The 56,095-nt window shown below is 60.4% G+C and carries 56 protein-coding genes (1 of these 56 only partly in view); 36 read left to right on the top strand and 20 right to left on the bottom strand.

What is annotated here, in order from left to right:
• Window positions 1-409 precede the first annotated feature (409 nt).
• The 8 genes from Q1B40_RS13645 to flhA all read left to right on the top strand — a co-directional run bounded on the left by Q1B40_RS13645 (window position 410) and on the right by flhA (window position 8,443).
• Entirely contained in the window at window positions 410-685 is a 276-nt protein-coding gene (locus Q1B40_RS13645) for a DUF1153 domain-containing protein (protein ID WP_068412649.1), read from the top strand.
• Between the two features lie 15 nt (window positions 686-700).
• The gene (locus tag Q1B40_RS13640) at window positions 701-838 is read left to right on the top strand and encodes a hypothetical protein (RefSeq protein ID WP_299815452.1); all 138 of its coding nucleotides are present in this window, start codon (window positions 701-703) and stop codon (window positions 836-838) included.
• Between the two features lie 156 nt (window positions 839-994).
• Window positions 995-2,611, top strand: a complete 1,617-nt coding sequence (fliF, locus tag Q1B40_RS13635; RefSeq protein ID WP_299815449.1) for a flagellar basal-body MS-ring/collar protein FliF — start codon at window positions 995-997, stop codon at window positions 2,609-2,611.
• Window positions 2,612-2,613: 2 nt separating this feature from the next.
• On the top strand, window positions 2,614-3,660 hold the full coding sequence (fliG, locus tag Q1B40_RS13630) for a flagellar motor switch protein FliG (RefSeq protein ID WP_299815446.1): 1,047 nt from the start codon (window positions 2,614-2,616) through the stop codon (window positions 3,658-3,660).
• A 29-nt stretch (window positions 3,661-3,689) separates the two neighbouring features.
• Window positions 3,690-4,391, top strand: a complete 702-nt coding sequence (locus Q1B40_RS13625; RefSeq protein WP_299815443.1) for a FliH/SctL family protein — start codon at window positions 3,690-3,692, stop codon at window positions 4,389-4,391.
• Complete coding sequence (gene fliN, locus Q1B40_RS13620; RefSeq protein ID WP_299815440.1) at window positions 4,388-4,723, top strand: flagellar motor switch protein FliN; 336 nt, start codon at window positions 4,388-4,390, stop codon at window positions 4,721-4,723. The genes Q1B40_RS13625 and fliN overlap by 4 nt, the downstream gene beginning before the upstream one ends.
• Window positions 4,724-4,735: 12 nt before the next feature.
• On the top strand, window positions 4,736-6,088 hold the full coding sequence (locus Q1B40_RS13615; protein WP_299815437.1) for a sigma-54 dependent transcriptional regulator: 1,353 nt from the start codon (window positions 4,736-4,738) through the stop codon (window positions 6,086-6,088).
• Between the two features lie 168 nt (window positions 6,089-6,256).
• Entirely contained in the window at window positions 6,257-8,443 is a 2,187-nt protein-coding gene (flhA, locus tag Q1B40_RS13610) for a flagellar biosynthesis protein FlhA (RefSeq protein WP_299815434.1), read from the top strand.
• A gap of 25 nt (window positions 8,444-8,468) precedes the next feature.
• On the opposite strand, the gene Q1B40_RS13605 is transcribed toward flhA, so the two are convergent.
• A complete protein-coding gene (locus Q1B40_RS13605) occupies window positions 8,469-8,744 on the bottom strand; it encodes a flagellar biosynthesis protein (protein ID WP_299815431.1) in 276 nt (91 codons plus the stop codon).
• A 179-nt stretch (window positions 8,745-8,923) separates the two neighbouring features.
• Here Q1B40_RS13605 and Q1B40_RS13600 point away from each other — a divergent pair, with 179 nt between their 5' ends.
• Window positions 8,924-9,535, top strand: a complete 612-nt coding sequence (locus Q1B40_RS13600) for a GNAT family N-acetyltransferase (RefSeq protein WP_299815428.1) — start codon at window positions 8,924-8,926, stop codon at window positions 9,533-9,535.
• Window positions 9,536-9,554: 19 nt separating this feature from the next.
• Here the strand turns inward: Q1B40_RS13600 and mtnA are convergent, their stop codons facing one another.
• Window positions 9,555-10,661, bottom strand: a complete 1,107-nt coding sequence (gene mtnA / locus Q1B40_RS13595) for an S-methyl-5-thioribose-1-phosphate isomerase (protein ID WP_299815425.1) — start codon at window positions 10,659-10,661, stop codon at window positions 9,555-9,557.
• A 243-nt stretch (window positions 10,662-10,904) separates the two neighbouring features.
• Here mtnA and Q1B40_RS13590 point away from each other — a divergent pair, with 243 nt between their 5' ends.
• Entirely contained in the window at window positions 10,905-11,486 is a 582-nt protein-coding gene (locus Q1B40_RS13590; RefSeq protein ID WP_299815422.1) for a hypothetical protein, read from the top strand.
• Between the two features lie 34 nt (window positions 11,487-11,520).
• On the opposite strand, the gene Q1B40_RS13585 is transcribed toward Q1B40_RS13590, so the two are convergent.
• The 3 genes from Q1B40_RS13585 to Q1B40_RS13575 all read right to left on the bottom strand — a co-directional run bounded on the left by Q1B40_RS13585 (window position 11,521) and on the right by Q1B40_RS13575 (window position 12,811).
• Window positions 11,521-12,450, bottom strand: a complete 930-nt coding sequence (locus Q1B40_RS13585; RefSeq protein WP_299815419.1) for a metallophosphoesterase — start codon at window positions 12,448-12,450, stop codon at window positions 11,521-11,523.
• Window positions 12,451-12,530: 80 nt separating this feature from the next.
• Complete coding sequence (locus tag Q1B40_RS13580; protein ID WP_299815416.1) at window positions 12,531-12,656, bottom strand: hypothetical protein; 126 nt, start codon at window positions 12,654-12,656, stop codon at window positions 12,531-12,533.
• Between the two features lie 32 nt (window positions 12,657-12,688).
• Window positions 12,689-12,811, bottom strand: coding sequence for a hypothetical protein (locus tag Q1B40_RS13575; protein ID WP_279625817.1), 123 nt, complete (start codon window positions 12,809-12,811; stop codon window positions 12,689-12,691).
• Between the two features lie 175 nt (window positions 12,812-12,986).
• On the opposite strand from Q1B40_RS13575, the gene Q1B40_RS13570 reads away from it, so the two are divergent.
• On the top strand, window positions 12,987-13,469 hold the full coding sequence (locus tag Q1B40_RS13570; protein ID WP_299815407.1) for an NUDIX domain-containing protein: 483 nt from the start codon (window positions 12,987-12,989) through the stop codon (window positions 13,467-13,469).
• A 19-nt stretch (window positions 13,470-13,488) separates the two neighbouring features.
• On the opposite strand, the gene Q1B40_RS13565 is transcribed toward Q1B40_RS13570, so the two are convergent.
• Window positions 13,489-14,463: a glutathione S-transferase family protein gene (locus Q1B40_RS13565; RefSeq protein ID WP_299815404.1), complete on the bottom strand. Its 975-nt coding sequence runs from the start codon at window positions 14,461-14,463 to the stop codon at window positions 13,489-13,491.
• Between the two features lie 462 nt (window positions 14,464-14,925).
• Here Q1B40_RS13565 and Q1B40_RS13560 point away from each other — a divergent pair, with 462 nt between their 5' ends.
• Window positions 14,926-15,423: a GNAT family N-acetyltransferase gene (locus Q1B40_RS13560; protein WP_299815401.1), complete on the top strand. Its 498-nt coding sequence runs from the start codon at window positions 14,926-14,928 to the stop codon at window positions 15,421-15,423.
• A 48-nt stretch (window positions 15,424-15,471) separates the two neighbouring features.
• On the opposite strand, the gene Q1B40_RS13555 is transcribed toward Q1B40_RS13560, so the two are convergent.
• Genes Q1B40_RS13555 through Q1B40_RS13540 form a run of 4 tightly spaced genes read right to left on the bottom strand, consistent with a single transcriptional unit; the run spans window position 15,472 to window position 22,354 of the window.
• Entirely contained in the window at window positions 15,472-17,547 is a 2,076-nt protein-coding gene (locus Q1B40_RS13555) for a hypothetical protein (protein ID WP_299815398.1), read from the bottom strand.
• 8 nt (window positions 17,548-17,555) lie between these two features.
• Complete coding sequence (locus Q1B40_RS13550) at window positions 17,556-20,375, bottom strand: DUF4159 domain-containing protein (protein WP_299815395.1); 2,820 nt, start codon at window positions 20,373-20,375, stop codon at window positions 17,556-17,558.
• A gap of 3 nt (window positions 20,376-20,378) precedes the next feature.
• Window positions 20,379-21,302: a DUF58 domain-containing protein gene (locus tag Q1B40_RS13545; protein WP_299815392.1), complete on the bottom strand. Its 924-nt coding sequence runs from the start codon at window positions 21,300-21,302 to the stop codon at window positions 20,379-20,381.
• A 32-nt stretch (window positions 21,303-21,334) separates the two neighbouring features.
• Window positions 21,335-22,354 carry a MoxR family ATPase gene (locus tag Q1B40_RS13540; protein ID WP_299815389.1) on the bottom strand — a complete coding sequence of 340 codons (1,020 nt, stop codon included), beginning with the start codon at window positions 22,352-22,354 and terminating at the stop codon, window positions 21,335-21,337.
• A gap of 372 nt (window positions 22,355-22,726) precedes the next feature.
• Between Q1B40_RS13540 and Q1B40_RS13535 the strand changes: the two genes are divergently transcribed.
• The 5 genes from Q1B40_RS13535 to Q1B40_RS13515 all read left to right on the top strand — a co-directional run bounded on the left by Q1B40_RS13535 (window position 22,727) and on the right by Q1B40_RS13515 (window position 26,719).
• Complete coding sequence (locus Q1B40_RS13535; protein WP_299816520.1) at window positions 22,727-23,305, top strand: DUF1285 domain-containing protein; 579 nt, start codon at window positions 22,727-22,729, stop codon at window positions 23,303-23,305.
• Between the two features lie 38 nt (window positions 23,306-23,343).
• A complete protein-coding gene (locus Q1B40_RS13530; RefSeq protein ID WP_299815386.1) occupies window positions 23,344-23,994 on the top strand; it encodes a CoA pyrophosphatase in 651 nt (216 codons plus the stop codon).
• Window positions 23,994-24,254: a DUF6111 family protein gene (locus tag Q1B40_RS13525; protein ID WP_299815383.1), complete on the top strand. Its 261-nt coding sequence runs from the start codon at window positions 23,994-23,996 to the stop codon at window positions 24,252-24,254. Before Q1B40_RS13530 ends, Q1B40_RS13525 begins: the two co-directional genes overlap by 1 nt.
• A gap of 4 nt (window positions 24,255-24,258) precedes the next feature.
• Window positions 24,259-25,497, top strand: a complete 1,239-nt coding sequence (locus Q1B40_RS13520; RefSeq protein ID WP_299815380.1) for a CCA tRNA nucleotidyltransferase — start codon at window positions 24,259-24,261, stop codon at window positions 25,495-25,497.
• Window positions 25,498-25,606: 109 nt separating this feature from the next.
• Window positions 25,607-26,719 carry an HD domain-containing phosphohydrolase gene (locus Q1B40_RS13515; RefSeq protein ID WP_299815377.1) on the top strand — a complete coding sequence of 371 codons (1,113 nt, stop codon included), beginning with the start codon at window positions 25,607-25,609 and terminating at the stop codon, window positions 26,717-26,719.
• Between the two features lie 7 nt (window positions 26,720-26,726).
• Here the strand turns inward: Q1B40_RS13515 and hemF are convergent, their stop codons facing one another.
• Together hemF and Q1B40_RS13505 are read right to left on the bottom strand one after the other, a co-directional pair.
• A complete protein-coding gene (hemF, locus tag Q1B40_RS13510) occupies window positions 26,727-27,653 on the bottom strand; it encodes an oxygen-dependent coproporphyrinogen oxidase (RefSeq protein ID WP_299815374.1) in 927 nt (308 codons plus the stop codon).
• Window positions 27,654-27,698: 45 nt separating this feature from the next.
• On the bottom strand, window positions 27,699-28,169 hold the full coding sequence (locus Q1B40_RS13505) for a tRNA (cytidine(34)-2'-O)-methyltransferase (RefSeq protein ID WP_299815371.1): 471 nt from the start codon (window positions 28,167-28,169) through the stop codon (window positions 27,699-27,701).
• A 166-nt stretch (window positions 28,170-28,335) separates the two neighbouring features.
• Between Q1B40_RS13505 and Q1B40_RS13500 the strand changes: the two genes are divergently transcribed.
• From Q1B40_RS13500 to Q1B40_RS13435, 14 genes are all read left to right on the top strand, one after another.
• Window positions 28,336-30,189 carry an ABC transporter ATP-binding protein gene (locus Q1B40_RS13500; protein WP_367279123.1) on the top strand — a complete coding sequence of 618 codons (1,854 nt, stop codon included), beginning with the start codon at window positions 28,336-28,338 and terminating at the stop codon, window positions 30,187-30,189.
• Window positions 30,190-30,323: 134 nt separating this feature from the next.
• Entirely contained in the window at window positions 30,324-30,725 is a 402-nt protein-coding gene (locus Q1B40_RS13495; protein WP_299815365.1) for a DUF2177 family protein, read from the top strand.
• Between the two features lie 354 nt (window positions 30,726-31,079).
• Window positions 31,080-32,912 (top strand): EAL domain-containing protein, encoded by a 1,833-nt coding sequence (locus tag Q1B40_RS13490; protein ID WP_299815361.1) that lies wholly within the window; start codon window positions 31,080-31,082, stop codon window positions 32,910-32,912.
• A gap of 370 nt (window positions 32,913-33,282) precedes the next feature.
• A complete protein-coding gene (locus tag Q1B40_RS13485; RefSeq protein ID WP_299815358.1) occupies window positions 33,283-33,711 on the top strand; it encodes a hypothetical protein in 429 nt (142 codons plus the stop codon).
• A 2-nt stretch (window positions 33,712-33,713) separates the two neighbouring features.
• Window positions 33,714-35,552, top strand: coding sequence for an ABC transporter ATP-binding protein (locus Q1B40_RS13480; protein ID WP_299815355.1), 1,839 nt, complete (start codon window positions 33,714-33,716; stop codon window positions 35,550-35,552).
• 348 nt (window positions 35,553-35,900) lie between these two features.
• A complete protein-coding gene (gene petA, locus Q1B40_RS13475; protein ID WP_299815352.1) occupies window positions 35,901-36,461 on the top strand; it encodes a ubiquinol-cytochrome c reductase iron-sulfur subunit in 561 nt (186 codons plus the stop codon).
• Between the two features lie 25 nt (window positions 36,462-36,486).
• Window positions 36,487-37,752, top strand: coding sequence for a cytochrome b/b6 (locus Q1B40_RS13470; RefSeq protein ID WP_299815349.1), 1,266 nt, complete (start codon window positions 36,487-36,489; stop codon window positions 37,750-37,752).
• A 30-nt stretch (window positions 37,753-37,782) separates the two neighbouring features.
• On the top strand, window positions 37,783-38,667 hold the full coding sequence (locus Q1B40_RS13465; protein ID WP_299815346.1) for a cytochrome c1: 885 nt from the start codon (window positions 37,783-37,785) through the stop codon (window positions 38,665-38,667).
• A 69-nt stretch (window positions 38,668-38,736) separates the two neighbouring features.
• Complete coding sequence (locus Q1B40_RS13460) at window positions 38,737-39,228, top strand: heme-binding protein (RefSeq protein WP_068412769.1); 492 nt, start codon at window positions 38,737-38,739, stop codon at window positions 39,226-39,228.
• Window positions 39,229-39,297: 69 nt separating this feature from the next.
• Entirely contained in the window at window positions 39,298-40,179 is an 882-nt protein-coding gene (locus Q1B40_RS13455) for an S-methyl-5'-thioadenosine phosphorylase (RefSeq protein ID WP_299815338.1), read from the top strand.
• A gap of 163 nt (window positions 40,180-40,342) precedes the next feature.
• Window positions 40,343-40,891, top strand: a complete 549-nt coding sequence (locus Q1B40_RS13450; protein ID WP_299815334.1) for an adenine phosphoribosyltransferase — start codon at window positions 40,343-40,345, stop codon at window positions 40,889-40,891.
• Between the two features lie 6 nt (window positions 40,892-40,897).
• The gene (gene bluB, locus Q1B40_RS13445) at window positions 40,898-41,560 is read left to right on the top strand and encodes a 5,6-dimethylbenzimidazole synthase (protein WP_299815330.1); all 663 of its coding nucleotides are present in this window, start codon (window positions 40,898-40,900) and stop codon (window positions 41,558-41,560) included.
• 112 nt (window positions 41,561-41,672) lie between these two features.
• The gene (locus Q1B40_RS13440) at window positions 41,673-42,152 is read left to right on the top strand and encodes a GNAT family N-acetyltransferase (protein WP_299815327.1); all 480 of its coding nucleotides are present in this window, start codon (window positions 41,673-41,675) and stop codon (window positions 42,150-42,152) included.
• A gap of 179 nt (window positions 42,153-42,331) precedes the next feature.
• Window positions 42,332-43,354 (top strand): methyltransferase, encoded by a 1,023-nt coding sequence (locus tag Q1B40_RS13435; RefSeq protein ID WP_299815324.1) that lies wholly within the window; start codon window positions 42,332-42,334, stop codon window positions 43,352-43,354.
• A gap of 17 nt (window positions 43,355-43,371) precedes the next feature.
• Here the strand turns inward: Q1B40_RS13435 and Q1B40_RS13430 are convergent, their stop codons facing one another.
• The 5 genes from Q1B40_RS13430 to Q1B40_RS13410 all read right to left on the bottom strand — a co-directional run bounded on the left by Q1B40_RS13430 (window position 43,372) and on the right by Q1B40_RS13410 (window position 48,325).
• A complete protein-coding gene (locus Q1B40_RS13430; protein ID WP_299815321.1) occupies window positions 43,372-43,851 on the bottom strand; it encodes a MaoC family dehydratase in 480 nt (159 codons plus the stop codon).
• Window positions 43,848-44,306 carry a MaoC family dehydratase gene (locus Q1B40_RS13425; protein WP_299815318.1) on the bottom strand — a complete coding sequence of 153 codons (459 nt, stop codon included), beginning with the start codon at window positions 44,304-44,306 and terminating at the stop codon, window positions 43,848-43,850. Before Q1B40_RS13425 ends, Q1B40_RS13430 begins: the two co-directional genes overlap by 4 nt.
• A gap of 52 nt (window positions 44,307-44,358) precedes the next feature.
• The gene (locus Q1B40_RS13420) at window positions 44,359-45,258 is read right to left on the bottom strand and encodes an NAD(P)-dependent oxidoreductase (RefSeq protein WP_299815315.1); all 900 of its coding nucleotides are present in this window, start codon (window positions 45,256-45,258) and stop codon (window positions 44,359-44,361) included.
• 260 nt (window positions 45,259-45,518) lie between these two features.
• Window positions 45,519-47,294 (bottom strand): SLC13 family permease, encoded by a 1,776-nt coding sequence (locus Q1B40_RS13415; RefSeq protein WP_299815312.1) that lies wholly within the window; start codon window positions 47,292-47,294, stop codon window positions 45,519-45,521.
• A gap of 344 nt (window positions 47,295-47,638) precedes the next feature.
• Complete coding sequence (locus tag Q1B40_RS13410; protein WP_299815309.1) at window positions 47,639-48,325, bottom strand: fumarylacetoacetate hydrolase family protein; 687 nt, start codon at window positions 48,323-48,325, stop codon at window positions 47,639-47,641.
• Window positions 48,326-48,499: 174 nt separating this feature from the next.
• On the opposite strand from Q1B40_RS13410, the gene Q1B40_RS13405 reads away from it, so the two are divergent.
• The 5 genes from Q1B40_RS13405 to Q1B40_RS13385 all read left to right on the top strand — a co-directional run bounded on the left by Q1B40_RS13405 (window position 48,500) and on the right by Q1B40_RS13385 (window position 52,663).
• Window positions 48,500-49,210, top strand: coding sequence for a FadR/GntR family transcriptional regulator (locus Q1B40_RS13405; protein ID WP_299815307.1), 711 nt, complete (start codon window positions 48,500-48,502; stop codon window positions 49,208-49,210).
• 95 nt (window positions 49,211-49,305) lie between these two features.
• Window positions 49,306-50,283: an ABC transporter substrate-binding protein gene (locus Q1B40_RS13400; RefSeq protein ID WP_299815304.1), complete on the top strand. Its 978-nt coding sequence runs from the start codon at window positions 49,306-49,308 to the stop codon at window positions 50,281-50,283.
• Between the two features lie 69 nt (window positions 50,284-50,352).
• Window positions 50,353-51,114 (top strand): ABC transporter permease, encoded by a 762-nt coding sequence (locus Q1B40_RS13395; protein ID WP_299815301.1) that lies wholly within the window; start codon window positions 50,353-50,355, stop codon window positions 51,112-51,114.
• On the top strand, window positions 51,101-51,901 hold the full coding sequence (locus tag Q1B40_RS13390) for an ABC transporter ATP-binding protein (protein WP_299815298.1): 801 nt from the start codon (window positions 51,101-51,103) through the stop codon (window positions 51,899-51,901). Before Q1B40_RS13395 ends, Q1B40_RS13390 begins: the two co-directional genes overlap by 14 nt.
• Before the next feature lie 9 nt (window positions 51,902-51,910).
• Entirely contained in the window at window positions 51,911-52,663 is a 753-nt protein-coding gene (locus tag Q1B40_RS13385; RefSeq protein WP_299815295.1) for an ABC transporter permease, read from the top strand.
• A gap of 267 nt (window positions 52,664-52,930) precedes the next feature.
• Here Q1B40_RS13385 and Q1B40_RS13380 read toward each other — a convergent pair whose 3' ends face one another.
• From Q1B40_RS13380 to pth, 3 genes are all read right to left on the bottom strand, one after another.
• Complete coding sequence (locus Q1B40_RS13380) at window positions 52,931-54,199, bottom strand: MFS transporter (protein WP_299815292.1); 1,269 nt, start codon at window positions 54,197-54,199, stop codon at window positions 52,931-52,933.
• Window positions 54,200-54,357: 158 nt separating this feature from the next.
• Window positions 54,358-55,458 carry a redox-regulated ATPase YchF gene (ychF, locus tag Q1B40_RS13375; protein ID WP_299815289.1) on the bottom strand — a complete coding sequence of 367 codons (1,101 nt, stop codon included), beginning with the start codon at window positions 55,456-55,458 and terminating at the stop codon, window positions 54,358-54,360.
• 120 nt (window positions 55,459-55,578) lie between these two features.
• Window positions 55,579-56,095, bottom strand: partial view of an aminoacyl-tRNA hydrolase gene (gene pth, locus Q1B40_RS13370; protein WP_299815286.1) — the 3' portion only. 227 nt of this gene lie beyond the right edge of the window; the window shows 517 of its 744 coding nt (coding positions 228-744); the start codon falls outside the window, past its right edge; it ends in the stop codon at window positions 55,579-55,581.

Raw genomic sequence — 56,095 nt, 5'->3', positions numbered from 1 at the left:
TCGCAGTGGAAGGCCGGCTGCGCCCTGAAAGCCTTTTTGGCGGGCTTTCCTGTTGTTTTTTACAATTATTTTTGCGCCTGACTCCGGCCATCTCCACCCGTTCTCGGGCTGACTTGCGTTTCAGAAAATGAAATTTCCGTTCTCCGCAGCTGTCTGGGGCGCTAATCCGGTCTCTCGCGTTCTGCGCAAGTACTTCGAATTGCGTTGCAAATTGCATCTGCCATTTTTAAGGTTAACGAATTCATGTAATGCGGTTAAACATTTGAATGGTTTTCTTTGCCAAACCCTAATTATCATTCATTAAATTTCGATTTTATAGTTAATAAAAACACAATTTTGCTTTAGGCGTTTGTTAAGCGTCCTACTGTAGTCTGAAGTCTACATTGGTCATGGTTAGTGTGAGAGTACAATGACCGAACAGATTCGTTCGCGTGTTAAATATGTTATCGGGCCTGACGGCAGTCCGCTTACTATTGCAGACTTGCCGCCCACATCCACAAAGCGATGGGTCATCCGTCGCAAGGCGGAGGTGGTCGCTGCTGTCCGAGGGGGGCTGTTGTCCCTCGAGGAGGCCTGCCAAAGATACACTCTGACGGTTGAGGAATTCCTCTCCTGGCAGAGTTCGATCGAAAAACACGGCCTGGCCGGTTTGAGAGCGACCCGGGTTCAGCAATATCGGAACTGAACCGGACGGTGAAATATGAGTGGCGCACGCATGGTGCGCCTGAAAGGGGTCGGCTATGCCGGCCTTTTTTATTTCCGTTTATCTTCTGCAACTTATCCAAACATTAATGAAGTAGGCAGTTTTTCCCCACTTCAATTGCGTTTTGCAATATGAAGAAGCCCGGTAAGCCGCCATTCCGCCCCGGGTGAAAGAGATCCGTTAACCTGTTGTTAACCATCAGGGCGGCAAATTTTGCCCATCGAAGGTGTGGCATGTCTGACCGACTCCAATAATAACGGCAGAGCATGTTTCAGATGCGGGCGGGCATTCGTGAACGGACTGGTAGAATTCATCAGAACTTTGGGCGCGGCACGTATCGCCGCGATGGGCGCTGTCGCTGCGATCTTGGTCGGGGTGTTCGCCTTTATCATCATGCGCGTGACCGCGCCGCAGATGACGACCCTCTATAACGAGATGGCGCTGGAGGATTCCGCGGCTGTGGTCTCCCAGCTGGAGTCCCAGGGAGTTCAGTTCGAGCTGAAGCGTGAAGGCTCGACCATCCTGGTTCCCCGCGAACAGGTTGCCCGGCTGCGCATGCAGCTCGCCGCGGAAGGTCTGCCGACCGGCGGCTCCATCGGTTACGAGATCTTCGACAAGACCGATACACTGGGAGCGACCAGCTTCGTTCAGAACATCAATCATCTTCGCGCCATGGAAGGCGAGCTGTCGCGCACTATCGGGACGCTGGACCGCATCCGGTCGGCGCGGGTCCATCTGGTCATACCGGAGCGGCAGCTGTTCCAGCGCGACCGCCGTCCTCCGTCCGCATCCATCGTCCTGAATGTCCGGGGCTCTCTCGGGCCGGGTGAAATCCGAGCCGTCCAGCATCTGGTGGCAACCGCGGTTGACGGACTTGATCCAGACAAGGTTTCGATCGTCGACGAAAGCGGCCGCTTGCTGGCCTCCGGCGCCGGTACCGACGAAGATGGCATGGTGTCCGCCTCGCTTCAGGAACGGACTGTTGCCGTCGAAAGCCGTCTGCGCAACCAGATCGAAGAGATCCTGAACTCCGTCGTCGGGCCCGGCAGGGCCCGGGTCCGGGTGAACGCGGATATCGACTACAACCGTCTGACGGAAACCACCGAGACCTTCGATCCGGAAGGGCAGGTCGTACGTTCGACGCAATCGAAGGAAGAAGCGTCTTCCGCCGTCAGCAGGAACGGTCAGGTGACCGTTGGCAACGAGTTGCCCAATGCGCAGGAAGGCGACAATGCGGGCGACAGGGACACCAGCAACCTGGTCGAGGAAATCGTCAACTACGAGATTTCCCGTTCTACTCGCACCGAGATCATGGAAGCCGGCCAGGTGGACCGTCTGAGCGTTGCTGTGCTTGTCGACGGCACCTATGTGCCGGACGAGGACGGAAAAGCCGTCTATACCCCGCGCGATCAGGAAACATTGGACAGGATCGCCGTTCTGGTGCGTTCCGCCGTTGGCTATGACGAAACCCGGGGGGATGTGGTTGAAGTCGTCAACCTGCAGTTCGCATTGCCTCCGCAGGACGATCTGCTGGCCGAAGGCGACAGCCTGTTCGACTTTACGCGCGACGACATCGTCCGGTTCGCGGAGTTGGGAGTTCTTTCCCTGATCGCGATCCTGCTGTTGCTCTTCGTGGTCCGTCCGCTGCTGCGCCGCATCGTCACGCCGGAAGAAAAGCAGCCTCAGGAACTGATGATCGGTCCTGACGGCACCCTGGTGGTCGAGACGGAAGTCGCCAAGGATGAGGATCCGGAAGACGAATTCGTGATCGAGTGGCTGGAGCAGGCCAAGCATGAAGGTGCGATGCAGGCAAGCTCGATTTCAAAGGTCGGTGAAATGATCAAGGACCATCCGTCAGAAGCGGTAACGATCGTCCGCGGCTGGCTGGATCAACAGGCGGCGGCTTAACAGTGAGCGATGTACTTCAAAAACAACTGCAGGTCAGTGCCGACGAGGAAGACCGTGAACTCAAGGGCGCCGAACGCGCCGCGGTTCTGCTGCTTGCGCTTGGAGAGGCGCACGGCTCGCCGATCTGGCAAAAGCTCGATGAAATCGAAGTGCGCCAGGTCTCCACGGCGATGGCCAATCTCGGGCCGGTCACACCGAACATGCTTGAAGACCTGTTCAAGGATTTCGTCCGCCGGGTCAGTTCAACGGGGGCGCTCACCGGTAACGTCGATGCGACCGAACGCCTTCTGGCCAGCTTCCTGCCGGGCGACAAGGTTTCCGTCATCATGGAGGAAATCCGCGGGCCGGCCGGTCGTAACATGTGGGAGAAGCTTTCCAATGTGCAGGAGAACGTTCTCGCCAACTATCTGAAGAATGAATACCCGCAGACCGTCGCGGTGGTGCTGTCGAAGATCAATTCCGACCATGCTGCGCGGGTGCTCGGCATTCTGCCGGAAGAATTGGCGCTCGAGGTGGTCAGCCGCATGCTGCGTATGGACGCGGTCCAGAAGGAAGTTCTGGAGAAGGTCGAGCAGACGCTGCGTGTGGAGTTCATGTCGAACCTGACCAACACCTCGCGCCGCGACAGCCACGAGATGATGGCCGAGATCTTCAACAATTTCGACAGGCAGACGGAAGCCCGGTTCCTGGCGGCCCTGGAAGAGGACAACCGCGAAGCGGCAGACCGCATCAAGACGCTGATGTTCACTTTCGACGACCTGCTGAAACTGGATGCAGCGAGCGCCCAGACGCTGCTGCGGCATGTGGAAAAGGATCAGCTGGCGATCGCTCTCAAGGGCTCCACCGATGCGGCCAGGGAGTTCTTCTTCGGCAACATGTCGTCGCGTGCGGCGAAGCTGTTGCAGGACGACATGGACGCGCTCGGACCTGTCCGCCTGCGTGACGTGGACGAGGTGCAGACGAGCATGGTGAACAAGGCCAAGGATCTCGCCGCCAAGGGTGAGATCATGATCTCCAAATCGAAGAGCGATGATGAAATTATCTACTGATGCATCAGCCGGCAGGTCGTGACAACACAATGCGCAGCATGACCAACCCGTCGAAATATCTGTTCAACGTCGACTTCGCCGAACCGGAGGAGCCGGAAGTCGTTGCGCCTGTCGAACCGGAGATTCCGATGATCACGGTCGCCGAACACGAGAAGCTTCTGGCAAAAGCGCGCGCCCAGGCACTCGAGGAGGGGCGGGTGAAGGCGCTTGCGGATCTGCAGACGAAGCAGGAAACGCTGCTGACAGCCGAGGTCGGCCATCTGACCGAAGCCGTCAGTCAGGTGCTCAAGTCGCTGGACGACCAGCAGGTAGTTCGCGAGCAGGAAGCCGTCAGCCTTGCATTTCTTGTGGCTAGACGTCTTTGCGCCCACCTGATTGCCCGCCAGCCGCTGGCGGAAACCCTTGCATTGGTGTCAGAATGCCTTGGGCCGCTGCGCAAGGCGCCGCATCTTGTGATCCGCATCGCGGAAAAGGATGTCGAGGCACTGAAAGCCCAGGTCGACCCCATCATTCATGAAAATGGGTTCGAGGGCCGGCTTGTGATCCTCGGTGAACCGGAAATCAGCCGCGGCGACTGTCATATCGAATGGGCGGATGGCGGTATTCGGCGTGACCGCAAGGCGCTTGAAGGCACGATCGACACGAGCATTCGCGCCTATCTGCGGGCACGCGTCGCAGCCAAGAATGGACAAACGTCCGCCCCGTCGGCGGAGAAGGAACCTGGCGTATGAGTGACGAACAAGACACCAACATACAGCTTGACGAGCTTGAAGTCCCCCAGCGCGAGGCGGGCGAGGCGGAAGTACAGGTGCCGCAATCGGCTGCGGATCTGGAGGCGGTGTTCGACGTTCCTGTCCGGATTTCGGCGGTTCTCGGACATTCTAAAATGCATGTCTCGGAACTTTTGAAACTGGCCTCGGGAACCGTTCTCGAGCTGGATCGGAAGGTCGGGGAAGCCATTGATATTTATGTGAATGACCGTCTGGTTGCACGTGGAGAGGTTGTCCTGGTGGAAGACAAGCTCGGCGTGACCATGACGGAAATCATCAAGACCGATCGATAGGAAAGATAGCGCATGCGCCTGTTAATTGTCGGAACCCTAGGAGGCCAGCTGACGACCGCGTCCAAGATGGCAATGCAGGGCGGTGCGCAGGTCACGCATGCAGATGACATCGAAGGGGCACTGAAGGTTCTTCGCTCCGGTCGCGGAGCGGATCTTCTGATGGTCGAGGTTCACCTCGACATCGCGGGGCTGATCGTCAAACTTCAGAACGAACGGGTTCATGTTCCGGTTGTTGCCTGCGGCATCGAGACCGATGCCCAGGCAGCCGTCTCGGCAATCCGGGCGGGAGCGAAGGAATACATACCTCTGCCGCCCGATCCGGAGATGATCGCAGCCGTTCTGGCCGCCGTCGCCCAGGAACGTGGCGATCTGATCTACCGGGACGAGGCCATGGCATCGGTGGTCAAGCTTGCCGAACAGGTGGCGCCCTCGGAGGCTTCCGTGCTGATTACCGGCGAATCGGGAACAGGCAAGGAAGTCATCGCGCGCCACGTTCACAAGTGCTCAAACCGGGCGTCGAAGTCGTTCATTTCGATCAATTGCGCGGCCATACCGGAGCATCTTCTGGAATCCGAGCTGTTCGGTCACGAAAAGGGCTCCTTTACCGGGGCTGTCGCCCGCCGGATCGGCAAGTTCGAGGAAGCCGACGGTGGCACGTTGCTGCTCGACGAAATTTCCGAAATGGATGTGCGGCTCCAGGCCAAGCTGCTGCGCGCCATTCAGGAGCGGGTGATCGACCGTGTGGGGGGAACCCGGCCGGTGCCAGTCAATATTCGCATTCTGGCGACGTCCAACCGGGACCTTGCCGAAAGCGTGCGTCAGGGCCTGTTCCGCGAAGACCTGCTGTTCCGTCTGAATGTGGTGAACCTGAAGCTGCCGTCCCTGCGGGAGCGTCCGGCGGACATCATGGAACTCGCTCAATTCTTCATCAAGCATTATTCCGAGGCGAACGGCGTTCCGGAGAGGCCGCTGGCGGCAGATGCCCGTCACGCGCTGATGACCAATCTTTGGCCCGGCAACGTGCGCGAACTGGAAAACACCATGCACCGGGCCGTGCTTCTGGCGTCCGGCGAGGAAATCGGTGTCGAGGCCATCCGCATGCCGGACGGGTCTCCCCTGTCGGTCGGTGGTGGACCGGCCGAGCGGGCCGCGCAGACGGCGGAGGCCGTCAGCCGTTCGTTCGTCGGGCGGACCGTGTCCGATGTGGAGCGGGATCTCATCCTCGATACCCTCGATCATTGCCTGGGCAATCGGACGCATGCCGCAAAAATTCTGGGTATTTCCATACGGACCCTGCGCAACAAACTGAATCAATATACTGATGAAGGGGTCAGTGTTCCCGGTCCGGGAGAAGCCCGGGCCTGAGGGCACCTTGAAGGATACGGTCATCGCGAAATGGCCTGACAACACACGTTCAAGGGCATCCTGTCTTCGCAGAAGCGCGGAGAAGATGCTCCAACAGTCTAGGACCGATCAACTTTTCCGCTTTTCCACGAACAAGAGAGCGGGTTGATCCAGGAAGTGAACAGCACAATGTCGGACACGGCAGCAGGCGGACAGGGCGGGTCGGGCGGACCTCCGGCAGAGCAGCAAGCGGCGGCAGCCCCGGCTGCGCCGGCTGCTGCGGCTTTCAACGGCCTGCCGCGCATCCGTGAGGTGATCGACACCCTGCGCACCGGGGATATCGGCCTTGCCACCGGTATTCTGGTGATCCTGACCCTGCTGATCCTGCCCATGCCGCCGGTGATGCTGGACATGTTCCTGGCGGTGTCGATCATTTTCTCGGTCATGGTTCTGATGACCGGTCTGTTCATCCAGAGACCCCTGGAATTCTCGTCGTTCCCGACTGTTCTTCTGATCGCGACCATGTTGCGGCTGGGGCTCAACATCGCGTCCACACGTCTGATCCTGGCCAACGGCCATGAGGGGACGGCTGCGGCGGGGAACGTCATCCAGTCCTTCGGCAATCTTGTCATGGGCGGGAATTTCGTCATCGGGATCATCGTGTTCGCGATTCTGGTGATCGTGAACTTCGTCGTTATCACCAAGGGTTCCGGGCGTATCGCGGAAGTCGCGGCGCGCTTCACGCTCGACGCGATGCCCGGCAAGCAGATGGCGATCGACGCGGATCTGTCCGCCGGTCTGATCGATGAAGCGGAAGCCAAGACCCGGCGCAAGGTGCTGGAAGACGAAAGCTCGTTCTTCGGGGCCATGGACGGTGCCTCGAAATTCGTGCGCGGCGATGCGATCGCCGGCCTCCTGATCACCTTCATCAATATTCTCGGCGGCATCTTCATCGGCGTCGCCCAGATGGATCTGACGTTCTCGGAGGCGGCCAACAATTACACGCTGCTGACGATCGGTGACGGCCTCGTGTCGCAGATCCCGGCGCTGATCGTCTCGACAGCGGCCGGCCTGCTGGTGTCCAAGGCCGGTGTGCATGGCGCGGCCGACAAGGCGTTGACCAGCCAGTTCACGGGCTATCCCAAGGCCCTCGGCATGTCGGCTATGGTCATGGTTATCCTGGCGATGTTGCCGGGCATGCCGATGGTCCCGTTCCTGGGCCTTGCCGGCCTGGCTGGGTATCTGGCCTATCAGGTCGGGGCGAAGAAGAAGCGGGAAGCGACAAAGGTCGCGGAGAAAAAGGCCGTCGACGATGCGCCCAAGCCGCTCCCGGAGCCGCCGATTACAGACGCCCTCAAGATGGACGAGCTGCGGATCGAACTGGGCTACGCCCTGCTGCCGCTGATCAACGGCAAGGCACAGGGGGAAAGCGACGTCCTGACCGAGCAGATCAAGGCGCTGCGCCGCCAGATTGCCGGCGACATGGGTGTCATCATGCCGCCCGTGCGTATCCTCGACAACATCCAGCTCGGCGCCAACGACTACGTCATAAAGGTCAAGGAAGTGGAGGCCGGCCGCGGTATTCTCTACCCTAACCACTTCATGGTCATGGATCCGGCGGGCGGTCAGGTGAAACTGCCGGGCACGCACACGACGGAACCGACCTTCGGCCTGCCCGCGACCTGGGTGGAGGCCCAGTACCGCGAGGATGCCTCGCTGCGTGGCTATACGGTTGTCGATCCGGCGACGGTGCTGTCCACCCACCTGACGGAAACGATCAAGGCCAACATCAGCGAGCTTCTGACCTATGGCGACGTTCAGAAACTTCTGAAGGAGCTGCAGGGCGAGCAGGCCAAGCTTGTCGAGGATCTGGTTCCCTCGCAGATCACCGTCTCCGGTGTTCAAAGGGTTCTTCAGGCGCTGCTCAACGAACGCATCTCCATCCGCGATCTCGGCACGATCCTGGAAGGGGTCTCGGAGGCAACCGGCATGAGCCGCAACACCGACACCATCGCGGAGCACGTGCGTTCGCGGCTCGGACGGCAGATCTGCGCCGCCAATCTCGCCCCCGGCGGGTATCTGCCGCTGATTGCGCTGTCACCGCAATGGGAGCAGGCGTTCCTGGAATCGATTGTCGGTGAAGGGGATGACCGCCAACTGGCCATGCAGCCGAGCAAGCTGCAGGAATTCGTCGGCAAGGTGAGAGACGCCTTCGAGGAGGCCGCACAATTGGGCGAAGTCCCCGTTCTGCTGACCTCGCCGCTGACACGACCCTTCGTGCGCTCGATCGTCGAGCGTTTCCGGGCGCACACGACGATCATGAGCCAGGCGGAAGTTCATCCGCGGATCAAGCTGAAGACCATCGGGTCAATCTGACGGAATTTTTCTGAGAGGCTGCGCTTCAGATCACAACGTTGATGCGGGACATGACCGCGGTCGGGCTGGAGTAGACACTCTGGCTGCCGCGACTCTGCATCACGAGACTTGTGTTTGCCTGAGAGGAATAGGTGCTGATGGTGTTGAAGTTGTGGGCAATCGTGCGCAGGTTTTGCATTTTCTCAGCAGCGGCTGCTCGCCGCGCGCCCCAGGACTTGTTGAAGTCCGACCAGGTCGACTTTTTCTTCGAGCTGTAGGTTCCGTGGTAGTCTCGTTGAATGTAATTTCCGACTTTTGCCATCAGCGCATCTTTCCTGGATACCTGACGACCTTCCCATAACAGAGTTAATGACGCGTTAACCTGTCGCATTGTGCAAATGTGCCCATCAGGTTCACGACGGCTAGAACGGTATGGGCACTTGGTATCCTTGCGCGCAGCTGGTAAGCGCAGAAAGACCGCTAACCGCTTCTGGAGACAAGATGCCCGGACAGACGCTCGACATGAATGGCTTTTGGGATATCCCGGACGGGAAAGTCGCTGTCGTGGTGACTAATCTCGAGATGCTGAAGGCGCCGGAAGCACCGCTTGCCCAGGCGAGAGACGATCTGACGCTGGACCGGTGGCCTTCGCCGGATATTGACGCGTATCGGCGGCTCTTCCGCCAGATCGGCGAGGACTGGATCTGGTTCGGACGGCTTATCCAGGAGGATGCCGCGCTGGAGAAGATACTCCGCGAACCGACGCGCGAGATTTTTCTGCCAAAGCGCGATGGGGCTCCTGTCGGAACGCTTGAGATTGATTATGCGAAGCCCGAGGAGCCGGAGATTTCCTATTTCGGTCTGATACCGGCGGCAATCGGAGGTGGCGCGGGCCGCTGGCTGATGGCGCAGGCTGTGGAGATGGCCTGGGCGCGTCCGGAAACCAGACGGCTCTGGCTGCATACCTGCACCGCGGACAGTCCGCAGGCAATGAGGTTCTATCAGTCCTGCGGTTTCAGGCCCTGCAAGCGGTCGGTTGAAATCGCCGACGATCCGCGCCTGATGGGGCTTTACCCCAGGGAGAAGGCGCCGCATGTGCCGGTGATCGGCTGAGACCCGGCTCAGTCAGGTTTCAGGCGCTGACCTTAACCCGCTCGGGGAAGGCTTCCGCTATGGCTTTGCGGTTTGCGGCAAGAACGCCGCGCTCGGTGATCAGGCCGGTGACCAGACGGGCGGGGGTGACATCGAAGGCTGGATTGCCGACAGGCGATCCTTCCGCGACGATGTTGATGGTTTCCACGCCGCCGCTATCGGTCCTGCCGGTCATGCGGCTGACTTCCGCGCCGCCGCGCTCCTCGATCGGGATCTCCCGAACGCCGTCGGACAGGGAAAAGTCGATGGTCGGCGAGGGCAGGGCGACATAGAAGGGCACCCCGCAGTCCTTTGCGGCCAGCGCCTTCAGATAGGTGCCGATCTTGTTGCAGACGTCGCCCGTTGCCGTCGTGCGGTCGGTGCCGACGATCACCATGTCGACCTCGCCATGCTGCATGAGATGTCCGCCGGCATTGTCGACGATCACCGTGTGCGGCACGCCATGGTGGCCCAACTCCCAGGCGGTCAGGAAAGCGCCCTGATTGCGCGGACGGGTCTCGTCCACCCAGACATGGACCGGAATGCCGCCCTCATGGCACATGTAGATCGGTGCGGTCGCCGTGCCCCAGTCCACTGTCGCCAGCCAGCCGGCGTTGCAGTGGGTGAGAATGTTCACCGGTTCCCCCTCGCGCTTGGTACGGGCGATTTCGGCAATGAGCTCCATGCCGTGCATGCCGATGGCCATGTTGATGGCGATGTCTTCGTCGCAGATGTCGGAGGCGAGCGTGAAGGCGGCTGCCGCCCGATTTTCCGGGGCGACACGCAGCAGCGATTTTCGCGCCAGGTCCAGCGCCCAATGCAGATTGACGGCGGTCGGACGGGTTTCAAGCAGCGCCGAGCAGGCGGCATGAAGGGAGGCGTCGGAGGGATCGGCGCGCATGGCCAGCGCGACGCCGTAAGCGGCGGTCGCCCCGATGAGCGGGGCACCGCGCACCTGCATGACGCGAATCGCATGGGCGGCGTCTTCCATGGTGTGGAGTTTCGCGATCTCGAATGCATAGGGAAACTTCGTCTGGTCGATGATCTCGACAGATGCACCGTCTTCCGCGAGCCAGATCGTGCGATATTTCTTTCCGTCGACATTCATGGCAAAACTCCCGGAATTCAGCGAATTGTTTCTGCATAACCCATGAATAGGGCACAGACCAGTGCGGCACTGCTGGTCTCAGGGTTAAAAATCTCCTAATCTCAATTAACCATGAATGGATCATTGCCGGTGGATAGCCTGAGGAGAAGGCCTGCAAGCCTGTCTTCCTGACGGGGGAGTCGGATAGGACTCTAGGGTGTGGACCCATAAACCAGCGGCAAAAAAAACGGAGTCAGGCGCCTCATGTCTGAAATGCAGGATAACGTTGTCCCCCATACGCGCATGCGGTCCTTGCGCGATGCGATCCGCAAGGTTCAGCTTGGCGAGGTCGAGCGCTCGGACGTGGTGGTCGAACTGCAGGAAACAGAACGGGCCAGGCTGGATATGCTGGCGGACGAGCTGAAGGATGTCTTTACGGAGATCCCTGACGACGACGATCAGTTCTCGCTGCAGATCATCTCCGGTTCAACGCCGCGCCTGTGGATCGATGCCACCAGCCATGTGGCCGTCGGCGGCGACCGCCGTACCTATCGGTTCCTGAAGGATACGCGCCTTGGCCGTGTCGTCATCCTGGAAACCGCAAACATCGACGACATGGCCGATTGCCTGACCGAGTATATCGCCGAACGGGTGCTGGAGCGGGAAAAGGCGCTTGAGGGGGATTGGCTCAACAACCGGCTGCGCGAAGTCGCGCTCGACTCCAAGGTGATCCGGGTCAAGGAAAGTCGCACACCCTGGCTGGCTGTCGCCGGCGCTTTCGGCGTGGGCATCGCAGCAGGTGTCGTCGGTCTGGTCGCCTTCGCCTGGTTCGCCAACCCGTTCTGATACCGGTTGGCGGCCTGAGCCGGCAGACTTGAATTCAGACCCTGTCGGGAATGGTCAGCTGATGGTCCTCCAGCAGCGTGACCGGCGTGTCCGGCTCGGCAAAGCCATGTTCTTCCATGCGGCATGTCCAGCCGGGGCCGGTTTTTTCGATCGTAAAGAGATTGTAGCGGGCGGCCGGTTTGGAGCCTCCCGGCGCGCTCGTCGCCGAGGGAACGCCGATGACCGGGACCGGGCCGTTCGGACCATCGATATTGTCGATGCTGGCGATATGGGTGTGTCCGTGCAGGATCAGTTCGGCGCCCGCCTTCTTGACGACCGCCCGTACCCTTGATGCGTCGGAAAGCCGTTTGTGCCAGCGCGTGGCGTTCTTGAACGGCGGGTGATGCAGCATCACGACCCGAAAGAGATCCTCTTTGCCGAGGTCTTCCAGTATCTTCTTCAAGCGCTTGCTCTGGCGGCTGCCGACACGGCCTGTCGCGAACCAGGGAGCGCTTGCGCGGCCGGTCGTGACGCCGATGAGGGCAACGCCGTCACGTCTGCGGATATAGGGGAAAGTGGCTTCAGGTTTGCCGCGTTCGGAAGGCGCGTCCTGCGCGTCGTCGCCGGACATATACGGCCACCAGGCCTTGCGGGCCTTGCGGACGGCTCCGCGGACATAGGCGTCGTGATTGCCCGGGACGACGGAGACATTTTCCGGCTCGCCGACTTCTTCCAGCCAGGTTCTTGCGCCCGAGATTTCCAGCGGAAGGGCGATATTCACCAGATCACCGGTGACCGCAATGTGGTCCGGCGCCTGGATCTTCATGTTTTCGACAAGCTGTTCCAGGTAGCTGCCGCCCATGATCCTCGAGCGGTTTCGATGCCAGTTCAGATAACCGAGCAGACGTTTTGAAAACAGTTGCAGGAGTTTGGGATCCGGCAGAGGACCCAGATGCGGATCGGACAGATGGGCAAGCTTGAACATGGGAGCGCATCTTCAAAGCAAAAAGCGCCGCGTCAAGGAAAATAACGCGGCGCTTTGAATTTTACGGCAAACCTAGAGGATCAGGCGGAGGCCCTAGAGCGTTTGACCTGAGGCTTCGCGGTCTGGCCCTTTCCGGCAGGGGAACCGCCGACGGTGCGGGTGGTCTCGCGCAACGTGGCGCCGACTACATTCACAAAACCGAACATCGGTTATCTCCGTGTGAGATCCGTTACCAGACTTAGTAGTTGGTCGGGAAGGTTGCGAGGGCTGCAGCAATGCGCGGATTGCTGAGATCGATTGCCGGTTTCCACTGATAGTGGCTGCGGCGGATACGGCGTTTGCCAAACAGGGCGCTGAACATCGGATTTTCCTTCAAGGGCGGCAAACGTTTTGGTTGCCTGCAAATTCATCAAGTTGCACGTTATGTATGCAAGTAACGCCCAAATGAGTAGCGTTATTCTGATCTGCCTGCCCTGCAAGAAATGCATGGGTTAATTAAGTTTTACTTCACAATTCGGTCTTGTCCTTTGAGGTGAATGTTGAGGATCCTGTCTTGTCTGCAGACCCGATGGACCACGCGGCTGCTCCAGGGGATCAGCCGCCTACGCAACCCCTACACGCTTGGTGTGAGGGTCATCGTCGAGGATGCGCAGAACCAGATCCTGCTGGTCCGGCACAGTTATGTGGCAGGCTGGTATCTGCCGGGCGGTGGTGTCGACAGGGGCGAGACCCTGGAGGAAGCAGCCCGTCGGGAGGTTCAGGAAGAGGTTGGCATTGCCTGCGTCAGCCGGCCGGTCCTGCTGAATGTCTATCTGAACGAGCAGGCGTCGGGCCGGGATCATGTCGGCCTGTTTCACATTCAGGACTGGATACAAGACGCAGGTTTCCTGCAGCCCAATGCGGAAGTGCTGGAGGCCGCGTTTTTCGCACTGGGGCAATTGCCGGAAGATGTCAGCGGAGCGACCGTCCGGAGGCTGGCAGAATTTCAGGCAGGGGAATTCCCGTCCGCCCGATGGTAGGGCCGGGACGACAGCGCGTTCAGGCAGCTGCTTTCAGGCGGCCGCGGTCATGCGGTCTCATGAAGTCGAGGTCCGGGCCGAGCGGGACGATGCGGTGCGGGTTGATGCTTTCATGGGAGCCGTAATAGTGCTGCTTGATCGTCGCCATATCCACCGTGTCGGCAATGCCCGGCACCTGGTAAAGCTCACGCAGGTAGCCTGACAGGGCAGGATAGTCCTCGATGCGGCGGATGTTGCATTTGAAGTGGGTGGCATAGACCGCATCGAAACGCACAAGCGTGGTGAACAGACGCCAGTCGGCTTCGGTCATGCGCTCGCCGGCCAGATAGCGTTGCCCCGTGAGCCGGTCTTCCAGGAAGTCCAGTGTCTCGAAGAGGGCCGTCACGGCTTCATCGTATGCGTCCTGGGTCGTGGCGAAGCCGGATTTGTAAACCCCGTTGTTGACGGTGTGGTAGACGCGTTCGTTGATCGTGTCGATTTCCTGGCGAAGATCCTCGGGATAGAAATCCTCACTTGAGCCGGTGAGACCGTCGAACGCGGAATTGAACATCCGGATGATTTCGGAAGATTCATTGCTGACGATGGTGTTCTCCCGCTTGTCCCAAAGGATCGGCACCGTGGTGCGGCCGGTATAGTGCGGGTCCGCCTTCACATAGATGTGCCAGGCGTATTTCGCGCCTGTGTGCGGGTCGATCTTGGCGAACTCCCAGCCGTTCTCCAGCATCAGCGGCTGTACCGCCGACAGGGAGATCAGATCTTCCAGCCCCTTCAGCTTTCGGAAAACCATGGTGCGATGCGCCCAGGGGCAGGCATAGGAGACAAACAGGTGATAGCGGTCCGGCTCGGCCCTGAAACCACTTTTCCCGCTGGGACCGGCGCTTCCGTCAGCCGTGATCCAGTTGCGGAAAGAGGACTCCTTGCGGACAAAGCGTCCGCCGGTTGATTTTGTATCGTACCACTGGTCTTTCCAGACGCCGTCAACCAATAAACCCATATCTTTCTCCCTGGACCAACCCGTTTCATGCGCGGAGACCTGAAACGGGTCCGCCCGGTTTTGACCTGTTGAAATTTCGAAAGTCCTGCAACCGTCGAAATGCTGTCTTCCAATACCGCAGTACGTCGTGCGCGTACCGCGAAAATCAATCGGCTGAATGGTTTGTTCGAAGAAGCTGAACAATCCCGGTGCGCAAAAAGCGCTGGACCTGGTGCACGTTTGCATGGTAACCGCTTGGCCCTCATACGAAGGAAATGCCGGGGATATATCGAAGTTCCCCGCGCGACTTTAAGAGACTGGGAAAAATGACCGCAGGTCTGACACTCCGACGACGAACCGGCCGACGAGACATTTCTCGTCCGCACCGTCGCGGCTGACCTGATCCCGGACTTCCTTGATATGTTTCATCTGGGCCATCGGCAGGCGCGCCTTTCCTGAAGACTGCCTGCTGAGTACAGAAAAATGAAACAGACCTCCTGGGTTATCCGGCCCGAAGACGCCTCCGATGTCACCGCAATCGATACCCTCCAGGCCGAAGCCTTCGGACCGGGCAGATTTGCGCGGACCGCATTCCGTATCCGGGAAAACATACCGCATCGCGGGGACCTGTCCTTCGTCGCTCTGGTGGGCGCGCAGGTTGCAGGCTCGATCCGCCTGACGCCGATCAGCATCGGGCAAAGCAAGGCGCTGCTTCTGGGGCCGCTGACAGTTTCTCCCGATTTCAAGAACCGCGGTCTCGGCAAAGCGCTGATGCGCACCGCCATGGATGCTGCCGAAGCTGCAGGCGACACGGCCGTGCTTCTTGTGGGAGACGCGCCTTACTACAGCCCGTTCGGCTTCCAGCAGGTGCCTTTCGGCCGCATCACCCTGCCGGGACCTGTCGATCCGGCCCGCCTGCTCATCGCGCTGCTGAACGGCAGCGAGATGCCTGAAGGCGCGGTGCATGGCGGGCAGCTTTAGGGAACGGGCTCTGCTGTCCCGCGACCGGGGACGACTGGTACTTCCCCTTTAGCGTCCTTCGCGGTACCAGGTGAGCGATAGCGCTCCAAGGAGCAGGGCAAGACCGAGAAGGCCGATCATCAGCGGATAGCGGTCAACGCCGTTGAGGACGCTGGCCTCCGTCGCCTTCAGGCCGATCCAGCCGTTTCCGGCGTAACTTGCCGACTGGCGCATGGAGACGACGCGCGGCAAATCCAGCTCGCCGCCGATATCGCGCAGGCGCCGGGACACGCCACCTGTCGCCTCGCTGATCGGGTCAAGAACTTCGGTCGTGGACAGGACATCGGTATATTCGCGCGGATTTTGCGGTCCGACGTGAATGAGCGCATTCATTTCTCCGTCAGAGACGGCAAAAAGCCCTGTTTCGCTGACTGGCAGGCTGCCGCGCCACAGACCGGGCTCCTGCTCGGCCATGGCGATATCCCAGCGTTCGCCCGTGGGTGAGACAACGTTCACATCGCCGACCGTATCGCCGAGTGTCTGGCGCTCGATGACCAGCTCCTGACCTAGAAGCGATACATTCAGCGCTTCTTCCTCGAGATCAGGCTCCTGCATCAGCCAATGGGCCAGGCGGCGCAGCAGCGGCACATGCGGTCCGCCGCCTTCAAAGCCGCGCGCCCACAGCCAGACGTGATCTGACAGCAGCATGGCGACGCGTCCTTCGCCCTCCCGGTTCAGCACCAGAAGCGGCGTATCGCTGGGCCCGGACATCAGGGCCTGGCCGGCGTCAAGTTCGGTATCGACCGCCCGGAACCAGCGGCTCCAGGCCGGCGGATCCTGTTCCGCGCCGGGCAGGCCTCTCGTGACGGGGTGACGTTTTCCGATGTCGGCGAGCGTGGCATGGAAAGGTTGTTCCAGGACGGTGCCTGTCGGCCGGGCAGGAAGGATGGGGGCAAGCGGGGTTCTGTAAAGACTGCCGCCTTCGGCGTAATCGGGGCCGCCGGCCAGCAGGACCGCGCCGCCATCGCGCACATAACGGGCGATGTTGTCGAAATAGAGCATCGGCAGCACACCGCGACGCACGTAGCGGTCAAAGATGATCAGGTCGAACTCGTCGATCTTGACGGAGAACAGCTCGCGGGTCGGAAAGGCGATCAGCGACAGCTGGTTGATGGGGGTGCCGTCCTGCTTTTCAGGCGGGCGCAGGATTGTGAAATGGACAAGGTCGACCGAGGCATCCGATTTCAGCAGATTGCGCCAGGTACGTTCGCCTGCATGGGGGGAACCGGAAACCAGCAGCACACGCAGATTTTCCCGGATGCCGTCGATTGTGACGACGACCCGGTTGTTCAGCGTGGTCAGTTCATCGTTCAGGGGCTCGGCGTCGAATTCGAAGATATTGTCGCCGCCATGGGCGATCTCGACGGGAATATCGATCTTCTCACCCGTGCGGGCGGTGCGCTGAGTGACGACATCGCCATCGCGCTTGACTGTGACGCGGACTTGGTCGCCCGGTCCGGTTCCCTGGCCCTGGTCGACCACGGTCATGCTGACGGTCTGCTCCGATCCCACGAGACCGAACCTGGGGGCCTTGTCGAGGACGAGGCGCCGGTCGCGTTCGTCCGGCGTTCCGGTAATCAGGCCGTGCACGGGGGCATCGAAGCCAAGGGCACCGGCATTTTCCGGTATGTCGTGGATCTGGCCGTCGGTTACGACGATGACGCCGCCGACCCGTTCGGGCGGCACATCCGCCAGACCGTTGGACAGCGTGTTAAAGACTTCCGTTCCGTCTCCGGATCCCGAATTGCGCGCTTCCAGTACCCGGGTTTCAAATCCCTCCAAGGCTCCGATCCGCTCCTGCAGGAGTTCCGCGGCTTCTTCGGTCGTCGACTGGCGGTCGGCGAGACGCTGGCTCTGGCTCTTGTCGACAACGAGGGCGACGACACTGGTCAGCGGTTCCCTGTCTTCACGCTCGACGGCCGGATTGGCCAGTGCCAGGAGTAGCAGGGCCATGGTGCCTGCCCGCAGGACCCAGCCGCGCAGCTTGAGGAACCCTGTTACCGCAGCGACAAGGACCGCGACGGCAATGCCGGCGTAGAGTGCCCACATGGGCAGCAAGGGGTCGAAGGAGAGGGACCAGACCATCGGGGTTCCTATTGTCCAAGCCGTTCGAGCAGGGCAGGGATATGCACCTGGTCGGCTTTGTAGTTGCCGGTCAGGCCGTACATGACGATGTTGACGCCGGACCGGAAGGCATAGTCGCGCTGCGACAGACTGTTCGGCACCGTCGGAAACATGAATTCTCCGGTCTCGGAAATCGCCCAGGCGGCGGCAAAGTCATTTCCGGTGATCAGGATGGGGGAAACCCCGTCGCCGGCGCGCACTGGTCGATCACCCCTTGCCGTGCTTTCCTCCAGGCTTTCCACCCACAAGGGGCTGGTCGCATAACGGCCGGGAAATGAATCAAGCAGATAAAACGCCTTGGTCAGCACATGATCGAGGGGAACCGGCTCAAGCGGCGGGACATCCAGGTCTTCGAGAATCTCACGCAGTTTGAGGGTTGCCGGTGTGGAGGCAAATTCGTTGGCGGTCGCGTTGATATGGTCGCGCGTGTCGAACAGGATCGTGCCGCCATTGCGCATGAAGGTGTCGATGCGCGCGATCGTTGCGTCGTCGGGTTTGTCCGCGGCCGGATCGATCGGCCAATAGAGCAGGGAATAAAAGGACAGTTCGTCTCTGGCGATATCAATTGCAATCGGCGATCCTGGTTCAAGAGCGGTGCGCTCGGCGAGGAACTGGGTCAGGCCGGAGAGGCCTGCGGCGCTGGTGTCGTCGATTTCCGGATTGCCGGTCAGCACATAGGCGAGCCGGGTCTGCAGGGTCGATTCCAGAGCCTGCACGTCCGCTGAAGTGGACTGTGCACGGGCGGCATCGGGCGTGACAGCCGCCAATGCCATTCCGCCAACCGCGATGGCAAATGCCATGCTCGCGGCCCTGCCGCGAAGCCCGAGACGGCTCAGGCCGCCGGCCAGCAGGAAGACGGCGATCGCATCGACGACCATCAAAAGGAAAGCCAGGGTGAAGAACACGGATCTGAGGTCCAGAGGATCGGAGGCGGGATAGGGGGCTTCTGTGGCGTCGCCTTCGAAGGCGGCAAGATCCAGCGGCAGAAGGGCATCGTCGCTTTGCATCAGGTTCAGCGCGCGGAAACCGTCTTCCGTGCCGTAGAGGCCCGGCGGTGTCCTGCGGCTGGCTTCCGCTTCGCGGAAAGCGGCGGCGCCGACCGGCGTGACTTCAACCGGCGGCGGGCCGAAGCGGCCATAGCCGTCGAGAAGGCGCAGCGGCGGCAGAACACTCTGGGACGGTGTGCCGTCCTCGGCGGTTTCGGAAGCTGCCGCGACATTGGAGACGGCGAGGATCCGGCGCAGCATGTTCAGGAAAACGCCGGACAGCGGCAGGTTCGACCATGAGGAGTCCGCGGTAACGTGAAAGAGCACCACACTGCCGGCTCCGATGGAGACAGCGGTGACCAGTGGCGTGCCATCCTCCAGCATCGCCCATGTGCGGTCGGGTAGATCGGACGTGGGCTCCGCCAGAACCTGACGGGTGACGGCCACTTCCTCGGGCACCTTCAGGCCGGAGAAGGGCGAACCTTCGGGGAAAGCTGCAAGATGCTGAGGCTGTTTCCAGGAGAGGGAACCGCCGAGTGAGCGGTCACCGGCCCTGAGACGCACGGGGATCAGCTCGTCGCTGCCGCCGGCGGTTCGGGGGCCGGCAAAACGCACTAGCGTGCCGCCGTTCTGCACCCAATCGCGCAGGGTCTGCACCGTCGTGTCGGGCAGGCGGCCGACATCGGCCAGTACCAGTACCGAGATGCCCTGATCGATCAGGGCGGGCACGGCTACGGCGATGTCGCTGTCCCGGGGACGGCGGATGTCCGAAAACGGAGCGAGTGCGCGCTCAAGGTAGTAGACCGGCGACAGAAGCGGCTGATCGAGATCGCCGGACTGGCCGGAAATCAGGCCAACGGTCCGTCGGCGCCAGCTGTCGTCGACAAGTTGCACGGCCCCGGCCGCTGCCTGTCCGGAGATTTCCACCCGGGCGATATCGTTGCGCAGTTCGCTCGGCAGGTCGAAGCTGGCCGTGGTTTCAGTGGCATCGGCGTCAAAACTGGCCTGAACCTCGCCAAGCACGAGCCCCTTGAGATCGAGGGCCCTTATGGTCGCGGAGCTGAGTTGCTGGTCCGGATGACGGACAACCGTCAGTGAAAGCGCGTCCGCGTCGTTCGCCAGATCTTTCAGGCCCATAGGCGTTTCGAGACCGGTCAGAACCGTGACGGGGACCTGGCCGATGGTTTGCGCGAGATCGGTCAGGAAGCTGTCCCGGGTGCTGGTGCTGTCGGAGAGCCAGACGACGGCGCCGGGAGGCGACGAGCGGGCCGCTTCGCGCAGACCGATGTTCAGTTCGCTGCGCCGTGGCGGATAGGGCCGGGGTTCCAGGGCACGCAGTTTTTCAAGGGCGCTTGCAGCGGCCTCCGGCGTGAAATTCTGGGCGGGTCCCTCGGCGGTGGCGGCAAACAGCACCGGCTGGCCGTCCTGCTCGGCAGTCATGAGGATCTGCTCGGCCGCGCTCACCTGCGCGCCCCAGCCTCTCGCGGAGGTCCAGCCGTTGTCCACCAGCATCCAGAGCACACCTTGCCCGGTTTCGACCGGTTCGGCGGAGCGCCAGACAGGGCCGGCGAGGGCGACGATCAGGATGGCGGTCAGAAGCAGGCGCAAGAGGGTCAGCCACCAGGGGCTGCGCTGCGGCGTTTCCTCGTGCTGATCGATGCCGAGCAGCAGGCGCGTGGGCGGAAAGGCGATTTCACGCGGGCGCGGCGGGGTCATCCGCAACAGCCACCAGATGACCGGCAAAAGGGCGAGCGCCGCCAGGATCCAGGGCGCGGTGAACGTCAGGGGCAGACCGGCTAACACGGGTCAGACGCCTCCTCTCTGCATGACATCCAGCGCACCCGAAAGCGCGCTGTGCAAGACCAGCAAGGGTTCGGATGCCGGTCGGTCCGTATGATGAAGAACATAGGTCCATCCAGCCCTGCGGGCCATGTCCCGGATTTCCGCCCTGTGGGCTTCCAGCTTGTTCTTGTAATCCTCGCGCCAGTTCTCGGCCCGTCCGGCCGTCAGGCGGATGCCTCTTTCCGGGTCGGTAAATTCGACGCGGCCGTCAAAGGGAAAGGTTTCCTCTATAGGGTCGAGCACCTGGACCAGATGACCGCGGGCGCCGGTGCCCGCCAGTCTGGCGATCCATTCGGCGATTTCCTCGAGGGGATCGAGGAAGTCGGAGATCAGCACTACATCCGCAAAGCGTTTCACCGCGATGGTGTCTGGCAGGGCGACAGGTCTGGAAAGATGGGTCAGGGCGTCGGCGAGCCTCTCGGCGGCGCGGCGGTCGGAAAACGGCCGTGTCAGACCCGGAAGGCCGATGCGTTCGCCGGTTTCCGCCAGCATGTCGGCCAGCGCCAGAATGAGCACGATGGCCCGGTCGCGCTTGCTGACGCCCGCAAGACGGGACTGAAAGACCATCGACGAGGAAAGATCGGCCCAGAGCCAGACCGTATGAGCGGCTTCCCATTCCCGTTCGCGGACGTAAAGACTGTCGTCCCGGGCGGAGCGGCGCCAGTCGATGCGCTTTGCCGGTTCTCCCATGTTGAAGGGACGGAACTGCCAGAAGCTTTCGCCGGGACCGGCGCGGCGGCGGCCGTGCCATCCGGAGATGATGGAACTGGCGACATGGTTGGCATCGACCAGCAGATCCGGCAGCGCGTCCGCGACTGTACGAGCTTCGCCGATCACATTCGGCCATGTGCCCTGGTCAATGCCTGCCGTCGTGCTACTGGGATCCATTCCGTCTGGCTCCTGGGAGAGTGTGGGTGGGATCAGGCGATCTTCTCTTTGACCCGGGTGATCACGTCGCGGACTGTGTGCCCGTCCGCCCGCGCGGCGAAGGTCAGGGCCATGCGGTGCTGCAGGATCGGTTCGGCAAGTGCGAGAACGTCGTCCACGGAGGGCGCCAGACGGCCATCCACAAGCGCGCGGGCCCGCACGGTCAGCATCAGGGCCTGACTGGCGCGTGGTCCCGGTCCCCAGGCGATCAGGTTGGTGACGTCCGAAGCGGCAGCGCCTTCTTCCGGCCGCGCAGAGCGCACGAGCTTGAGGATAGCCTCCACCACGGATTCGCCAACCGGCATGCGGCGCACGAGTTGCTGATATTCCATCAGTTCCTCGGCTGTCATGGCGGTTCGGGCCGTGGCCTGCTCGGCTCCGGTGGTTTCCAGCAGGATACGCCGTTCTGCCTCCAGATCGGGATAGTGAACGTCGATCTGCATCAGGAAGCGGTCGAGCTGGGCTTCGGGCAGCGGGTAGGTGCCTTCCTGCTCGAGCGGGTTCTGGGTCGCGAGCACATGAAAAGGCCGCGGGAGGTTATGAGGATTTCCCGCCACCGTGACGTGATATTCCTGCATGGCCTGCAGCAGCGCCGACTGGGTGCGCGGGCTGGCACGGTTGATCTCGTCGGCCATCAGAAGCTGGGAGAACACGGGGCCGGGGATGAAACGGAAGGAACGGCCGCCATCCGAGCTCTGTTCCATCACTTCGGCACCGAGAATATCGGAGGGCATCAGGTCCGGGGTGAACTGAATCCTGCGAGCGTCGAGCCCGAGCACGGTGCCGAGCGTCTCCACAAGCTTGGTCTTGGCGAGCCCGGGAACGCCCACCAGAAGCCCGTGGCCGCCGGCGAGGATGGTGACGAGGGTCTGCTCGACCACGGTTTCCTGCCCGAAGATGATCCGTGCAATGTCCGCCCTGGCGTCCGTGATGCGGTTGACCGCACGCTCGGCGTTCTCCGCCACGGCGGCAAGATCCTGTTCGGTCGGGGTGTTGGGGGAAACAACGCTCATTAATCACCTTTCCCTTAATTCATCTTCCGGCGGCCGTGCCGGAATGGAAAGCGCCCTGCTCAGGCTGCTGCGACTCAAACACTCTGACACCATATGAAAGGGTAGATAAGGCGCAAATGTGCGCCATACAGTGGAAAGGTCGAAGAATCTTTCCATGGATTGGGGAAAACTCGCGCTTTTGCGGGGCTGAAAAAGAACAATGACAATTGCGAGAGGATCGGAACTGTTAAATTTCGCGGTGCCTTGCGCCCTGACTCGCACGTGTTTCCCTTGTAGGAATGATGGCGGCGGCGAAATTGCCGCCGGTGAAAACCTCACATCCGGCCGGAGAAGAGAAGATCCATGACCGACCGTTCCACCGATATCGGCAAGATGATGCCGGAAGGCCTGAAAGCGCTGATGAGCCGCGCGGATGGCGGGGATCGCGCGCTGCCTCCGGTGGAAAAATGGAATCCGCCCTTCTGCGGGGATCTCGACATCCGGATCGCGCGGGACGGAACCTGGCACTATCTCGGTTCACCCATCGGCCGCGAACGGCTCGTCAGGTTGTTTGCGTCGGTGTTGCGCAAGGATGCGGACGGCAGGCACTATCTGGTCACTCCGGTGGAAAAAATCGGCATCACCGTGGAGGATGCACCTTTGCTCGCCGTCGAAATGGCGGTGGAGGGCGAGGGGGAAAACCGGGCTGTGACGCTTCGGACAAATCTCGGGGATCTCGTGACCGTGGGACCCGATCATCCGCTGCGGTTTGAAAAAGAAACGGACAGCGGCGGCCTCAAGCCCTATGTTCTTGTCAGAGGCAGGCTCGAGGCGCTGTTCACGCGCGCCCTGATGTATGAGCTTGCGGACATGCTGGAAGAACGAGAAGAGGGAAATGGTGTGGCATTGGGGGTCTGGAGCGGAGGTGCGTTTTTCAACCTGCCTCGCGACCTGCTCGACGCGCCGGAATGAACACCCGATCCCTGAAACGAACCCAGACGGCTGACTTCATGACTGCTCCCCTTGTGAACACTTCAAGTACCGGATCCGACTGGGCGCAGTACCTGCGGGAGCGCCTCGCGGACGCCTCAGAGCGAAACCGTGAACTGGAAACGGGCGACCACATTCTCAACCCGGATCTGGGCCCCTATGCAAGATGGGAGGGCCCGCCCCGGGATGCCGCCGTCCTGATCGGACTGGTTGACAGCCGGGATGGTCCAAATGTGATCCTGACCCAGCGCACCGGGCATCTGAATTCCCATGCGGGCCAGATCGCCCTGCCCGGAGGCAAGATCGATCCGCAGGACGAGGGGCCGGTCGCCGCTGCGCTGCGGGAGGCAGAGGAGGAAATCGGTCTCCAGCCGAAGCGTGTCGAGCTTCTCGGCAGCCTGGCACCCTACCTGACCGGCTCCGGCTATCGCGTCGTTCCGGTCGTCGGGGCTGTCACGGAGGCAACCGCTTTCCGTCCAAATCCGGAGGAAGTCGATGACATATTCGAAGTGCCTCTGGCTTTTCTCATGGACCCCGCCAACCACCAGAAGTTGAGCCGGAACTGGGAGGGGCGCCGGCGCTACTTTTACGCCATGCCCTTCGGTGAACGGTATATCTGGGGTGTTACCGCCGGTATCATCCACTCCTTTTACGAAACGGTATATCGCTGATGCTTCGAATTGTCCTTACGCACCTGTTTCTGTTTCTGCTGCCGTTCTTCTGCTACGCGCTCTGGCTGTGGCTCAGCAAGCGGGGCGGCCATCCGGATCGCTGGTCCAAGGGGCCGATCGCCTGGCTGACGCTTGCCGGGCTCGTCCTGGTCATTGCGGGTCTCGCCGGAATGGCCATGCTCGAGCGCGGTCCGCAAGGCATGGACTTCACACCGTCCGGAATGCAGGACGGCGTTTTTGTTCCCGGACGGTTCGAATAACACCATGTCATCTGCTGCGGACGACATACTTGCCCGGGCGGACTGGCTGCAGAGCGCGGCTGTCCAGGCTGTGTTCTCCGCCATCGAACAGGATGGCGACGAGGCGCGCGTCGTCGGCGGCGCCATTCGCAATACGCTTCTGGGGCATCCGGTGCCGGACGTCGATATCGCGACCACCGCCTTGCCGCAGGACGTGATGGCGCGTGCGCGCGCAGCTGGCCTGAAAGCCATTGGAACCGGCCTCGACCATGGAACGGTGACTGTCGTGAGCCGCGGGTTCCCGTATGAGGTCACCACCTTGCGCGAAGACGTGGAGACCTTCGGACGCCAGGCGCGGGTGGTCTTCGGCACAAACTGGGTGAGGGACGCAGAGCGCCGGGATTTCACCATGAACGCGCTCTATGCCGACAGGCATGGCCGTCTGTACGATCCTCTTTCCGGCCTGAAGGATTGTCTTGCCGGGCACGTCCGCTTCATCGGCGACCCGGATGCGCGCCTCCGCGAAGACTATCTCCGCATCCTGCGCTTCTTCCGGATCTTTGCCGCCTACGGCGAGGGCGACATGGACAAGGACGGATTGGGGGCCTGCTTGCGACAGAGAGAGGGCCTGCGGCAGTTGTCCGGCGAACGGATCGGTCACGAGATGCGCCGTCTCCTGCGTGCGCGGCGGGCTGCCCCGGCCGTGCGCCTCATGAACGACTGCGGGCTCTGGGAAATCGCAACGGGGGGACTTGCGCGCATCGAGGACTTCGATGCCTTGCGCGGACTGGAAGACCTTGCCCCGGAGACCAGGGACGCGGAACTTGCACTGGTCGTTCTTGCCGGTTTCGTTCACGAGGATCTCGAACGGGTCTGCGACCGGCTCCGCCTTTCCAATGCGGAAGGCAAGAGGATGAAAGCCGCCTGGGCGGTGATGAAACGGTTGAAAGATCCGCTCAACCTGCCATCCGCCGCCGCGCTTCTTTACGATTTCGGCCGCCAGGGGGCTATCGACGGGCTGCTCGCGGTGTGGGCGCAGCTGCGGGCCCGGAAAGCCGCGGGCGATGACAGGTTTGCCGATCTGCTTTCAGATCTGCGGACGGAACCTGTGCCGGAGTTCCCCCTGAAGGGGGCCGACCTGATCGGGGCGGGGCATCCGCCAGGCCCTAAACTAGGTAGTTTTCTCAAGTCTTTGGAAGAAGAGTGGCGCGGAAGTGGTTTTTTGCTCAGCAAAAAGGAACTTATGGGGCGCTTTACAGGATGATTTTAAGCGTATTTTAAAGAAAATTGCGCGTTCTCTGCTAGAGTTTGTTCATGATTAAACGGTTAGACTTGTCGTGAGCATTTAAATGGACTCGAGTTGGGGGCAGAGAGTGGAAATTGTTCTGATTTCGGACGGACCTCTTCCAGTCGATTCACCTGCGCGCAAGCTCCCTTTTTTCTTCGCCGCGCGGCTGGTCGATATGGTCAGCTTGTCGCCGCGAACGGTTGTGGACGCAAAAATCGCTGTCGTGGAATTGCAGGACGCAACCGATGCCGGACTGACAGCGCTCAAGGCGGCCTGGGACCATCTCGCCTCTGTTCCGGTCATCTGCCTGGTTGACAGGAAGTCCCGCCGAGAGACCATTCAGGCTGCGGCGCTCGGAAGTTCGCAATTATGCGATCGCGACGCCCCGCTCATTCTGCTGCTGAAACGGATCAACGCTCTCGTCAACGAAGACCTCTGTGCTGCCCTGCCTGAGGATGCGCCCGCGCAAACCGTTGAAGCCTACCGGAAAAGCAACGCGTTTCTGCAAAGCCTCTGCCTTTCGGCTGTGGAAGGCTCACCCATCCAGATGAATCTCCTGAACGCCAGCGCCGAAGAACTGCTGGAGGCGCTCTCGCTCCACGGTCTCTCGCCCTGGCTGGAGGCCGTGCATACCCATCACAGCGGCACCTACAGTCATTCCCTGATGGTGGCCGGTGTTGCGGGCATGTTCGCCATGCATCTGGGCTGGCCGGAAGAAGAATGTAAGGAAGTGATCGCCGGGGGGCTGGTGCATGACATCGGCAAGATGCGCATTCCACTCTCCATTCTCGACAAGCCGGACAAGCTTACCGAAGAAGAACGCAAGATCATAAACAAGCATCCGGTATTCGGCCGCGATATCCTCAAGCCACGCCTGGAAGTTTCGGTCGCAATCAAGAAAATCGCGATCCAGCATCACGAATATCTGGATGGGTCCGGGTACCCGCTGGGGCTGGATGGCAGCCGGATCTCGGCGCAGGTCCGCCTGATGACGATCTGCGACATCTTCTCCGCCCTTACCGAGATACGGGCCTACAAGGATGGCGTTCCGGCTCGGGTCGCCTTCGGTATCATGAAGAAGATGGGACCGAAACTGGACCAGGCCATGTTATCCAGTTTCATGGATATGGTGCTGAAGCGGGATCTCGGCGACGTAAAGCGGACACCGCTGCATGCCAGCGGCGGCGCTGCCGCCTGAAGGCGGTTTACGGCCATTTCACCAGCGGAGGCATTGACGACAGGATGGACGCGACGTTTCCGCCGGTCTTCAGGCCGAAAATCGTGCCTCTGTCGTAAAGCAGATTGTATTCCACGTATCTGCCGCGACGGATGAGCTGTTCCTCGCGCTCGGCCTCCGTCCAGGTTTTCTCGAAATTCCGCCGGACCAGTTCCGGATAGACATTCAAAAATGCCAGTCCGACGTCTTTGGTGAAAGCAAAATCATCTTCCCAGCTGCCGCTGTTGAGGTAGTCGTAAAAGATGCCGCCCACACCGCGCGGCTCGTTGCGGTGTTTCAGATAAAAATAGTCGTCGCACCAGGCCTTGTAGGCTGGGTAGTCCGCAACCTCATGGGCGTCGCAGGCGGCCTGCATTGCCGCGTGGAAGGTTGTCGTGTCCGGGTCGTCCTGGGTGCGCCGGGCATCCAGTACCGGTGTCAGGTCCGCGCCGCCGCCGAACCACTGGCGGGTGGTCACGACCATTCTGGTGTTCATGTGGACTGCGGGAACATGCGGGTTGTGCGGATGGGCAATCAGGCTGATGCCGGACGCCCAGAAGCGCGGGTCTTCCTTGGCGCCGGGAATCTGGCCGCGGAACTCCGGCGAAAATTCACCGTGAACCGTCGAGATATGCACGCCGGCCTTTTCGAACACGCGGCCGTGCAGCATGGACATCACGCCTCCGCCGCCCTTGGCGCCCGAGCTGTCGGTCCGCTCCCAGGGCGTGCGCTCGAACCGGCCCGCCGGCTGATCGGCGAAAGGCCCGGCCAGCGATCCGATATCGTCCTCAAGATCCTCGAAGGACTTGCAGATCCGGTCTCGCAGCTGCCGGAACCAGTCCGGAGCAGTGGTCTTCTTTTCTTCGATACCGTCCGGGATCGGACCGCCACGATTTTCAGGAGAGGCAGCATTCATGTGATCGGCCTTGAAGGTTCTGGACTGTGATCGAAGGAAACTGGATTATTCCGGCGTTTTAGGAAATGAGCCCGTTTGCCGCAAGGCCTCGCCAAGCACCATACCGGCGGAAACCGCCACGTTGATGGAGCGCATGCCCTCGGCCATGGGAATTTTCAACCGGGCATCGGCGGTCTCATGCACCTCCTGCGGAGCGCCGCTGCTCTCACGGCCCATCAGCAGAATATCGTCTCGGCTGAAGGAAAAGTCGGTGTAGCTGGTGTCCGACCCCGTCGTCAGCAGGACGATGCGCTGGTTCCGGTCACGACGCCAGGTGTCGAATTGCGCAAAACTGACATGGCGCTGCATCGACGCCCTTTCCAGATAATCCATTCCGGCCCGTTTGAGCGCGCTGTCGGAGATCGGAAAGCCTGCCGGTTCGATGAGGTGCACGGTGACACCCATGCAGGCGGCAAGACGCAGGATGGTGCCGGTGTTTTGCGGGATATCCGGCTGGTAGAGGGCTATGTCGGGCATCGGGTCCTGGACAATCGGGAACAGGCTGTCGGCATAGCAGCGGCGGACGGCTTTGTCATCGCCACGGCTTCGGCCGTTACATTATTTCCCGTGTCATTTCATTCCCATTTGCGGATCCGTGACCTAGCATGTCGGCAAGATTCGCTCCTGCCCCATGGAGACGCCCGTGTCCCCGCTCTTTCGCCTCTTTGAAACCTGGATCGACCCGTTCCGGGCCCCGCCCAGCAAGGATATGCCGCATAACGGCGTCGCCTTTCTTTTGTATTTCATCAGCCAGGTCCGCTGGCCCTTTGTCGCGATGCTGGCGCTGGGCGGCGCCGCTGCGTTTATCGAAGTCGGTATTTTCAATTTCCTCGGCGATATCGTTGACCTGCTCGACAGTGGCAACAAGGCGACCTTTTTCAGCGACCACGCCTGGACGCTTCTGGGAATGGTTCTGGTCGTGCTCGTGCTGCGAACGGCCACGCTCACACTCATGGCGCTTGTCGAGGAGCAGACCATCGTTCCGGGCTTCTTCAACATGGTGCGCTGGCAATGCCATGGGCGGGTCATGAAGCAGGGCCTCGGTTTTTTCCAGGACGATCTGGCCGGGCGTCTGTCGCAAAAGGTCATGCAATCCGGCCTTTCGGCCGGAGACTTCATGGTCAACCTGCTGCAGGTCGTCTGGTTTATCCTGGTCTATGCCATAACCACGCTGATTCTGGTCACGGAACTGGACCTGCGGCTGGGTGCGATTGTCGGGCTCTGGCTGACCTGTTTCGTCGTGGTCGCATGGGCTTTCGTGCCGCGCGTCCGCGACGCATCCAGAGCGGTTGCTAACTCCTATTCCGGTGTAACGGGCCGTCTCGTCGATACCTATACCAATATCCAGTCCGTGAAGCTGTTCGGCTCCACGGTGGAGGAAAGCCAGGGCGCCAAATCCGCAGTCGAGGCCTTTATCGGCAAACTGCGGGCATTCACCCGCCTGCTGACCACCGTCCGGATGACCATGAACGTTCTCAACGGGGTGATGATCGTCGCGATCACAGCCATGGCGCTCAAGGCGTGGCAGTACGGAGCCATCAGCAACGGTCACGTCGCCTTTGCGCTCAGCCTGGTTCTGCGGCTGAACATCCTGCTCAACCGGCTGTTCAACCAGCTCAACGGTCTGTTCCGTCATTTCGGGTCGCTCCAGGACAGCATGGAAACCATCGTCAAGCCGATAACGCTTTCCGACATGCCCAATGCCCGGGACCTCACGGTGCCGGCCGGAGCGGTGAAATTTGAAAACATCCGCTTTCACTATGGCAGGAAAGACGGCGTGATCGATCATCTGAACCTGTCGATCGAGCCCGGGGAGCGGCTGGGTGTGGTCGGACCTTCGGGGGCGGGCAAAACCACCCTTGCGAGCCTTCTGCTACGGTTCTTTGACGTGGAATCCGGGCGGATCCTTGTCGATGGCCAGGATATCAGGAACGTGTCGCAGGACACCCTGCGCCGATCCATCGGCATGGTGACGCAAGACCCGTCCCTGCTTCACCGTTCGATCCGGGAAAACATACTTTACGGGCGAACCTCGGCCAGCGAAGAGGAAATGATCGAGGCTGCCCGCAAGGCGCATGCCCTCGATTTCATCCAGGGGCTCGAGGACAAGCGCGGCCGCAAGGGCTTTGATGCGTTCGCCGGGGAACGCGGGGTCAAGTTGTCGGGCGGCCAGCGTCAGCGCATTGCCATCGCGCGGGTGCTTTTGAAGGATGCCCCGATCCTCGTACTCGACGAGGCGACCTCGGCACTGGATTCGGAAGTCGAAGCGGCGATCCAGGAAAACCTGCAGGGATTGATGACGGGAAAGACGGTGATCGCCATTGCTCACCGCCTGTCGACGATTGCCGCCATGGACCGCCTGATCGTCATGGATAAGGGGCGTATCGTGCAGGAGGGGAGCCATGAAGCACTTCTGGCCGATGAAACCGGTCTTTACGCGCAGCTCTGGCACCGCCAGTCCGGCGGCTTTCTGAAAGCGGAGACCGAACCGGCCTGACGAGGTGATCGAAGCAAAAGGGACCGGCTGATATCCGGGTGGCAACCGGTTGGTGCCGGCGCTTGCGATGGAAAGCCGCTGATCCGCTTCGGCTTCCGGTCCGTAGACCTGCCGCAACCCAAAAAGAGGTTTCCATGCCACAGCTCGTTATCGCCTATTTTCTTACGGTTTCGGTTTTTCTTGCCATTGACTTCATCTGGCTGTCGCAGATCGCCACCCGGTTCTATTTCGACCGGCTGGGGCATTTGATGATGGACAAGCCCAACCTGGCTGCTGCCGCCGGATTTTATGTTGTCTATGTCGTGGGAATTATCATCTTTGCGGTCGGCCCCGCTCTGAAAAACGGCAGTCTGGGGACTGCGGTCGTCTACGGCGCCCTGTTCGGGTTCTTCACCTATGCGACCTATGATTTCACCAACTTCGCAACGCTGAGAAACTGGCCGGTGAGTGTTGTCGTCGTGGATATTGCCTGGGGCACCACTCTGTCGGCCTTCTCGGCCGGTTCAGGCTATTTGCTGACCCGATTGGTCTCCTGAAGGGCAAGACGGACATGCCCTTATGCAAGGGACGTGTCGAGCACAGCACAGGCATCTGAGGTCTTCGTCACGACAGCGAGAGTTGCGCGCGGTCGTCCGATATTGGACGGCATGCAGTTCAAAAAGGTGCAACTGGCATGAATTTTCGCCAGTTCTCGGTCTTAATCCTGTCGGTTTTTGCAAAACCTGCCAGAGCTACAGTTCGATGGGCAAGTAATACCTGACATTAATGACAATATTCATAAACTGCTTTCCTGATTAGAGATTGTATGTGGATTTTCCGCTAAAGTGAAATCCGATCTTTTCCTGATATGAAGGCGGGTTATGTCAGAATTTTTGGCCGGGTTGCCAATTTTGGATCTGATAATCTGTCTGGCGGCGGTGATGGTTTTCTTCGTCATCGGCTATTTATGCGGCTTCAGAAGGAACGCTGCGGCCCATGGTAAAGGTGTGTCGGAATTCGGCAACGACGCCGCCATCCTGAAACTCGTGGTGGAGCATGCCCACGAGGGCCTGGTGATGCAGGACATTTACGGGCGTATCGAATGGAGCAACCCCGCATATTCCCGCATCACAGGTTATAGCGCTGAAGAGATCCGGGGGCGGCGGCCGCAGGAATTCATTCTGGCGCCGGACAGCCAGGTTTCTCCGGAAGAAATCGAGATATACAAGTTCGACCTGACAAAATACCAGTCCGGATACGAGGAGCTGATCCACAACAAGCGCAAGAACGGGGAATATTTCTGGAACCAGCTTACCTTCGCGGTCTTTGAAGGAAACACCCCGGAAGACTCGAAGATCATTGTGATCTGCCGCGATGTCACCAGCCAGGTGGAGCACATGAAAGAGCTGGAGGAGGCTCGCAAAACGCTCAAGCATCAGGCCGAACACGACGATCTCACCGGCATCGCCAACCGCGCAAAACTCTCGCAGTTTCTTCAGGAGGCTGTGGCGGCAGCCAATGAGACGGGCCGGCGGATCGGCATCATCCATTTCGATCTGGATCATTTCAAGGAAATCAACGATGGCCATGGCCACGGTGTAGGGGATGCCGTCCTGCAGCACGCCGCCCATGTGCTCCAATCGGTACTGGGAGACAGGGGCCTTGCCGCAAGGACCGGTGGAGATGAGTTCATTGCGGTTGTTTGCGAGCCGTGCAGCCGCGAGCAGATGCAGTCACTGGGGAACCGGATCCTCGACAGCATGGCAAAGCCTGTCATGGTGGACGGCCAGAGCCTGCAGGTGAGTGTCAGCGTCGGACTGGTACTGGCGAAGGATGCGAAGTGCAGTGTTTCCGAACTGATCAACCGCGCCGACATGGCGCTTTACGCCGCCAAGAAGTCGGGCCGCAGCCGGATCGCCTGGTATACGGATTCCCTGGGGGCGGCGCATCGCCATAAACGCATGACGATGGCGCAACTGGACCAGGACCTGGAAAGCGGTCGGCTGAGCCTGCTCCTGGAACCGCAATACAGTTTCGAACACCGGCGGATCGTTGGCTACGAAGCATCCGCGTGTTGGCTGCACCCTTCCCAGGGGCTGGTCGATCCGGTTGAGATGCTGTCCATGCAGGAAGACGTCAAACGCATCGCCGGAATTGAACATTTTGCGCTGCGCAGTGGCATTGCCGAGATCAAACGACTCCGGGAAACCTCGAACCATCCTTTTTTCCTGTCCGTCAATCTGACGGGCGCGAGCCTCAAGGATGCTGGCTTCAAGGAGGCTGTCGAGGAGTTGTGCGAAGAGAACCTGTTTGCACGGCAGGACATCATCGTTGAACTGGACGAGAAAATAATCCGGCTCGACGAACCCGAGGGGCTTGGAGATCATCTCGGCAAGATTTCCGAGCTCGGCTGCCAGATCGCGCTCGACAAGTTCGGCAGCGGGAATGGCGGCGCCGGCCAGCTCATTCATCTCAACGCAAACGGACTGAAGATCAGCCCGTTGCTGATCTCGGGGCTGAGGGACGGGACAAGTCAGCAGCAACTGGTTGAATCGATCATCCGGCTGGCAGACACGCTCGGGCTGAAAACATCCGCGGCGGGCGTGAACACGGAAGAGGAAGCGGGCATCCTGAGAAAGTCCGGCTGCTCGGTGATCCAGGGAGAGGTGATCTCAAAACCGATGACACCGAGACAAGCGGAGGTGCACATCCGGGATTTCGTGCCGGAGTTCGAAACCCCGTAGAAACGGCTGTGACCCAATGGCAACAGTCGCTCCGTCATGCTGCATTTTGTCGCATTTTCGCTTTTCAACCCCGGTAATTGCGGTTACCAACGTGACCAGTCAACTGTTGATGGTTGGCATTTTCAACCCAAGCAGCCGCCCGGCTGCGCAACCAGGAGGGCTTACATGATAGATCTTTGCATGATCCACCCATCTACCGCCTTCATGGGTTGTCCGGGTTCCGCTGTCTGCTTCCGCTAGGAAGCCACAGCCTCTCTCCATTCTTCATGACCATGCGGTGACCGGCTCAAGCCGTTCCGTCCGAGCTGCACGCACGTAGTCCGCGTGTCTGCCGTCACCACTATTACGATCCCGTTTCGGAGCTGATCCGATGTCTATTCAATATGCGCCGCACGTGGCTGCCCTGGCAGAGCGTTCGGATTTCGAAGTGCCGCCTCCGAAAGAGCCCCAGCCAGGCCTTTTTCGCCGTATCCGCCGCGTTGTGGTCGGCGCAGGGCTCTTTCTGGCACTGACTTTCGCGATTGCCGTGGTGTTTTTCATTCCGGTGCTCGTTTTCAATCTGGGCCGGATCGAGGCTCTGGAAATTGCGGGTGAGCTCATCCCGGCGAGTGTCTTCGCCGGGCAGCTCGTCGCGCTTTTCTGGGGGACGTTCATCCTTGCCCTGACATTTACCTGTCTGGTCGCCGGCTCGCGTCTGTGCGCTCCCGACAGCTTTATTCGCCCGGTTCAGCAACCGCCGCTTCAAGACAGTTCCCTGCATCTGGTGTCTGTCCTGCGGTTGATCGGGTCTGAGAGGTAAACATGTTTGACCGGTTCGAAAAACTCGTCGATCCGTTTGAAAAAACGGAGCTCGATGTGCCGCCGAACGGCTTTTGGGCCTTCTGTTGGTACTACACCAAACCTGTGTGGCCGATCCTGGCCGGTGTGTCCGTTCTCGGCGCGATAATCGCGTTTCTGGAAGTGATGATCTTCACGTTTCTGGGCGAACTGGTCACCTGGCTCGGCTCTGAAAATGCAGAGACATTCTTTCAGGACAACTGGCCGCAGCTGATCTGGATGGGGCTGGTGGTGCTTGTGCTGCTCCCGGGCTGCGCCGCCATCTGGGAAATCCTGTTCCATCAGGGGCTGATGGGCACATATCCCATGTCGGTCCGCTGGCGGGTTCACCGCTATCTGCTGCGGCAGAGCATATCGTTCTACCAGAACGATTTTGCCGGCCGGATCGCCAACAAGCTGATGCAGACGGCGCTCTCGGTTCGGGAAGTCGTGACCCGTATCGCCGACATTCTGGTTTATGTCGCGGTGTATTTCATTGCTGCCCTGTTCGTGGTGGCGGATGCGAGCCTCTTCTTCCTGATCCCGTTTGCTGCCTGGTTCGGGTGCTACATGGTGACCATGCGGATCTTCATTCCGCGACTGAAAAATGTTTCCAGGGAGCAGGCGGATACAAGGTCGCTGATGACCGGGCATGTCGTCGATGCCTACACGAACATCTCGACGGTCAAGCTCTTCTCCCACGCCGAACGCGAGGAGGAATATGCCAGGACGTCGATGACGGCGTTCCTGAAGACCGTCTTTCGGCAAATGAGGCTGGTCACGGGGATGAACATCACCCTGACGGTCATCAACATGCTGCTGCTGTTCTCGGTGGGAGCAATGTCGATTGCTCTATGGCAGGTCGGGCGGGTCACCACGGGTGAAATCGCCGTGGCGGTTGCGTTGGTCCTGAGGTTTCAGGGCATGTCGCAATGGATCCTGTGGGAAGTTTCGGGCCTGTTCGAGAATATCGGCACGGTTCAGGACGGCATCAACACCATCGCGCGGGAACGCGATGTCGTCGATGTTCCGGACGCGGTCAGGCTTGACGTGCCTGAAGGCGAAATCCGGTTCGAGGGGATCTGCTTCCATTACGGCAAGCAGTCGGGTGTCATCGAGGATCTGGATCTGACCATCCGACCCGGCGAGAAAATCGGCCTGATCGGCCGCTCAGGCGCCGGAAAGTCCACGCTGGTCAACCTGTTGCTGCGGTTCTACGACCTGGAAAGCGGCCGGATTCTGATCGACGGTCAGGATATCGCCAAGGTGCGCCAGGACGATATCCGCGCCAATGTAGGTGTGGTGACGCAGGACACCTCGTTGCTGCACCGGTCGATTTTCGAGAACGTTGCCTATGGCAAGCCGGACGTCAGCCGCCGCGAGGTGGAAGCTGCGCTTGAAAAAGCCCATGCCCACCGCTTCGTAAAGGACCTGTCGGATCTCAATGACCGCCACGGGCTGGACGCGCATGTCGGCGAACGCGGGGTCAAGCTTTCCGGTGGCCAGCGCCAGCGGATTGCGATTGCCCGGGTGCTGTTGAAAAATGCGCCGATCCTGGTTCTCGACGAGGCGACCTCGGCACTTGATTCAGAGGTGGAGCTGGCGATCCAGGAAAGCCTGTTCGACCTTATGGAGGGCAAGACCGTGATCGCGATCGCCCACCGCCTGTCGACCATCGCGGCCATGGACCGACTGATCGTCATGGACGAGGGCCGAATCATCGAAGAGGGGTCTCATCAGGAGCTTCTTGAGAAGAATGGTCTTTATGCCCAGCTGTGGCAGCACCAGTCGGGCGGGTTCCTGTCGTCCGTCGCGGCAGCCTGAAATAAACGGGCCCTGATGTTAACAGAGCCCGGATTTTAACAGGGAAGGAGCGCGGGGCCGAAATTCAGTTGAATTACGGTCTTGCGCTCCTTGGCCAAATAAGGGCAGAAAAGCGGCAAGGCGGAGCTTTTGGCTGCGACATATATGTTTCGAGGTGTTTGTTGAACTGGACAAGCGTTTCGAAGGGTGCAAAAAGACAAACCGCTTGACCGGCGCGGAGAGAGTGCCGTACCCGGTCCCCGTGAAGCCCGGCATCGTTCCGACCCCTTCTTTCCTGATAAAGAAGGGTTTCCCGAACGTGATGCGGGCTTTCGGTACAGGTTGAACAGGTTTCGAGAGGACGCGACCTTGGTACATTCGGAACAGGCGGAACCGACCCGCCGCGATTTCCTCTACATTGCGACTGGCGCCATGGGCGTTGTAGGCGCCGGCGCGCTGGTATGGCCGTTTGTCGATCAGATGAACCCGGATGCCTCCGCATTGGCTCTGGCTTCCATCGAGGTCGATGTGACTGCCGTCGAAGAGGGCCAGTCAATTACAGTCAAATGGCGCGGGAAGCCGGTTTTCATCCGCAACCGTACGGAAACGGAAGTGGAAGAAGCCAAGGCTGTTCCCGTGGACGATCTTCCGGACCCGTTGGCGCGAAACGCCAACCTTCCGGCGGACGCGCAGGCAACCGACCCGAACCGCGGCGTCGCCGGTCAGGAAAACTGGCTGGTTCAGGTGGGGATCTGTACTCACCTCGGCTGCGTACCAATCGGTGATTCCGGTGATTTCGGTGGCTGGTTCTGCCCGTGTCACGGTTCTCACTATGATACCGCCGGCCGTATCCGCAAGGGCCCGGCTCCCGAGAATTTGCTGATTCCGCCGCTCGAGTTCGTCGGCGGCTCGACGATCAAGATCGGCTAACGGCAAGAAATTTCAGGAGACAGCCATGGCTGGACATTCAAACTATGTACCGCAGAGCGCCGCGGCAAAATGGCTGGAGAGCCGCCTGCCGGTCATCTCGCTCGTGCGCGGCTCTTTTGTCGATTTCCCGACCCCGAAGAACCTGAATTACTGGTGGGCCTTCGGTGGCATCCTGTTTTTCGTGCTGATCGCGCAGATCATCACCGGCATCGTCCTGGCGATGCACTATACGCCGAACGCGGGCCTCGCCTTCGACAGTGTCGAGCATATCATGCGCGACGTGAATTTCGGCTGGATGCTGCGCTACCTGCACACCAACGGCGCGTCGATGTTCTTCATCGCCGTCTATATCCATATTTTCCGCGGTCTCTACTACGGCTCATACAAGGCGCCGCGCGAGATCTCCTGGATCCTCGGCGTGATCATCTTCCTGATCATGATGGGCACCGCGTTCATGGGCTACGTGCTTCCCTGGGGTCAGATGTCCTTCTGGGGCGCCACGGTTATCACCAACCTGTTCTCGGCCATCCCGATGGTCGGCGATGCGATCCGCACCTGGTTGTGGGGCGGTTTCGCGGTCGATAACGCGACGCTGAACCGCTTCTTCTCGTTGCACTACCTGTTGCCGTTCATGATCTTCGGCGTGGTTATCCTGCACGTTTGGGCCTTCCACACGACAGGCAACAACAACCCGACCGGTGTGCAGCCGAAGACCAAGCAGGACACGATTCCCTTCCATCCGTACTACACGGTGAAGGATCTGTTCGCGATCGTCGTCTTCATGATCTTCTTCTCCTGGTTCGCCTTCTATGTGCCGAACTACATGGGCCATCCGGACAACTATATCGAAGCAAACCCGCTGGTGACCCCGGCGCATATCGTGCCCGAATGGTATTTCCTGCCGTTCTACGCGATCCTGCGTGCCGTTCCCGACAAGCTCGGCGGTGTGGTGGCGATGTTCGGTGCAATCGCGATCCTGTTCGTCCTGCCCTGGCTGGACACATCCAAGGTTCGCTCCGGTACCTATCGTCCGCTGTTCAAGCAGTTCTTCTGGATCTTCGCCCTGAACGCGGTGGCGCTCGGTTATCTCGGCGCTATGCCGGCGGAAGGAACCTACGTTCTTCTCGCCAGGATCTGCACCATCTATTACTTCGCCCACTTCCTGATCATCCTGCCGATGCTCGGGTTCCTCGAGAAACCGCGGCCCGTGCCGACTTCCATTTCCGAAGCGGTGCTGAAGAGCGGGTCCGGCAAGCCGGCCGGTGCGACAGCCGCACCGGAAACGAAGTAACGCGAACCGGATCAGGAGTTAGTTGAGACAATGAGCACCATGATCAAAATGGTTCGTTCCTTCGCCACCGTGGCGGCTATTGCCGCCGCCACTCCGGCTCTTGCCGCCGGCGACGCGCCGCACATCGAGCGTGAGCAGTGGTCCTTCTCCGGACCGTTCGGCTTCTTCGATCGCGGCCAGGTGCAGCGTGGCTTCAAGGTCTATCAGGAAGTCTGCGCGTCCTGTCACGGCCTTCGGCAGGTTGCCTTCCGCAACCTTGCCGATTACGGCGGGCCGAGCTTCACCGAAGATCAGGCAAAGCAGATCGCGTCCGAGTATACGGTCGTCGACGGTCCCAACAGCGATGGAGACATGTACGATCGTCCGGGTATCCTGGCGGACAAGTTCCCGTCACCGTTCCCGAACGAAGAGGCCGCTCGTGCGTCCAATGGCGGAGCCTATCCGCCGGACTTCTCGCTGCTGGCAAAAGCGCGCGCCGGACATCGCGGTTTTCCGTGGTTCGTCTTCGATGCATTTACCCAGTATCAGGAGCAGGGCCCGGACTACATCTACGCGCTGCTGACCAGCTATCCGGAAGAAAATCCGGCGTGTCTGGGAGAGGATTTCAGCGGTTACTACAACCCGAAATTCCTTGGCGGTTCGGTGACTGCGGAAGAGTGCGCGCATGAGCATCTGACCGGTGGCCCGATCGGCATGGCGCCCCCGCTTTCGGAAGAAATCGTCGAATATACCGACGGCACGCCGATGACGGTCGATCAGTATGCACGCGACGTTTCCGCGTTCATGATGTGGGCTGCAGAGCCGCATCTCGAAGAGCGCAAGAAAATCGGCTTCCGCGTGATGATCTTCCTCATCTTCTTTGCCGGCTTGCTCTACTTCACCAAGAAGAAGATCTGGAGCAACGTCGACCATTGATCGAACGTTGTCACAGTGCATTATGAAAGCCGCCGGTTCCCGGCGGCTTTTTCTTTGAGAGGTGACCGAATGCGCCGCATATCGATTTTCCTGGGCGTGCTGCTTTTTCCCGCATCGGTGTTTTCCCAATCCGCGGCAATGCATTCGGTTGCTGTTCTGGACCTGCAGATTGCCATGAGAGCCGCATTGCGGGCGGTCGAGGTCTGCACCGAGGCGGGACACCAGGTCGGCGCGTCGGTTGTCGATCGCTTTGGCGTCGAACAGGTGACACTGCGCAGCAACATGGGCGGGGCGCATGTGGCCGAAACGGCCCGGCGCAAGGCCTGGACGGCGGCAAGCTTCAACATGCCCACGCTCGATATGGATACGCTCGCCGAACCCGGCAGGGCCTGGGGCCTTGCGACCGTCCCGGGCGCGGTGACGCTTGGCGGCGGGCTGCCGATCGTGTCCCAGTCCGGTGAACTGCTCGGCGGTATCGGCGTTGCCGGTGGCGGCGGCGGCGACAACGAGGCGCAATGCGCCAAAGCCGGCCTTGACGCGATTGCCGATCAACTGAAATAAACCACGCGGATTGTTGTCCGTCTCCTGAGACCCAGGGCCGGACGGACCGGACATTTATCAGGAGCGGGCATGGCAGACGCAGTCTTGGGCATCATCGGCGGGTCGGGCATCTACGATTTGCCGGGTCTTGAGAATTCGGAATGGATCAGCGTCGAAAGCCCCTGGGGGACGCCCTCCGACCAGGTGCGGATCGGCACCATCGACGGACTGAAGATCGTCTTCCTGCCGCGTCATGGCCGGGGCCATGTCTATTCGCCGACCTCCATCAATTTCCGCGCCAACATCGATGTCATGAAGCGCTGCGGTGTCACCGACCTGCTGTCCGTCTCCGCATGCGGTTCGCTGAAGGAGGAACTGGGGCCGGGAAGATTCGTGCTTGTGGATCAGTTCATCGACCGGACCATCGCGCGGGAAAAGAGCTTTTTCGGTACCGGATGCGTCGCCCATGTGTCCATGGCGACCCCTGTCAGCCCGAAACTGGTCGATGCCGTTGCTGCGGCAGCAGAAGCCGAAAATCTCGCCTACACCAAGGGCGGGGTCTATCTCGCCATGGAAGGGCCGCAGTTTTCCTCGCTTGCCGAAAGCAAGCTGTACAGATCCTGGGGGTGCGATGTGATCGGCATGACAAACATGCCGGAAGCCAAGCTCGCCCGCGAGGCCGAGATCTGCTACGCGACCGTTGCGATGGTCACCGATTACGACAGCTGGCATCCGGACCACGGTGAGGTCGATATCCAGGCGATCATCAAGGTGCTGCACGAAAATGCCGACAATGCGCAGCGTCTCGTTGCCCGCGTTGCCCGCGACCTGCCACGCGAACATCAATCCTGCCCGGCCGGCTCCGACACGGCACTGGAATTCGCCATGATGACGGCGCCTGACAAGCGAGATCCGGAACTGGTCGCCAAACTGGATGCCGTTGCGGGGCGTATTCTGAACAAGGCCTCCTGAGAGGGGCTGCCCGCGCCTGCGAGTGAAATGATTTCGACCGCCGGTCCAAACTTGCTATAAACCACGGCCGGACCCGGTGCCGCCGCAGGCCGGCATCCAATACCAGATCAGACACCCGGGCCGTTTGCCGCTGTTCCGGGAACCGCACCAGAAAGAGAGTTCGATGACCGAACAGACGATCCAGGATGAATTGATCTCGTCGATACGCACGATCAAGGACTATCCGAGCGAGGGGATACTGTTTCGCGACATCACCACGCTGCTGGGCGATGCGAGGGCGTTCCGCCGTGCGGTGGACGCCCTGGTGCAGCCCTGGGCCGGATCGAAGGTCGATCAGGTTGCCGGCATCGAGGCGCGCGGCTTCATTCTGGGCGGCGCGGTTGCTCATCAGGTTTCCTCAGGCTTCGTTCCGATCCGCAAGAAGGGCAAGCTGCCGCATGAGACCGTGCGGATCGCCTATTCGCTGGAATACGGCCTGGACGAGATGGAAATGCACAAGGACGCCATTCGGCCGGGGGACCGGGTCATCGTGGTGGATGACCTGATCGCCACGGGCGGAACCGCGGAAGCGGCCTGCAAGCTGCTCAGGTCCATGGGCGCGAATATCGAAGCGGCCGTCTTTATCGTCGATCTGCCGGATCTGGGCGGGCGCAAGAAGCTGGAAGCGATGAACGTTCCGGTGCGCACCCTGGTGGAATTTCCGGGTCACTGAGCGCTCATGCAGGGAGGAACCGGCACAGGGGGTGGCAAACCGGAGTTTTCGCAGGCGTTTCAGCGGGACTTCGAAACTCTGCTGAAATGGCGCCGCGACGTGCGCCGCTTCCGGACCGATCCTCTTCCCGAGGGCGTGCTCGACCATCTTCTTGCTCTGGCCGATCTGGCGCCGTCCGTCGGCAACAGCCAGCCCTGGCGGATCGTGATCGTCGACAGCCCGGAGAAACGCGCAAGTATCGTTGCGACCTTCGAGACTGAAAACGAAGCGGCCGCGCGCCGGTACGACGAGGACGCGGCGCAGCGCTACCGACAGCTGAAGCTTGCTGGCCTGAAGGAAGCGCCCGTCCATCTGGCGGTCTTCTGCGACGGCGAACCGGCACAGGGACATGGCCTCGGGCGGGCCACCATGCCGGAGACACTCGCCTATTCCACGGTCAGCATGATCCACACCTTCTGGCTGGCGGCGCGGGCGGAAGGCGTCGGTGTCGGCTGGGTGTCGATCCTCGACCCGAACGCCGTCGGGAAAATCCTCAAGGTTGACGTCGGTTGGCGGCTCGTGGCTTATCTATGCGTCGGTTTTCCGGAAGAAGAACATATCGATCCGGAACTGGAGCGCGCGCAGTGGCAAGCGCGCAGTCCTTTGGAGACGCGGTTATTCCGGCGTTAGAGCATCCCGGGTTCGGACGAACCCGGACTTGCCCGTCTGATGTTTCAACAGCGGTCAACTTCATTGCTGTCGTGTATTGCCGCAAGACAGCAGGTTGATCTGGGAGCGATTAATGCCTGTGATCATTCGACATACCGAAGACAGAGACCATGCGGACGTGCACAAGCTGCTCACGGACCGCTGGACCGCGCCGGACATCATGCTCGATAACGAGATGCTCGATGCCTCGCGCCTGCCCGGGTATGTCGCATATGACGGCAATGAGCTTGTCGGCCTCGTCACGCTGGTCAAGCGCGAGGGCGAGTGGGAAATCCTGACGCTGGATTCGATCAACCGCTGGGGCGGCGTGGGAAGTCAGCTGCTCGATGCGGTGATCAGCGAGGCACGGTCGAAAAACGTCCCGCGGCTGACCGTGCGCACATCCAACGACAATCTGGATGCCTTCCGCTTCTACCAGCGGCGCGGTTTCCGCCTGGAACGGATCGGCCAGGGGGTTATCGACGAGGAGCGGAAACTGAAGCCCGCCATTCCCCTGCGCGGTGACTACGGTATCGAAATCCGCGACGAAGTGCTGTTCGCCCGGGCTCTTTAATCCGGGTTACCCTTCAAGAATTCAGCGCCGGCGGCATTTTTCCGCAGTGAGCACCTGTATCCGCGTGCCAAGTTGCACTGCAGCGCACAATAGTTATAATTGCCATATCCCACAATTATCGCCCTCGCTCGGGGGTGACCCGTCTCAATTTTGCTCAGGATTTCTGAGGAAGGATTTTTATGTCTCAAGTCAAGTCGCTCGAATCAGCCGAAGATATCTCGGAAATTGCTTTCGGGTTCATGGGGTCAAAAGCACTTTTTTCTGCTCTGCACGTGGGGTTGTTTTCAATTCTTTCCGAGACGACTTTAACTCCGGAAGAAGTCGCAGAGAAAAGTCTTCTTGATCTTGACCGTGCAACGACTTTGCTGACAGCCCTGACAAGCCTCGGACTGGTGCGCCGGGAGGGGGACGGTTTCACCAATTCTCTGGCGGCCGAAGCCTTTCTTGTGAAAGGGCGCAAATATGACTTCGGCGATTATCTGCGCTTTCAGATCGACAGGCAGATGTATCCGTTCATGACTCAGCTCAACGATGCGCTAACCGACAGTCTCGACAAGGATCAGGTTGCGTCCTACGAGGACTGGTTCAGCGATCCGGAAGAAGCGCGGCTCTATTCACGCTCCCAGCATGCCGGTTCACTCGGACCGGGGCGCGGGCTTGCGAAGATGGTGGATCTGTCCGCAGTCAAAACGCTTCTGGACGTCGGCGGGGGGACAGGCGCGTTTTCGATTTCGCTGTGCAAGGCCTATCCGCAACTGACGTCGACCATTCTGGATTTTCCGAATGTGGCCGGTGTTGGCGAGGAATTTATTAGGGAGGAGGGGCTTTCGGACCGGATCTCCTACCGTCCCGGCAATGCGCTCAAGGACACGTGGCCGGAAAGCGCGGACGCGGTTCTGATGTCCTATCTTTTTTCCGGTGTTCCGGGAACGTCTATCCCAGGCCTGGTGCGCAAGGCCGGCGAGGTGCTCACACCCGGCGGGCGCTTCATGGTGCATGACTTCATGGTCGACGAGAACCGGGAAGGTCCGAAACTGGCCGCCCTCTGGCAGCTTCAGCATACCGCTTTCAATCCGGAAGCCCGATCCATTACCAGCGATTATGTGGCGGGGCTGATGGAAGCGGCGGGATTTGACGAGGTCAAAACGGAAGTGATGATCCCCGGCATGACCATGCTCGTGCATGGCCGCAAGCCCACCTGATTTCATCTATCTGGCACTCAGTTCCTGCGCCGCTCCACAAAGACGGTTCCCTTGAAGGAAAACACCAGATTGCCGTCCTGATTATGCGCCAGCATGTCGGAATGGATCAGGCCCCATTCGGGCCGACTGCGGCTTTCCGTCTTGCCGGTCACGACCCGGCTGTAGCGCAGGGTATCGCCGGCAAAAACCGGCTTGATCCACTTGAGATCCTCAAAGCCGGGGGAGGGGCCGAGCTTTGCCGGTGTCCGCCCTTCTTCAAGTGCCTTGCGGTGAAGCGCCTGGTGCGTGGCGACGAACAGCTTCATGAATACGGATGCCGTGTGCCAGCCGGAGGCGCACAGGTGACCGAAGTGGGTTTCGGCTGCGGCTTCTTCGCTCAGGTGGAAGGGCTGGGGGTCGAACTTGCGGGCGAACCGGACGATCTCATCACCTGTGAAGGTATACGTGCCAAGGTCCAGCGTTTCGCCGACCGCGATGTCTTCGAAAAATGCGGTCATGCCTGCTGGTCCCTTCTGGCGAACAGGATGGGGTTCTCCCAGCGGATGACATCTGCTCCGGCCTGATTGACGGTCGTCAGCCGGATGGTCACAAGGCCAAGGTCCTGCCTGGAGCGCAGGCTCTTGGTTTGCAGGACTTCAACTCTGGCTGCGAGCGTGTCGCCGGGGAAAACCGGGCGCATCCACTTGAGGCTGCTGATGCCGGGAGACCCCTGGCACGTACTCTTGTTGAGCAGTCCTCTGGCCAAGAGGCCCATGACCAGGCTGCCGGTATGCCAGCCGGAAGCCGCCAGTCCGCCCAGCAGGGAGGCCTTGCCGGCTTCCTCGTCCACGTGAAAGGGCTGCGGATCGAATTCACTCGCGAACTCGATGATCTCTTCCCGGCTCACGGTCACCGAGCCGAGGTCAAACTCCTGCCCCGGTTCGAAATCTTCAAAATGAATTAGGTCGCTCATCGGTGTTCGGGCTCGTGAAATTCAACGTTCAGGCGGCGATAGGGCACTGGCTTCAGGTCTTCACGTATTTACGCCAGTCATGCTTTTCCCGGAAACCCAGCACTTCGCGGATCTTGCGGTTGGAAAACAGTGCTTCGTGCTCGCCGAGCTCCCGACCGAGCGGGACATTCGGAAAGAAGCGTTTCAGGATTTCCGTGTTGGGAATATCAACCGAATTGGTGTCGTTGCCGGCATTGAAGACCTGATAGCCGAGGCCGTCCTTTTCCAGGCACAGATCGACGATCTGACCGAGATCGCGAGCGTCGATGTAACAGAAGATGTTGCGCCGCCGCTGCGCCGGGTTCCTGAAAAAGTCCGGGAAGCGGTCGTATTCGTGCGGCTCGATGACGTTGCCGATCCTGAGGGCGTAGATGTCGAAGCCGGAGCGCCGCTGGAAGGCGCGTGCGGTCTGTTCGTTGACGACCTTGGAGAGTCCGTAGCTGTCCATGGGGTCGACATCGTAATCCTCTTCCACCGGTAGAACCTTGGGATCTGCCACGCCGTCCGCGAAACAGACGCCGTAAGTGGTCTCCGACGAGGCGATGATGATCTTGCGGATTCCAAGCTTCACCGCCGCTTCGATGACGTTGTAGGTGCCGACGGCATTGACCGCGAAGGTCTTGTTGTCCGGATGGATCAGGATGCGCGGAATGGCGGCGAAATGCACGACGGCATCGAAGGACGGAACGCCGTTGCCGGGCTCCAGCTCGTCGAAATTGGCGTAGCTCGTCATGACGTTGAACATCTCGCCCGACTGGGTGATGTCGGCGGTGAGATTGTCGACACCGGGATGGTCGAGCGGTTTCAGGTCGACATTGACCACCCGGTGGCCGCGGTCCAGCAGATAGGGAACGACGTGCTTGCCGGCCTTGCCGGTGCCGCCGGTGAACAGGATCCGTTTGTGTGCGCCCATCTCTATGTCCCTCCCGAATTGATTGATTTGCGCCCATCATGCTGAAAAAGCGTAGCGATGCCAGCGGTTGATTTTATCTTCTGAGGTAAATCACCTTTTCAGGTGATCCCGGACCGTATTTGCCGTTGCGGCCATTGTTACAAAATCCGGGTCTGGCTTGACGGTTGCATCCCCGGCCTTGAGCCGGGGTCTCGTTACAGGCCCGGATGACGTCCGGGACAGGGCCGCCGGGTTTGTTGCTGCCGTTAACGCGACACCATTCAGAGCGGCCAGAAAATCAGGATTGCAGGTATGGCGACCGCCAGGACGAGAATTTCCAGTGGCAGGCCGATGCGCCAGTAGTCGCCGAACCGATAGCCTCCAGGTCCCATGATGATGGTGTTGTTCTTGTGGCCGATGGGCGTCAGGAAAGCGCATGAAGCGGCCACAGCGACGCCCATCAGGAAGGAGTCCGAGTTCACATCGAGCGTCGTGGCGATCTGAACGGAAATCGGTGCGGCGATCAGACAGGTGGCGACATTGTTTAGGAAATCCGAAAGCGTCATCGTGACCGCCATGAGGACTGCCAGAGTGATCCAGGCGGGGGCACCGGCGGTCGCCGCGACGATGCCGTCGGCGAGGAGCTGCGCATTTCCCGCCTGTTCGAAGGCTTCGCCGAGCGGTATGAGCGAACCGAGCAGAACAATCACCTTCCACTCCACCGCATTATAGACTTCCGAGCCGCTGACAAGGCCGGTTGCCGCGTAGAGAACCACACAGGCGGCAAGCGCGACGGGCAGATAGGCGATCCCGGCCACCGCAGCAGTTATGGCGGCCACGAAGCCGGCAATCGCCAGCCAGGTCTTGTTGCGCTGGATCATGCCGGTCTGGCGGCCTTCCAGTGGCAGAACGCCGAGCCAGGTGCAGGCCTCTTCCAGCCGGTCCGGTCTTCCCAGCATCAGGAGGACGTCGCCCGGACGGATCGGCTCGTGGCGAACGCGCTTTTGAATGCGCCGTCCCTGGCGGGAAATGCCGAGCAGGGTGACGCTGTGATTGTTCAAAAGCCGCATGTTGAGCGCCGAGCTGTTGGTGACGCGGGCATTGTCCGGAACAATGGCCTCGATGAGCGACAGGGCGTCGCCGGCGAGGCCGCCCTTGTGCCGTTCCGATCCGGCGAAGCCGAGTTTGGCCGCTCCCATGAAGCTTTCGATGGCTTTCGGGTCACCCTCGACCATCAGGAAGTCGCCATCCTTGACCGGTTCGCGGCGCGCGAAACCTTTGATCCGGCGTCCGTTGCGGATAAGGCCGATTATGGCGACATCCTTCTCGTCCGCGGCAGGATAGAGATCGCCGACGGTGAGGGACTTTTCCTCCGAATCCGTGCTGACCTTCAGTTCTGCCACGTAGAGGCTTTCTGCAAAGTCCGCCTGTTTTTCCTCCGCGCGAAAGCGTTTCGGCAGCAGGCGCCAGCCCGCAAGAGTGACGAAGGCGATACCGCTGATGGCAACGGCCAGACCCACAGGGGCGAAGTCGAACATGGAAAAGGGAGCGCCGAGTGCATCCGCCCGGTATTGTGCGATGACGATATTGGGCGGTGTGCCGATCAGGGTGATCATGCCGCCGAGGATCGTGGCAAAGGACAATGGCATGAGTGAAAGGCCCGCGGAGCGGCCGGCTTTTTTCGCTGCCTCCAGATCCAGCGGCATGAGCAGGGCGAGCGCGGCGACATTGTTGATGACGCCTGAAAGAGCTGCGCCGAAGACGGCCATCAGGCCGATATGTCCGGACAGTCCTCGCGAGGCCGACAGAAGGCGCCCGGCGATCATTTCAACGGCGCCCGAATTCATCAAGCCTCTTGAGACGATCAGCACAAGGGCGATGATGACAACCGCCGGATGTCCGAAGCCCGAGAAGATGCGGTCCGAGGGGACGAGGCCGAGAAACGCACCGGCGATCAGGGCGGCGAAGGCGATGAGATCGAAGCGGATCCGGCCCCAGATCAGCATGGCAAAGACGACGCCGAACAGGACGAAAAGGGCAATCTGGTCGAATGTCACGGACGAGAGGCTCCGTTGGAAAGTGCCGGAAACGGACCTGGCACGGGTTCAGCAGACCATGACCGAAGTTTATTCCCAAGGCCAGTCATCGTTGAGGGTCGCTCCCCAGGTCTTGAAACAGCGGTTGGGCAAGAGACATGCGAACGCGAAAGGCTGCGGGTCACAAGCGGCGGGTCAGCCGCGGTTCGTTGAGCATAGATGCAGGTGTTCTGATCCGGCAAACGCTGTTGCCGTCATCCGGTTCCCGGCCGGATGTGACAACGCAAAAACCCCGCCGGGAAACCAGCGGGGTTTTCGTTTCGTCTCGTTTCGTCTCCGGCAGGGCCGGATAGGAGGCTTTGGTTCTAGACCACCTTGACGGAAAGCTTGGGCAGATCCGCGATCGTGACTTCCAGCACATCGCCGCGCTCAACCGGGCCGACCCCTGCGGGTGTCCCGGTCAGAATGACATCTCCGGCGGCCAGTTCGAAATAATTCGAGAGATAGGAAATCATTTCCGGGACTTTCCAGATCATCTGGTTGAGGTCGCCATCCTGTTTGACCTCGCCATTCTGGGTAAGCCTGATCGAGCCGGCGTCCTTGTGGCCGCATTCGGCGACGGGAATCAGGGGAGTGATCGGAGCGGATTTCTCGAAAGCCTTACCGATTTCCCAGGGACGGCCCATTTTCTTGGCCACGCCCTGAAGATCGCGGCGGGTCATGTCGAGCGAGGTGGCGTAGCCGTAGACATGATCAAGCGCGTCATCGATCTTGATGTTGGTGCCACCCGATTTGAGCGCGACGGCCAGTTCGGCCTCGAAATGGACGTCTTCCGTCTGGACCGGGTAGGGAAACTCGTTCGAGACAACGAGGTTGTCTGGGTTCTTCTGAAAAAAGAAGGGCGGTTCCTTGTCCGGGTCGTGTCCCATTTCGACCGCATGCGCCGCGTAGTTCCGGCCGATGCAATAAACTCTTCGAACCGGAAACCGGCTGTCGGTTCCCTTGACGGGCAAGGTAGCGGCCTGTGGCGGCTCGATCACAAACTCAGACATTCAACACCTCTGCTTGTTCTGGTTCTGCATTGAGACGAACCCTTACCGATTTTGAGATCAATCACAACCAATTTCTTTTATTTCGATTTCTTCTTGCAAAGTAGCAATGATTGGGGATTAATCATGGGATTGATCCTTAAATTGGTTGATCAATTTGCTGATTGGCCGCAGATCGTGAACGAAGGAATATGGCTGGTGCTAACCCGTCCGGAAACGGCATCCCGCAGTGAAGCGGTGAGGCTCCTCAAGGATTTTATCGCTGAGCACAGCTTTGCTCCCGGAGACAGGCTGCCGGCCGAGCGCGAGCTTATCGGCCAGCTGGGCATGACGCGGAGCAACCTGCGAAAGGCGCTGGATACTCTTGAGCATGAAGGCGTTATCTGGCGCCATGTCGGCAAGGGAACGTTCATCGCCGGACAGGACGACGGGGTAGACATCGGACTACTGTCGGACATCGGCCACCAGATTACACCGGTCAAGATGATGCGCGCCCGGCAATGCATCGAGGCGGTAATCGCCCGGGAGGCGGCGATCAATGCCTCCAGGCAGGCCGTCAAGAAGATCATCCAGATCAAGGACCGGGCCAGGGCGGCGTCGAGCTGGGAAGAATACGAGACCCAGGACGATCTGTTTCACTACGCGATCGCGGAAGCCACGGACAATATCCTGCTGCTGACCCTGTTCGATCAGCTCAACAAGGTTCGCCGGGCGGTGGCGGTCAACACGGTCATCCGCGAGACCACGCGGCCGCCTGAGAACCATACAAGTTTCCTGGAGCACGACCGGCTCTGCGCGGCAATCGAAGCGCGCGACCCCAAGGCCGCGCACGATGCCATGTGGCAGCACATCAGCTCCGTCTCCGCGCGTCTGTTCGGGGAAATGTGACGACAAGTTTTTTCGGGCGGCCTGACCGAGCCAGAGAAGCCGGTGGCCCGCACGAAACAATCGGACCCGAGAGGTCCACATTCGGGAGGAGAACCATGAAAACTTTCTTGCGCAAACTGGGTGCGGCTGCAGCGGCCATTCCGCTTGCCGTGGCCCTGCTGGCGAGCCCGGCCGAGGCTGCCGGCAAGATCAAGATCGCGCTGGCCGAAACCCCTTCGGACGAGCTTGCTGCCTTCTTTGTCGCCCTCGACCGGGCGAAAGCCAACGGCCTCGATTACGAGTGGACCGCTTTCTCTGACGAGGAACTGGCCATTCAGGCGGTGTTGAGCGGCCAGATGGACATCGGTTTCGGTACGCCCTATGCCGCCATGCAGCGGTCCAAGGCACCGATCCGGATCGTGTTTCAGCTGTCGAAGCTGAAGTTCTTCCCGGTCACGTCCAAGAAATATGAAAAGCTGGAAGACCTGGACGGCGAGCCGATCATGCTGCATTCGCGCGGCGGCGGTACGGACTCCATCGCCAATGTGATCGAGGACAAGGTCGGCATCAAGTTCGGTGACCGGTCCTATGTGCCCGGCTCGTCAAACCGTGTTGCCGCGCTCATGGCCGGCCAGACCGATGCCACCATCATCGACCTGTCCAACAAGAACAAGGTCATGAAAATCGCCGGAGAAAAGTTCAACGTCCTGCCGATGTTCGAAGTCGAAGCCAGCGACGAGGCGCTTTTCGCCAATCTGGACTGGATCAAGAACAACGAGGCCGACGTCGATATCTTCGTCAACGCCCTGCTCAGCGTCTGGCAGGACATGGCCAAGGACCCGACGATCATTTCAAGGGAAACCGATCCGAACGGGCCGATCGGCCAGCTTCCGCCGGAGATCCTCGGCAATCTGGACGAGTTCTACACGGCGGCTGTCGAGGGTGGTCTTTACGACCCGAATGGCGGCGGAGCGAAAGCTGCCCAGGCGGATTTCGACTGGTATTCGCGGGCCGGTCAGCTTGAGGGAGATCTCTCATCGTTGAACGTGGAGGACTTCTGGTACCTCGAGCCGCTTAAAAACGCGGCGAAATAAGCTGCCTGCACGGCCGCCGGCCTGTCCGGCGGCCACCTTTCCAATCCAGCGAAATCAGGAATGTGGCTTATGACGCGCCGTTCCCTCTGGCTCAAGATCATATCCGCCGTAGTGCTTTTCGGGGCCTGGCAGATCGCGGGAATGATCCCGGTCAGTTATGCCTTTCCTACCTTCTTCGAATCCATGGCGGCGCTTTTCCGCATGGCCGGTGACGGCACGCTGCTCACCGCCTATATCGAAACGCTCCGCCCTCTGGTGGTCGGCGTCGGCATCTCCGCCTTTCTGGGGATCGGCCTGGGATTGTGGATCGGGTTGAGTGCCAGGTTCGACTGGCTGTTTTCACCGATCTTTATCGTCATGCAGGCAGCTCCCCTGGCGGCGCTCATCCCGTTGCTCGTCATGGCCTACGGAATCGGGCTGACCTCAAAGGTGTTTGTGGTCTGCATCATGGCGATGCCGGTCATCGTGCTCAATACGGCCAGCGCGGTGCGCAACACACCCGCCTCGTTGAAGGAGATGGGCAAGTCCTTCATGGCCTCCGATACGAAGATCATGCTCAGGATCATCATACCCGCCGCTTCGCCCGTGATCTTCAGCGGTCTCAGACTCGGTGTTTCCGCCGGCTTCATCGGCGCCATTCTCGCCGAATTGAAAATCACGCCGACCGGCGTCGGCGACATCATCACCTACAGCCGTTCGATCGCGGATTACCCCGCAATGTATGCGGCGATCTTCTCCATCATCCTTCTCGCCGTCCTGTTCCTGAACTTCCTGGAGCGGCTCGAAGTGTATCTCTTTGAAGGAAATGTCCGTGGTTATGCCTCAGATTAAAGAAGCCGTGAACGTGCCAGACATGCCGCAATCAGACAATGCCGTCGTTGTCCGTGGGGTCTCCAAGACTTACGGTGAGGTCGAGGCGCTGAGAGATATGTCGCTGGAATTCCCGCGTGGTCAGCTGACGTCCCTGCTCGGACCGTCTGGCTGTGGCAAGACGACCCTGCTGAAGATCATCGCCGGGCTCCTGAAGCCGAATTCCGGCGAGATCGAAGTCAACGGCAAGCCCGTGAAGGGACCTGGGCCGGATCGTGCCTTCGTCTTTCAGGATTTCGCGCTGATGCCCTGGGCGAATGTCCTGCGCAACGTGGCGTTCGGCCTGGAGCTGCGCGGTGTGGCGACATCCGAACGCGAGGCGATTGCCGAGAAGTATATCGCCGAAGTTGGGCTGGCGGGGTTCGAGAAGAGCTATCCGCACCAGCTTTCCGGCGGCATGCGCCAGCGTGTCGGCCTTGCACGGGCCCTGTCGGTCGATGCGGACGTTCTGCTGATGGACGAGCCGTTTTCGGCGGTCGACGAACAGACGAGACGCAAGTTTCAGGAAGATCTGCTCAACCTCGTGCAGCACGAGAACAAGACCTTCATTTTCGTCACCCACTCGATCGAGGAAGCGGTCTATGTCTCGGACCAGATCGCGATCCTGCTGCCGCGCCCGAGCCGGGTATCGGAAATCATCCGCCCGACCGACCTGAGGCACAAGAATGTCGACAATATCCGCCGCGACCCGGAATACCTGGATATCGTCGACAGCATCTGGGCTTCCCTGCGCAGCTACGTGGAATAGGAGGGGCCAATGACACTCTTCGGATACCGTCTTCCCGCCATGTCGTCGCTGCTCCTCTGGGCCCTCGTCTGGGAAATCGTCGGCCAACTGGATCTGACATTTTTCGTGCCGCCGTTGTCGGAGGTTCTGGTAACGCTGACCGCCGTGATCGGCACGGCGCCGTTCCTGAAAGCGCTGTCGGAGACGGCGCAGGCGTTTGCAGCGGGGGTCTCGGCCGCCGTGTTGATCGGAATTCCGGTCGGCATCCTGATGGGCAAGAGCCGGCTCATCGACGAGTTGCTGCTGCCCTGGGTGAACATGTTCCTGAGTGCACCGCTGACGGCCCTTGTGCCGGTGCTGATGGTGCTGTTCGGGTTCGGCATGAAATCGATCATCATCACGACGACGCTCTTTGCCATCTGGATCATCATCCTGAATGCGCGGGCAGGGGTGCTGCAGATCAACCGGTCGCTGGTGGAGATGGCGCGCAGTTACGGCGCCAATCCGTTCCAGGCCTTCTACAAGATCTATTTCTGGGCCGCGTTGCCTGAAATCCTCGGCGGCGTGCGTATCGGCGTGATCCGGGCGGTCAAGGGGGTGATCATCGGACAGTTGCTGATCTCGATCGTCGGCTTCGGCGCGCTGTTCGAGCTCTATGCCAATAACTTCCTGATGGCGCATTTCTGGGCGGTGCTAATCGTGCTCTTCGCCCTGGCGTTCTCGGTCTCGGAAGTCCTCGCCTATCTGGAGCGGCGGGTGTCCTACTACGCGGCAAGCCGCTGAGCCGTGACCTGTAAACGAGGGCCGGTTTTAAGCTCTCGTAATGTCAGATCTGTAGCCGTCCCGATATCGGGACGGCGATGCCTGATGAACAGGTGACCTGGGCTTAAATGCCAGGCGCGGATACGATCGTCATGTCAGGGAAAGATGGCGGCCGGATTGGCCGTGCTTTGTCGCAGGGCTCGAAACCGGTCAGCAGGATTTTCCTCATCGAACGGTGCTCCGCGATCCGGCTAGGCAACAGTCTGCCCGGTCACTCCTCTTGCAAGTTCAGCCGTCTTCCAGGTTTTCCGTGTCCGGCATGAACAAGACGACAAGAAAGGTCAGAACGCCAGCCGCAAGAAGATAAAAGGCGGGTGCGAGCTGAAGATGGGTCTTGTCTATCAGGTAAGTCGCGACCAGGGGCGCGGTGCCTCCGAAGATAGCGAGAGGAATGTTGTATCCAAGCGAATAGCCGGTCACCCGGATCGACCTGGGGAACTGGGCGATCATTGCGGTCATCAGCGGGGCAAAAAAGAAGGCCAGAATGATGGTCAGCCCGAGCTGCCCGGCAACCACCATGACCGTGTCAGGATGATGTAGCAGCCAGAACATCGGCCAGGCCAGCAGCGCCACGCCGCCGGAACCGATCAGCATCAAGGCTCTTCGGTTTGTGCGGTCCGCGAGATAGCCGACGCAGGGCAGTATCAGCATGAAAACGACCATGACGCCGGTGTTGATCGTAAGTGCGCGGCTCTCCGTCAGCTTGCTGTAGTCGACCAGGTAAGACGTAAGAAAGACGAAGGTCAGATAGAAGCCAACGCCGTTGAGGACGTTGCAGGCGATGGTCCTTAGGAGAGCCGGGGTGTGATTGCGCATGACTTCACGGACCGGCACGCTGACCGGATCGTGCGGCGAGGGCGGCAGGTCCGTCTCGTCAAGATTGCTGCGGCTGCGGATCATGAAACCCGTCAGACCGACCAGGAGGCCGAAGGCAAAGGGAATGCGCCAGCCCCAGGTTCCCAACGCGTCCGCCGGTAGTAGGCCTGTCGCCAGTGCCGCGACACCCGATCCCAGAAGTATCCCGAAGACCGCGCCCACGAGTGCCCATGAAACGACGAAGCTCCGCCGTTTCTTCGGCGCGATTTCGTAAAGATAGACGGATGAGCCGGTATATTCCCCTCCGACGGACAGTCCCTGCAGAAGCCTGAGGAGGGTGAGTGCGATCGGTGCGCCGATGCCGATGGTCTCGTAAGTGGGAAGAAACGCGATCAGGGTGGTCGGTATGGCCATCAGGGCGACGGACAACAGCAGAGCGCGGCTGCGCCCCGCCTTGTCAGCGATGTGACCCAGCAGCAGGCTGCCGATGGGGCGCATGAGAAACCCGGCGGCGAAAACGCCGAATGTGCTGATAAGGCTTACTGTCGGATTGCTGTTTGGAAAGAACTGCTGGGCGAGGATCGGGGCAAGATATCCGTAAACGGCAAAGTCGTACCATTCGAGCGTGTTGCCTACTGTGCCGGCAACGATCTTTCTGGTGTTCGAATTGCCCGCCGCCATGTCATTCCCCCCAAGACCTTCGTTCTGCTCGGAGAGAATGTAGGTGGTAACTCTTTACCATCCGTTTCGCACAGCCTTGTGGTCGGGCCGGCTTGCGGGAAGCCGGCACCGTGCACGCTACCACCGGTCGAAGTTGTGGCGCGCCGGCTTTGTCTGGTTCAGGTATTGAACTTGAAGAGCAGGATGTCGCCGTCCTTGACGACGTATTCCTTGCCTTCGTCGCGCGCCTTGCCGGCTTCCTTGGCCGCGGTTTCGCCGCCAAGCGACACGTAGTCGTCATAGGCAATGGTCTGCGCCCGGATGAAGCCGCGCTCGAAATCCGTGTGGATCACGCCTGCCGCTCCCGGTGCCTTGGTGCCATTGGTTATGGTCCAGGCGCGGGTTTCCTTCGGGCCGGCGGTAAAATAGGTGATCAGGCCGAGCAGGTCGTAGCCGGCGCGGATCAGCCGGTCGAGCCCGGGTTCTTCAAGACCGATGGTCTCCAGGAACTCTTCCTGTTCGGCAGCGTCGAGCTGCGAGATTTCCGCTTCGATGGCGGCGGAGATCACGACGCAGGCAGCGCCTTCTTCCTTCGCTCTGGCGGCAACTTTCTCGGAAAGCGCGTTGCCGGTCCCAGCGGAAGCTTCGTCGACGTTGCAGACATACAGAACGGGTTTGGACGTCAGGAGGTTGAGGCCGTCCAGCAGCCGTGCTTCTTCCGCGTCGGCCACCTGCAGCAGGCGCGCCGGCTTGCCGTCCTGCAGAAGGGCGAGGGCGCCCTCCATGATCGGCAGCAGCACCTTGGCTTCCTTGTCGCCACTGCTCGCCTTTTTCTTCAGCGGGGCGATGCGGCGCTCGAGGCTCTCCATGTCGGAGACCATCAGCTCGGTTTCCACCGTTTCCGCATCGGCCAGCGGGTCGATCGCGCCTTCGACATGGGTAATGTCGTCATCCTCGAAGCAGCGCAGCACATGCGCGATGGCATCGACCTCGCGAATGTTGGCCAGGAACTGGTTGCCCAGACCCTCGCCCTTCGAGGCGCCGCGCACCAGACCGGCAATGTCCACGAAGGTGATACGGGTGGGGATGACCTCCTTGGAACCGGCAACCTTGCGGATCGCATACAGGCGCGGGTCCGGAACGGCGACTTCGCCGGTATTCGGTTCGATGGTGCAGAACGGGTAGTTGGCAGCCTGGGCCGCTGCGGTCTTGGTGAGCGCATTGAAGAGCGTGGACTTGCCGACATTCGGCAGTCCGACGATGCCGCACTGGAAACCCATGGGAGGTCGCTTTCGGTTCGTGTCTTGAAACTGTTGCAGCGCTACATGCCCGAGCGCATCGGGGAGGTCAAGGGTTTGGACGGGCTACCGCGCAGGAAGCCGCCCGGATCGCAGCTTTCATCAGGTCTTGTCGCCGCCCAGCAGCCTCTTGAGCATGTCGGCCATGGGTCCAGATTTGGGGGGACTGACCGGCTTTGGCTGGCGTGCCTGACGGATGTGGCTCTGGCCCTTGGGCTTTGCGGGTTTCGGTGCGTCCTCTTCCGCTGCGGCTTTCGGTTTGCGCCGGGCTTTTTCCGGCTCCAGAGCGAGGGTCAGCTTGTTGGCGAACTGACTGTCCTTCCCCTCGGCCAGCATGTCGGCATTGTCAGCGATTTCCGCGAGCAAAGGATCCAGCCACTCCCGGTCCGACTTGGCGAAATCTCCCAGAACGTAATTGGAGACCAGTTTCTTGTCGCCCGGATGGCCGATCCCGAGGCGCAGGCGCCGGTACTCGGCGCCGATATGGGCGGTGATCGACCTGAGGCCATTGTGGCCGCCATGACCGCCACCTGTCTTCATGCGGAATTTCGCCGGAGGCAGGTCGAGCTCGTCGTAAAGCACGACAACGTCCTCCGGTTCCATCTTGTAAAAGCGCATG

The organism is uncultured Roseibium sp. (assembly GCF_947496995.1).
GTDB lineage: Bacteria > Pseudomonadota > Alphaproteobacteria > Rhizobiales > Stappiaceae > Roseibium.
Note: the sequence above shows the minus strand (reverse complement) of the source record. Positions and strands in the feature narration are given on the sequence as shown.

What these genes read in the sequence shown, in the direction of transcription:
- Q1B40_RS13645 (WP_068412649.1), top strand. Translation starts at nt 410, where the DNA reads ATGACCGAACAGATTCGTTCGCGTGTTAAATATGTTATCGGGCCTGAC.
- Q1B40_RS13640 (WP_299815452.1), top strand. Translation starts at nt 701, where the DNA reads ATGAGTGGCGCACGCATGGTGCGCCTGAAAGGGGTCGGCTATGCCGGC.
- Q1B40_RS13625 (WP_299815443.1), top strand. Translation starts at nt 3,690, where the DNA reads ATGCGCAGCATGACCAACCCGTCGAAATATCTGTTCAACGTCGACTTC.
- fliN (WP_299815440.1), top strand. Translation starts at nt 4,388, where the DNA reads ATGAGTGACGAACAAGACACCAACATACAGCTTGACGAGCTTGAAGTC.
- Q1B40_RS13615 (WP_299815437.1), top strand. Translation starts at nt 4,736, where the DNA reads ATGCGCCTGTTAATTGTCGGAACCCTAGGAGGCCAGCTGACGACCGCG.
- flhA (WP_299815434.1), top strand. Translation starts at nt 6,257, where the DNA reads ATGTCGGACACGGCAGCAGGCGGACAGGGCGGGTCGGGCGGACCTCCG.
- Q1B40_RS13605 (WP_299815431.1), bottom strand. Translation starts at nt 8,744, where the DNA reads ATGGCAAAAGTCGGAAATTACATTCAACGAGACTACCACGGAACCTAC.
- Q1B40_RS13600 (WP_299815428.1), top strand. Translation starts at nt 8,924, where the DNA reads ATGCCCGGACAGACGCTCGACATGAATGGCTTTTGGGATATCCCGGAC.
- mtnA (WP_299815425.1), bottom strand. Translation starts at nt 10,661, where the DNA reads ATGAATGTCGACGGAAAGAAATATCGCACGATCTGGCTCGCGGAAGAC.
- Q1B40_RS13590 (WP_299815422.1), top strand. Translation starts at nt 10,905, where the DNA reads ATGTCTGAAATGCAGGATAACGTTGTCCCCCATACGCGCATGCGGTCC.
- Q1B40_RS13585 (WP_299815419.1), bottom strand. Translation starts at nt 12,450, where the DNA reads ATGTTCAAGCTTGCCCATCTGTCCGATCCGCATCTGGGTCCTCTGCCG.
- Q1B40_RS13580 (WP_299815416.1), bottom strand. Translation starts at nt 12,656, where the DNA reads ATGTTCGGTTTTGTGAATGTAGTCGGCGCCACGTTGCGCGAGACCACC.
- Q1B40_RS13575 (WP_279625817.1), bottom strand. Translation starts at nt 12,811, where the DNA reads ATGTTCAGCGCCCTGTTTGGCAAACGCCGTATCCGCCGCAGCCACTAT.
- Q1B40_RS13570 (WP_299815407.1), top strand. Translation starts at nt 12,987, where the DNA reads ATGTTGAGGATCCTGTCTTGTCTGCAGACCCGATGGACCACGCGGCTG.
- Q1B40_RS13565 (WP_299815404.1), bottom strand. Translation starts at nt 14,463, where the DNA reads ATGGGTTTATTGGTTGACGGCGTCTGGAAAGACCAGTGGTACGATACA.
- Q1B40_RS13560 (WP_299815401.1), top strand. Translation starts at nt 14,926, where the DNA reads ATGAAACAGACCTCCTGGGTTATCCGGCCCGAAGACGCCTCCGATGTC.
- Q1B40_RS13555 (WP_299815398.1), bottom strand. Translation starts at nt 17,547, where the DNA reads ATGGTCTGGTCCCTCTCCTTCGACCCCTTGCTGCCCATGTGGGCACTC.
- Q1B40_RS13545 (WP_299815392.1), bottom strand. Translation starts at nt 21,302, where the DNA reads ATGGATCCCAGTAGCACGACGGCAGGCATTGACCAGGGCACATGGCCG.
- Q1B40_RS13540 (WP_299815389.1), bottom strand. Translation starts at nt 22,354, where the DNA reads ATGAGCGTTGTTTCCCCCAACACCCCGACCGAACAGGATCTTGCCGCC.
- Q1B40_RS13535 (WP_299816520.1), top strand. Translation starts at nt 22,727, where the DNA reads ATGATGCCGGAAGGCCTGAAAGCGCTGATGAGCCGCGCGGATGGCGGG.
- Q1B40_RS13530 (WP_299815386.1), top strand. Translation starts at nt 23,344, where the DNA reads ATGACTGCTCCCCTTGTGAACACTTCAAGTACCGGATCCGACTGGGCG.
- Q1B40_RS13525 (WP_299815383.1), top strand. Translation starts at nt 23,994, where the DNA reads ATGCTTCGAATTGTCCTTACGCACCTGTTTCTGTTTCTGCTGCCGTTC.
- Q1B40_RS13520 (WP_299815380.1), top strand. Translation starts at nt 24,259, where the DNA reads ATGTCATCTGCTGCGGACGACATACTTGCCCGGGCGGACTGGCTGCAG.
- hemF (WP_299815374.1), bottom strand. Translation starts at nt 27,653, where the DNA reads ATGAATGCTGCCTCTCCTGAAAATCGTGGCGGTCCGATCCCGGACGGT.
- Q1B40_RS13505 (WP_299815371.1), bottom strand. Translation starts at nt 28,169, where the DNA reads ATGCCCGACATAGCCCTCTACCAGCCGGATATCCCGCAAAACACCGGC.
- Q1B40_RS13495 (WP_299815365.1), top strand. Translation starts at nt 30,324, where the DNA reads ATGCCACAGCTCGTTATCGCCTATTTTCTTACGGTTTCGGTTTTTCTT.
- Q1B40_RS13485 (WP_299815358.1), top strand. Translation starts at nt 33,283, where the DNA reads ATGTCTATTCAATATGCGCCGCACGTGGCTGCCCTGGCAGAGCGTTCG.
- Q1B40_RS13480 (WP_299815355.1), top strand. Translation starts at nt 33,714, where the DNA reads ATGTTTGACCGGTTCGAAAAACTCGTCGATCCGTTTGAAAAAACGGAG.
- Q1B40_RS13470 (WP_299815349.1), top strand. Translation starts at nt 36,487, where the DNA reads ATGGCTGGACATTCAAACTATGTACCGCAGAGCGCCGCGGCAAAATGG.
- Q1B40_RS13465 (WP_299815346.1), top strand. Translation starts at nt 37,783, where the DNA reads ATGAGCACCATGATCAAAATGGTTCGTTCCTTCGCCACCGTGGCGGCT.
- Q1B40_RS13460 (WP_068412769.1), top strand. Translation starts at nt 38,737, where the DNA reads ATGCGCCGCATATCGATTTTCCTGGGCGTGCTGCTTTTTCCCGCATCG.
- Q1B40_RS13455 (WP_299815338.1), top strand. Translation starts at nt 39,298, where the DNA reads ATGGCAGACGCAGTCTTGGGCATCATCGGCGGGTCGGGCATCTACGAT.
- Q1B40_RS13450 (WP_299815334.1), top strand. Translation starts at nt 40,343, where the DNA reads ATGACCGAACAGACGATCCAGGATGAATTGATCTCGTCGATACGCACG.
- bluB (WP_299815330.1), top strand. Translation starts at nt 40,898, where the DNA reads ATGCAGGGAGGAACCGGCACAGGGGGTGGCAAACCGGAGTTTTCGCAG.
- Q1B40_RS13440 (WP_299815327.1), top strand. Translation starts at nt 41,673, where the DNA reads ATGCCTGTGATCATTCGACATACCGAAGACAGAGACCATGCGGACGTG.
- Q1B40_RS13435 (WP_299815324.1), top strand. Translation starts at nt 42,332, where the DNA reads ATGTCTCAAGTCAAGTCGCTCGAATCAGCCGAAGATATCTCGGAAATT.
- Q1B40_RS13430 (WP_299815321.1), bottom strand. Translation starts at nt 43,851, where the DNA reads ATGACCGCATTTTTCGAAGACATCGCGGTCGGCGAAACGCTGGACCTT.
- Q1B40_RS13425 (WP_299815318.1), bottom strand. Translation starts at nt 44,306, where the DNA reads ATGAGCGACCTAATTCATTTTGAAGATTTCGAACCGGGGCAGGAGTTT.
- Q1B40_RS13420 (WP_299815315.1), bottom strand. Translation starts at nt 45,258, where the DNA reads ATGGGCGCACACAAACGGATCCTGTTCACCGGCGGCACCGGCAAGGCC.
- Q1B40_RS13410 (WP_299815309.1), bottom strand. Translation starts at nt 48,325, where the DNA reads ATGTCTGAGTTTGTGATCGAGCCGCCACAGGCCGCTACCTTGCCCGTC.
- Q1B40_RS13400 (WP_299815304.1), top strand. Translation starts at nt 49,306, where the DNA reads ATGAAAACTTTCTTGCGCAAACTGGGTGCGGCTGCAGCGGCCATTCCG.
- Q1B40_RS13395 (WP_299815301.1), top strand. Translation starts at nt 50,353, where the DNA reads ATGACGCGCCGTTCCCTCTGGCTCAAGATCATATCCGCCGTAGTGCTT.
- Q1B40_RS13390 (WP_299815298.1), top strand. Translation starts at nt 51,101, where the DNA reads ATGCCTCAGATTAAAGAAGCCGTGAACGTGCCAGACATGCCGCAATCA.
- Q1B40_RS13385 (WP_299815295.1), top strand. Translation starts at nt 51,911, where the DNA reads ATGACACTCTTCGGATACCGTCTTCCCGCCATGTCGTCGCTGCTCCTC.
- Q1B40_RS13380 (WP_299815292.1), bottom strand. Translation starts at nt 54,199, where the DNA reads ATGGCGGCGGGCAATTCGAACACCAGAAAGATCGTTGCCGGCACAGTA.
- ychF (WP_299815289.1), bottom strand. Translation starts at nt 55,458, where the DNA reads ATGGGTTTCCAGTGCGGCATCGTCGGACTGCCGAATGTCGGCAAGTCC.